Origin of the sequence: Pseudomonas antarctica (assembly GCF_900624995.1) — a bacterium.
GTDB classification, from domain to species: Bacteria; Pseudomonadota; Gammaproteobacteria; order Pseudomonadales; family Pseudomonadaceae; genus Aquipseudomonas; species Aquipseudomonas antarctica.
The window spans coordinates 1-55,456 of sequence record NZ_UYXQ01000020.1; the positions used below are offsets into that span (position 1 = coordinate 1).

Genomic DNA, 55,456 nt, shown 5'->3' on the forward strand with positions numbered 1-55,456 from the left:
AAGAAGCGACCCAGATGATCCTGCAAGGGACGCAGCTGGAGATTGAATATGCTCGCGATACCATGCCGCGCGGCGTGTTGGGCATGAATGCGGCGATGATGGAGGATTACCTCAAGTTCATCGCGAACCGTCGCCTGTCGCAGATTGGGTTGAAGGAAGAGTATCCGGGGACGACGAATCCGTTCCCTTGGATGAGCGAGATTATGGACTTGAAGAAAGAGAAGAATTTCTTTGAGACTCGGGTGATCGAGTATCAGACGGGTGGTGCGTTGAGCTGGGATTGATGATACGGTAAATTTGTTGTAGATCGCGCTTTACCTGGGCATGGATGTTGGGGTAGCGAAAATAGAGACCCCGCCATTGCGGGGTTTTTCTATTTTATAAGGACATCCAGTGAGCGAGTCAGTACACAACCCTGATCAATATATGTTCGGCTTCCGTCAGGCAATTACTAACGGAAAGAAAAAAATTGGATTGCTTTTAGGGGCCGGAGCTCCATTTAGCATAAACATTGGCGGGGACGGTCCTTGGCAACCGCTGATCCCGAACGTAGTAGGCCTAACCAAAACGATCAAAGAAAATCTTGAAAGAGACGACTTAACAGTCTTCAACCTAATAGAAGAGTCAATACCGGATAAGAACTTTGAAAAAGTCCTTTCAAAAATAAGAACTCTCGCAGACGTCATTGGTAGCTCTACAGTCCACGATTACGATAGTAAAAAATTCTCACAACTAACCGAAAATATCTGCAACGCCATTAAACAGGTGGTGAACAAGGACTTACCACCTGGAAAAAACCCATACTCCGAATTAATATCTTGGATAAATGGAATAAAAAGAAGATACGGCGTTGAAATATTTACCACCAACTACGACTTGTTATTAGAGCAGGCACTTGAGAGAGTTAAGACGCCCTACTTTGATGGCTTTAGCGGGTCAAGAAACGCCTTTTTCGACCCATCAAGCATTTCACGAAATGACCTTCCTCCACGCTGGGTTAGATTATGGAAGCTGCATGGATCCATAGGCTGGGAAATTAGTGAAAATCAGGAGGTGATCAGACTACCATTTTCAACTAATACAAATATGGTCTACCCATCCCATATAAAATACGACCAAACCCAAGCTGCTCCATTCTCTTCACTATTTGAAAGATTTAAAAATTTCCTGAATGAAAGCGACACACTCACCATAGCATCCGGTTTCTCCTTTGCTGATGCGCATATATCTTCAAAAATAACTGAAAGTCTTATAGCCAACCCATCAACTGCACTATTTGCGTTTCAATATAACAACTTAGAAAAAGAACCGCACGCGCGTGAAATCGCATTCAACTGCCCCAACTTCAGTTTATTCTGTAGAGACGGCGCAGTAATAAACGGAGTAGAGGCACCTTGGAGGACAGGAATATTACCCGCAAAAAACTGGCAATCCATAAGAGATGAGTATTTTAAGAATAAAGAATTTCAGCTCGGCGATTTTAATGCGCTAACCCGCTTTCTAGCAACAGCAGGCGGTGATTTTGGATTTGAGATAGAAAACCCAATCCCCGCCCTAGTAGAGGAACAACAACCCGACCTCGATTTCCAACTGCCTGTCGTAGATGAGCCAAAAAATGATTAATAACCCGACATATATGGGCAGCATAAGCTCAGTTTCCAGCTCATCTATAATAGTAGAACTCGCGGAATCAATGGAATCAGGAATTATAATAATTGAGGGTAAAAACTACAGAATCGGCCAAGTCGGAAGCTTCGTAAAGATACCTATTGGTTACAACCAGCTTTTTGGTGTCACCTCAGAGTCAAATGAATCATCTGGCAACGAAAATGAAAATATAATATCCAAAGGTCGACGATGGATAAAAGTTGAATTAATAGGCGAAATGATAGGTGGGGAATTTGATCGAGGAATTAGCGAATATCCAAGCATTGGAGATGATGTACATGTTGTAGTAGATAGTGACCTAAAGAAGATTTTTGGATTATCCTCAACGGGTCAATTTACCATCGGCAAGCTCTCAAGCTCAGATGGCATTGACGTGAGCTTAGACTTAGACAAATTGGTTTCTCGCCACTCGGCGATCCTTGGATCTACAGGCTCAGGTAAGTCAACCAGCACAGCCTCCATCATCAGATCGCTCGTTACAAAAAACGAAGCAATACGGTTGCCGTCCTCCAGGATTTTGTTAATAGACATTCATGGAGAATACGAATCAGCCCTCGGAGATATAGCAAAGGTATTCTCTGTTCTTCCCGACAGCAAAAACCCTCTTTATATCCCATACTGGTGCGTGTCACCAGAGAGCCTACTGGAATTCCTATGCGGAAACTTAACAGAAAGCCAGAAAACTCAATACTTAGATAAAACAATTGATGAAAAAAAGCTTTCCATAAAAACAAATAAAATAAAACACACATTAGAAGAATCAGTCAACACACTCTCCCCCTTACCTTATCGAATTAAAAAGATCTGGCACGAACTATATTACGATGACACCGTAAACTGGCAGGAGAAAGAACATATAAGACCCGCATGGGCTGAAAACGGAGAAGGAGATGCGGAAAAACTACTTCCTCCACGTTTTCTACCGCCGGCAACAGGAGGAGCCGCTCCCTACAAAGGAGGTCCGGGATCAATGAAAAGACAGTTGGAGCTAATGAAATCCAGACTGCTAGATTCGCAGTATTCGTTTCTATTGAACCCTGGCCCCTGGTGCCCCGATAAAAATGGAGTTATTGCTAAAGATTTAGACCAATTACTTACGGACTGGTTAGGACACGACAAGCCCATTACAATTTTAGATCTCTCGGGAATGCCTTCCACTCGCCTAAGCTTACTACTTGGCTCTATCCTAGATATACTTTTTGAATCATCGATATGGGGGAAAAACCTTAATACAGGCATGAGAAAACGCCCTCTACTGGTAGTACTCGAGGAAGCCCATAGATACTTATCAAACAAAGAAGATGGGCTAGCAAAACAAATGGTCCAGCGTATCGCAAAAGAAGGCAGAAAATTTGGTGTCGGGGCGATGATAGTGAGTCAGCGACCTTCAGAAATCGATGAAACTATTTTATCTCAATGCGGAACAATTATTGCCTTGCGAATTAACAACTCTACTGATCGTAGCATAGTAAAGTCTGCAATGTCAGAAGGTCTAGCTGGCATCATTGACTCCCTCCCTATACTACGAACGGGTGAAGCTATTATAGTGGGCGAAGCCGCAAAACTTCCAACAAGATGTCGTATTAACATACTTCCTTCAAATAAGTATCCAAACAGCAAAGACCCAGAAGTCTCTAGCAATTGGGCGAAGGATAGAGCCATAGAGGATTATGAACCACTAGTATCGGCCTGGCGAAACCAGGTAATTAGAAAGGAAGAAAAATAAATGGAAAGAACTCCAGTAAGCTCCAGCAATATCGCGAGTGTCGGGTACGACACTGCTACCTCCTCACTTCAAATTGAGTTTCTTAGTGGAAAAGTCTACGAGTATTATGACGTCCCGGAAAGCGAATTCGATGGATTGGTAAATGCCGGATCCCCCGGGGGCTACTTCCACGCGAACATAAAGAACGTTTACAGCTACAACGAAATCTGAAACGTTACAAAAAACTCAGCGACAAATTCAATTTAGCTCCGCTCTCTGTCTTGACCGAAACCCTGGAAGCCAATAGGCTTCTAACCCGGTGCCTAAGAAACACCTCACACAGCGGACTGACCGCACCCGACAGTAGCGGCTTTTTTGTGCCTACGGTTTTCCCGTGGGCATCGAAAATCTCTGTTATGCCGGGAGTGGGCTAATACAAGACCCGAAAGGGGAATATGTCCGGCCCTCTGTGTGGGGTTTCTTAACTCCCGGCACCCAGCCCTAAGAAAGCTGACATCACACAGAGGTAATGGAAATGCCTAGAATTTTCACCTTCCTTGCGAAGGCTATCTACTGCATAAGAACGGTCCTTCAAGCACCTCTGATAAAGGCGGTGCGCCATGCATGATCCCTTCTCCCCTACTGTCTTCACCCGCCAAAACCTCCCATTGCACGCCCTCCTTCTGGAGAACCAACCGTGGTTCTGCGCTCGCGATCTTGGGCGCTTAATGGGGTGGTTCCTAGATGAGCGCACGACTCGCAAGCTCGATGAAGACCAACGAAGAACTGTAAAACTGCTGTTCCACGGTCAGCCCGAAGAAATGCTGATGATTAGCGAATCCGGTGCTTACGCGTTGTTGGTCTATCACTACACACCAGGAAATCGCCTGCTACGTAGCTGGTTGACTCATGAAGTAGTTCCGACGTTGCGGGACGAACGCCAGCCAAGGACGTTGGAACGCCCATTGTTGAGCATGCTGGACTGGCCGGAGATGTCGTTGAACCTGCTGCATTGGCAAGACGAAGGCTGGATAAGGCTTCGGGATATGCCGTATTTACTGGTTAATCGGACCTACCAGAGGAAGTCAGCAAAGATTTCGTGGTGGCGAAAGCTCACCCAATTTTTCCGAATGAAGCCGCGAATGTACTGACGCAAACGAACGGTAAGTCCCACCGACTCGTAGGAAATTTCGTAGACGCAATAATGGCTACTCAGTATCGTCCGAGGGTTTTCTACCCTCGGCGGCTGTATGGATACGAAAAAAAGTAATACCGGATGGAGCGATCAGGAGCTTGAAGCGTCCGTCGATAGCTATCTGAAAATGTGGACCCTTGAACGAACTGGTCAAGCCTTTAAAAAATCAGCTGAGAACCGGTTACTGCGAGAGGGGCCACTCAACCTGCGCAGCGCTTCGTCAATTGAATATCGCATGCAGAACATCTCTTCGGTATTTGAACAGCTCGGTTTGCAACGTGTCACTGGCTATATGCCTGCGAAAAACATCGGTGCCGGAGTTAGTGAACGTATTCGCAAAATGCTAGCAACAAAACCAGGCCTGCACTCTGAGCCTGGTCTGGCGGCCGAAGATAAACCACTGCCCGACGAGCGCCCTACCCTTTCTAAGCCTTTCCTTGTAATCGAGCCACAAGGCGTTCTGAATCCGCGGCAGTTGTTCACTGTCAGTCTTTCTTACGCACGCGCAGAGCATGTACGAAAGCTGGTACTACAGTTTGCGAATGGGGTCTGCGAAGGTTGCGATTTGCCAGCGCCTTTCGCCGGAATTGATGGCCAGCCATTTCTTGAAGTACATCACGTCAAGCACCTCGCCCAGAAGGGTTCGGATCGCACGACCAATGCTGTAGCCTTGTGCCCCAATTGCCATCAGCGTTGTCACCGGTCGAGTGACCGGGATGCTTTCACCGAGACGCTTTACGCCAAGATCGGAAGATTGGCACGGGAGTAAACTCCTGCTGTCACACCTGATGCACGCTTAAAAAATACTAGATAGGACCGAGGCCACCGTGAACCCAGACATGCTCGAAGCCGGCCCTGTAGACGCCAAAGTACTCTCCGTCTTTGACTTCGACGGCACCCTGACTCACCACGACAGTTTCGTGCCCTTCCTCAAGTTTGCCTTCGGCACCGGCGAGTTTTATGGCCGGATGACGAAGTTGGCGGTGCCTGGGCTGCGCTTTTTGCTGCGGCAGATCAGCCGGGATGAGTTGAAGGCGCAGTTGATCCGCACCTTTATGACGGGGGTGGAGAAGGCGTGGGTTCAGCAGCAGGCGGAGGCGTATTGCCAGCGTACTTGGAGCAAGCTGATGCGCCCGACTGGGTTGCAGTCGGTGGCGGATGAGGTGAAGTCCGGGGCGCAGGTGACCTTGTGTTCGGCGTCGCCGGCGTTGGTGTTGCAGCCGTTTGCGAACCGGCTGGGGATCAAGTTGATTGGCACTGAGCTTGAGGTGGTCGACGGGGTGTTGACGGGCAAGCTCACGGGGAATAATTGCCGCTGTGAGAACAAGGTGCTGCGGCTTGAGGCGGTGTATGGGGATTTGGGCGAGTATCGGCTGCGGGCCTGGGGCGATACGCGTGGGGATCGGGAGTTGTTGGCCGCGGCGCAGGATGCGCATTTTCGGCATTTTCATTCGAAGAAGAAGCAGGGCAAGTTGCAGCGGTGATGCGGGTGGATGGGGTGGGCAGGTGGACCGAGTCGATCCCATCGCTGCCTCGCTGGGGCTCGATAGCTCCCAAATTTTGAGCGGTGCCAGATGGATAGCGCACTAGCATGGGGTGCTGGGGGGCGATGCAGATGGATGGGTTCGGCAACTGGACCTAAGTGATCCCTTCGCAGCCTCGCTGGGGCTCGACAGCTCCCACATTTGAGCTTTGTCAGCCTGTTGATCGGTGTTCGGCGGGGGTTATGTCGCGGCCTTGAGGTCTACGCCCAGGGCTGTTGCGAAGGCTTTTACCATCGGGCTTCTTGGCGCGTTATGGCGCAGGATCAGGTTGAAGGCGGTGCTCAGGTGAACCTGTTCCGGGCACAGTGCGCGCAGGCGCCCTTCCCTGACCAGTGGCGCGGCGTAGTGTTCCGGCAAGAAGCCTAAGAAGCGGCCGGTGAGGATCAGGATGGCGACGGCTTCCACCTGTGAGGCCGAGGCGGACTGGCTGTCGTAGGTGACGAAGTTGGCTTTGTCGCGGTGGATCGCATACCGGTGGTTGACCACTTCGTGTTGGCGCAGCACCTCCGGCGTAATATCGCTCGCGTTGAACAGTGGGTGTCCTACGGCGCAGTAGGCGTGGGCCTTTTCTTCGTATAGCGGGAAGTAGTCGAATTCTTCGCGGCGTTGGTACACCGGGACGATGCCGACAATCAGCCGCCCTTCCACCACACCGCGCTCAACTTCGTCCAATTGCGAGGCCTGTAGGCGCAATCTAATTTTTGGCGATGCGCTATGTAATTTCCCCAACGCAGTAATCAACGGTGAATTAACGTCGGAGACGGTGTTATCAATAACGCCGACACTAAGGTCACCAATCAGCTCGTTTTGCGCCGAACTAAGCTTGTCTCTGAAACTGTCCACCGAGGTAAATAACTCGATGGAAGCTTGATACACCAACTTGCCTTCTTCGGTCAGGCCGAAGCCTTCGCGGCCCCGTGTGCACAGGCGCATGCCGATGCGGATTTCGAGGTCGGAGATCTGTTTGCTGATGGCCGCCAGGCCCACGTTCAGCTCGTTTTGCGCAGCGCTGAAGCCGCCGGCTTCGACCACGGCCATGAACACGCGCAGTAATTTGAAGTCCAGCCCGCTCAGTTGCAAAGGCGGTCGCGTGCCGGGTTTTGGCGGCATGTTTCCAGAAGTGGAAAGTGGGGTTTCCATAATACGCGTTGACCTCAAGTGCCCTATTCAACAGGCTTCAACCCAATCCTTGAACATCGCCAGGCGGCGATAATGAACATAAACATCCGCCCTTGGCAACCTTGAATATAGCGGCTTGAACAGCACACAGAGGCTGATTTAACACCCCGCAAAACCTGGCACTGCGATCAGGACTTTTTACTTTTTGACTGCCTCCGACTCTTCTAAAAACAAGCGTGAGGAATACCGATGTCCCAGCCCACCGACCGCCTTTGGGGCGCTCGTTTCAAGACCGGTCCGTCTGCTGCACTGGCCGCGTTGTCGCGTTGCCCTGAGCGCTATTTCCGCCTCACGCCCTACGACCTGGCCGGCTCCCGTGCCCATGCCCGTGAGTTGCAGCGCGCCGGCTTGCTGGATGAGTCAGAGACCCTGCGCACCCTGGAGGCCCTGGACCGCATCGGTGAGGACTTCGCCGCTGGGCGCCTGCATCCAACCCTGGATGACGAGGACGTGCACACCTTTATCGAACGCGTATTGACCGAGCGCCTGGGCGCCTTGGGCGGCAAGTTGCGCGCCGGGCGTTCGCGTAATGATCAAACTGCCAATGATCTGCGCCTGTTCCTACGCGACCATGCGCGCACCATCACCACCGAGGTGTTGAGCTTGCAGCAGGCGTTGGTGGAGCAGGCTGAACAGCATGTGGAGAGCATCTGCCCAGGGTTTACCCATTTGCAGCAGGCGCAACCGATTGTGTTTGCCCATCATTTGCTGGCCCACGCGCAGTCGATGTTGCGCGATGTGCAGCGCCTGGTGGATTGGGATGCGCGCACGGCGTTGTCGCCGTTGGGCGCAGCCGCAATGGCAGGTTCAGCAATTGCGCGGCAGCCAGAGCATTCGGCCAAGGAAATGGGCTACACCGGGCCGTGCGAAAACTCTATCGACGCCGTCGCCAGCCGTGACCATGTGGCGGAGTTCCTGTTTGTGGCGGGCATGCTCGGGGTGAATATTTCGCGGCTGTCGGAGGAGTTTTGCCTGTGGTCGTCGCGCCAATTTCGCTGGGTGGTGTTGGACGATGCCTACGCCACCGGCAGCTCAATCATGCCGCAGAAAAAGAACCCGGACATTGCCGAACTGGCGCGGGGCAAGGCTGGGCGTTTGATTGGCAACCTGACCGGGTTGATGTCGACGCTCAAGTCGTTGCCGCTGTCGTACAACCGCGATTTGAGTGAAGACAAGCACAGCGTGTTGGACAGCGTGGACACCTTGCTGTTGGTGTTGCCGGCGATGGCGGGGATGGTCGCGACCATGAAGGTGCAGGTGGAAGAGCTGCGCAGGCAAGCGCCGATGGGCTTCACCTTGGCGACTGAGGTGGCGGATTGGCTGGCCACGCGCGGTGTGCCGTTTAAAGAGGCGCATGAAATTACCGGCGCGCTGGTGCAGGCCTGTGAGAAGCATGAGATTGAGTTGTGGGAAGCCTCGCCAGCGATGTTGGCGGAGGTGGATGCTCGGCTGCTGCCTGAGGTGCGGGACTGCTTGACCCTGGAGGCGGCGATTGCGGCGCGCAGTGGTTGGGGCGGCACAGCGCCGGATCGGGTTCGCGAGCAGATTGGGCGGTTGAAGGTGGCGTTGGCTGAGCAGCAAAAGTGGGCTGAGGGTTATCAGGGGTTTCGGATTTAAGCCTGGGCCTTTGTGGTGAGTTTGCTGGCGCTTTCGCAGGCAAGCCAGCTCCCACATTTGGACCGTGTTTTAACAGTTGGATCGAGTACAGCAGTGGAGTGACACCATGAACCAAACCCCGGCGGAGCGCTTGGAAGCCGAGCGCAAGTTGTCCGAGAACCAGTTCGATATCACGCAGTACGAGCACGTGCCGCGTCGTTATTACGGGCGGATGTTTTTTGCCACGTTGATCGTGATCGCCCTGGCCGCGTTGTTGCGTGCCTTTGCCAATGGCCAGATCGAATGGTCCTACATCGGTCAGTTCCTCACGTCGCAGGCCATCCTGTGGGGCCTGGTCAACACCATCGTCATGTCGATTCTGGCGATGGCGCTGGGCGTGGTGATCGGCGTGATCACAGCGATCATGCGCATGTCGGCCAACCCGATCCTGCGGTATGTGGCCATCACCTACACCTGGCTGTTTCGCGGTACGCCGCTGATTCTGCAACTGCTGCTGTGGTTCAACCTGGCGCTGATTTTCCCGGTGATCGCGATTCCGGGCCTGTTCAGCATCGACACCTTCGACCTGATGACGCCGTTCGTGGCCGCCCTGCTCGGCCTCAGCATCAACCAGGGCGCGTACACCGCCGAGGTGGTGCGCGCCGGTTTGCTGTCGGTCGACACTGGCCAGTACGAAGCCGCCAAGTCCATCGGCATGCCGAGCCTGCAGGCGCTGCGTAGGGTAATTCTGCCGCAGGCGATGCGGGTGATCATTCCGCCTGTCGGCAACGAGTTCATCAGCATGGTGAAAATGACCAGCCTGGCCAGCGTGATCCAGTATTCGGAGTTGTTGCACAACGCACAAAACATCTACTACGCCAACGCCCGGGTGATGGAGCTGCTGATTGTGGCCGGCATCTGGTATTTGGCCGTGGTGACTGTTCTTTCATTGGGTCAAAGCCGCCTCGAGCGTCGTTTTGCCCGCGGCGCCGGCAAGCGTTCGTAAGCCTGGGTTGAGGAGATTTGCCCCATGAGAAGCATCGTCAAGGCCGTCAACCTGAACAAGTATTACGACGAGTATCACGCGCTGCGTGACATCAATATCGAGGTCGAGCAAGGCGAGGTCATGTGCATCATCGGCCCGTCCGGCTCGGGTAAAAGCACGCTGCTGCGGTGTGTGAACCAGCTGGAAAAAATCGACAAGGGCGGCCTATGGGTCGACGGCGAACTGGTGGGTTATCGCGTCGTCGGCAACAAGCTGCATGAGATGAATGAAGCGCAGATCGCGCGCCAGCGCCTGGCAACCGGCATGGTGTTCCAGCGCTTCAATTTGTTCCCGCACATGACCGTGCTGCAGAACATCATCGAAGGCCCGGTGCAGGTGCTCAAGCGCTCGCCCAAGGAAGCCATTGAAGATGCACTGGAACTGCTGGCCCGCGTAGGCCTGGCGGACAAGCGCAATGCCTACCCGGTGGAATTGTCCGGCGGCCAGCAACAGCGTGTGGCCATTGCCCGCGCGTTGGCGATGCGCCCCAAGTTGATGTTGTTTGACGAACCCACGTCAGCCCTCGACCCGGAGCTGGTAGGCGAAGTGCTGTCGGTGATGCGTGATTTGGCCACCAGCGGCATGACCATGATCGTGGTCACCCATGAGCTGGGCTTTGCCCGCGAAGTGTCCAACCGCATGGTGTTTATGGACGCCGGTCAGATTGTGGAAGCCGGCAGCCCTGAAGAAATTCTAATAAGCCCACAAAACCCGCGTACCCAAAGCTTTATTTCTGCCGTTCGCACTTAACTAAAAAACTAACGAGAACGCCCCCATGAAAAAATTGTTTATCCCAACGTTGCTCGCAGGCCTGATGGCCTCCACCTGTGTATTCGCGGCATTGCCGGCGGCAATCAAGGAAAAAGGCGAGATCAGCGCGGCCATTGTGCCGAACTACCCGCCGATGGATTTCAAGGACCCGGCCACCAACAAACTCACCGGTTTTGACTTCGACCTGGGCAACGCCCTCGCCGAGCGCCTGGGCGTGAAGATCAAGTGGCAGGAAACCGGCTTCGAGCAGATGCTCAGCGGCCTGACCACCAAGCGCGTCGACATCGTGCTGTCGGGCATGACTGACACCGCCGAGCGCCAAAAAGCCGTGACCTTCATCGACTACTTCACCAGCGGCCCGCAGTTGTACACCCTGGCCAAGCGTGAAGACCTCAAGGCATTGACCGACCTGTGCGGTAAAAAAGTCGGCACCAGCCGCCGTACCACTTGGCCGTCGGAAATTGCCGCGTGGAGCAAGGAAAACTGCGAAGCGGCGGGTAAGCCGGCGATTGTGGTGATCGGCACCGAAGGCTCGGCGGATGCACGCGCGCAGTTGCAGCAGAACCGTTTGGATGCGGCGATGCAGGGCAGCGAGACCATTCCTTATTTGATGTCGTTGGATAAGGGCAAGTACAAGCCGGTGGGCCTGGCGATTTCCAAGCAGTTCACGGGGCTGGGGATTGAGAAGAGCAATACTGAGCTGGTCACGGCGATCAGTGAGGCGTTGCAGGGCATGCTTGAGGATGGGACGTACGGCAAGATATTGAAGAAGTGGGACCTGGAGCAGGGTGCAGTCCAGAAAATCAGCATCAACGCCGGCCAGTAACTCGATCTAACTGTGGGAACGGGCTTGCTCGCGAATGCGCTGGATCAGCCAGTAAATTTGGCACTGACACACCGCATTCGCGAGCAAGCCCGCTCCCACATCTATGATCTGTGTTCACATTTGAATTGCGTTGTCTTGGAAAAATAAAAAGGACATCCGCCCCACCGTGGCCACCTACTCCCTGGTAATCCGCCGCCTGATGATCTGCTCGGTGACCATCGTGGTCAGCCGCGCCATGACCAGTCCCTTGCTGGCCTTGCTGCTGAGCGCCCGCCTGGGCCTCAATCAACAGGACATCGGGCTGCTGATGGGTATTGCCGTGTTCATCGCCACACTGCTCGGCCTCTACGGCGGCTACATCATTGACCGCCTGGAAAAGCGCAAGCTGCTGATCCTGGCCATGCTCTCCAGCGCCATCGGTTTTCTGTTGCTGACCTTTGCCAGCAACCTCTACCTCACCACCTTGACCCTGGTCATCACCGAAGCCGCCTCGGCGCTGTTCCTGATTGGCTCCAAGGCCATCATCAGCGAGAACCTGCCGGTGGGTGAGCGCGCCAAAGTGTTTTCCCTGCGCTACACCTTGACGAACGTCGGCTATGCCACCGGCCCGATGGTCGGTGTAGTGATCGCCGGCCACATGCAACTGGCGCCGTTCCTGATCGCCAGTGCCATCGCGTTTGGCAGCCTGTTCCTGATGATCGGCATCCCGCCCACCCTACGGGACGACAGCAACAAACCCCTGAGTTTTCTGAGCACCCTGCGCACGTTGCGCAGCGATCGCACGCTGATCCTGTTCACCAGTGGCAGTTTGTTGAGCACCATTGTCCACGGGCGCTACACCCTTTATCTGTCGCAGTTTTTGCTGGTGGCCTACAAACCGGCCGAGGCGCTGAAGATTCTGTCGGCGGTGCTGGCCTGCAACGCCATTACCGTGATTTTGATGCAGTACCAGATCGGCCGTTTTCTCAAGCGCGAGCAACTGCGCTACTGGATCGTGCTGGGCACGTTGCTGTTTATCGCCGGGCTGATCGGCTTCAGCCAGGCGCACAGCTTGCTCACGTGGTGCCTGGCGATGTTCGTGTTCACCTTGGGCGAGATGATTATCTACCCCTGCGAGTTCCTGTTTATCGACACCCTCGCCCCGGATGCGCTGCGCGGCAGTTATTACGGCGCGCAGAATCTGGCGGCCTTCGGTGGCGCGCTCAGCCCGGTGATTTGCGGGTACCTGTTGATCAATGCGGCACCGGTCAGCATGTTCTATGCCCTCGGCGCACTGACCGCCGTGGGGGGTACTTTGTGTTTCTTGAGTGGACGGCGTGTCGCCAACACGCCTCATATCTAAACGTGCGAGCAAGCCCACGCCCACATTTTTGATCTCCATAATGGCGAAGTTTTGCGTAATATCCAGCAACTCATCTCACGGACCCGAGCCCCATGAAATTCGACACGGCCTACAGCCTGAGTCTCGACGACAAGCTGTCGATCTATGACGTACGAGACCTGAATTTCGACGAAACCAGCCCTTTCGACTCCGACAAGGACAGCTTCTTGTGCCCCAACGACGAATGCCGCGCAGCATTCGATCCGGGCAATGCGCTGAGCACCTTCAACGCGAAAAACGTCAACTACCAGCGCACGCCGCACTTCAAGAACAAGGCCAGCACCCAGCACATTGACGGCTGCCGCTATGCCAGCACGCATAAGACCGCGACCGGTGAAGGTGATGACCAACGCGAGGAAAATTTCCCATCAGAATTTGTACTGACGCGGCGTCAATACGAACGCAACACACCGGTGGTTGGCACCCAAGTCAGCGTCCCACTAGATCCAACGAAAGTGCCTTCAACTCGCACGAACTCATCCCATAGCACCAACGACACCACCCCGGACAAAACCAGCGTGTTCGCCCACCCGGTGGAATGCTATGTGTCGAATATCGACGACAAAGACACGCTCAAGGCCATGCCGCTGAAGATCGGCGAGCACACCGCGACCTACTGGGCGTTTTTCAAGAAGATCGAATACCTGCAAGACAACAAAGGCCTGATCTACTGGGGCAAGATCAAAGCGATCAAGGACTACACCAGCAGCTTTCGCATCGACTTCGAAAAGAAGGTGTGGCTCGACAAGAAGCCCTATTCGGTCAACGTCTACCTGAGTAAAAAACTCATCGAGAACTACCGCAAGCGCAAGGCGTTCCTGGAGCAGATCAAGGCAGCGGTGGACAGTGAACGGGCATTGTATTGCTTCTTCTACGGGGTGACCCCGGAGTTGAAACAAGTGCCGAGCAAGAAAAACCCCGAGCAGACCTTCGGGGTGTTCAGCGCGAATATCGAGAACCTGGACCACCTGATCATTCGCGAGGCGCCGGGGCTGCAAGGGCATTAAGGCAGAGAGCGTGACCGATGGGTTTGCCGATATTTTTCACGTGGCTGTTGAGCGTTCGCAGCATCCCCCCCCCACTGCCGTCAACCAATAAATCAGCATTTCTTCCTCGGGCCAGCCATAACCCTTTAATCCTGTAATGGTTCTGGGCGTCCGGTTAATGGTCGCGTCATAACGGCGGGCGCTCCAGGGTTGCGTCACAAAGTCGAAATCTTCGGCATCCCCGTTGAAAATACGCAGGATTTCGTTGATTTGCCCTTGACTGCTGCGGTCGCCGCGCTGGACCAGGCGATAGGTGTTCCCCAAGTCGCTCAATAGCCGGTCATACGCCTGTGGTTCGATCATATCCAGTACATCACACTTCAAGGCCAGGTCCATGACACCATCGATCCAGCGATGGGTAAATGCTTGCACAAAGCCCGCGTGGTCGGCCTTCTTCATATCGAAGAACAGCATGCTGTAGCGCGTTTTCAAGTGTGTCACCACCAGCACATGCTTACGCTTAACCGTCGCGGCGTGGACCAGCCACTGGTTAGGGTCTGCGTGTAGCCCTTCAGCCTCGGCACTTGGAATCGGCGGCTTTTCAACTGGGGTTATTTTTTTCCCTTTGTGAATGCGGCTGAAGAAGTCGCAGGCGGTCTGCGAGCAATTGAATGTCAGCACGCTGTGCTCCTGTATAAATTGGTCAGCATTGAGTGTGCCCATTAATCGAGGAGGGGTCGCTCTTCAACCCACTCAAGCTCATAGGGCTGGATGATGGCCTGAAGGCGTTTCTTCGCTGAGCATCGCCAGCTCGGCATCGGTCAGAAGGTCGTGACGCACCATCAACGCCAGACACGAACAGGCCCACGAGCGACTGTAATGGTCAAACATATCGGCCATGTCCCTGTTGCGGTCGTGAATCACGCCGTACAACATTCCGTAGCGGGCATGAGCGGACAGCGCACCGTGCATGCTGATGGTCTTGGCGTCGGCCAATACGCCCTGGCAAAAGCGGTCGAGGGCCAACGCCCTTAAACTTTTGAATTTCTTCCAATCGTTTTCAGAAATAGACATTACGCCTTCCTCTGGTCAGCCCTATCGCATCCCGGATTTTCCTATTGATACATGAGCGCTGCAACCTCCTGAGCTCATCATGGAGGCCGCAGGGGTAGCCATGATAAAAAATCCAGTTGATGAGCGGTCAAAACAACTGTACAAAAACACAGTATAGTTTGCCCTCCCCCGTCGAACCTGGAGAAACCCCATGTCCTCTCTGGCAATGAGCTCTTTCGTAGAACAGCAGATCGTCCTGCATCAATTCACCACCAAACACAGCGTGCAGGCCCGCGCGATGCTCGGTTGGAGCCGCGAAGAACTGGCCCGACAAGCCGGGTTGGCAGTGGAAGCGGTACAACGCTTTGAAAGCCAGGGTGATGTGGATGATGAAACCCGCCTGGCATTGGCTTTTAGATTGGAGGCTGAAGGCTTGGTGTTTTTCCCAGGGTTTGCGCCGGGCTGGGGCATGAGTGCGCGCCGGTTTGACGCCCCCCCAACTGAGCCCGCTGCGCAAGGCATCATTTCGCGGCTGATGAGTTCAACAGCGGCATCAGTTGATTCACCAACGCCTCAGCCGAATGGTGCGTAGAGTCCAGCCGGATCACTGGACAGGTCAGTGGCTTCAGCCAGCTTTCATGCCGACGCAGGCTGCGTAGGCTGTGGTTGCCACCCTCGTAACGGGCAGCCCAGGCGAGGAAAGCGACGCTGTTTTCATGGCGACTGCCGCCTTCAAGAACTCGCTCGCCGTAGCGCTGAATTTCCCGCAACTGCAAGCGGTGCAGGCGAACGTGCGGGTCCACACGCAGGAACGTCACATGGGTGAATTGCGCAATCATGGCATCACCCCATCCGCACACTGAGCCGGAGAGTACCCAGCCTTCGAGGTCGGCGCTCTGTTCCTGTAGCAGCCGGGTGCGCTCATCTCGCAGCCGAGCGACGGTGAAGGGCTCTGCGGTTGGCTGCCAATAGAAATCGTCGGAGTCGAAGTAAGCGACATTCAGGCGTTCGGCCAGGGCTTTGCCCAAGGTCGTGGTACCTGCGCCCGCAGCGCCCAGGATGTGAATTTTATAGCTCATGGCGTCCCTCCGAGGCATTGAGTGTAATCCGTTGAGGCATCAGGCCTGCAATTGCAGCGCATGGCGCATCATGTGTGGCAGCCGGCCGAAGGCGCACAGGAAGGCGCGGCGCCTGCGCTCGGGGTCACCCAAACCGAATTCTGGGATGTCGCGGGCCTGCCGGTGAACAACCTGCCAGAGACGATGGTGATGAGCATGGAAAACCTGGGAGAGGCCGCCTTGGCAGGCTTCACTTAGGGGGAGAAGGTCACCATCGCGTCGCTGCCCGACAGCCTGAATTGGGGTGCCTACGAAACTGCTCGCTTGGCGCTGGGCCCTGACCTGTCGCACCGCCGCCCCGCTGCACGGTACGGCGTTTAACCGTTAGGCCGATCAAAGCTCAGGTTGGGTAGTCGCCTGAGCCGCCTGCTCATACCCATAGGCCATGGCCAGCAAGGTGGGCTCGGTCCAGCGGGTGCCGAAAAAGTAGGCGCCGGTCGGCAGGCCATCATCATTGGTCCCGGAAGGCACAGTAATGCCTGGGTAACCGGCTATTGCCACGCCGAAGTAAGTGTTGCTATCAACGTCCGAAACCATGGCATCCAGGTTTTGTGCGTTGATGGGGTCATCCACCGTGCTGCGAAAATCCTGGATAAGCTCGTCCCAAAGCGTCTTGCGTTGCGCCGACGTCAGAGTGGCCGCGCTGACTTCCTCAAGCACTGGCTGGTGATCCGCCACGGTGCCATCACGGTCTTCGTTGAACTTGATCAGCTCAGTCAGCGACTTGACCGGTAACCCTGTGCGCTTGGCCAGGTAGCCATTCAACGCCTCCTTCACGTCCGAGAGCAGTACTTCGCCGTAGCGTGAAGCGTCCGCCAGTCGCAGGTTGACCGGTACCAAAATAGCGCCCTGCTCGCGAAGCACCTGGAGTGTCTTGCGAAATAGCGTGCTGTTTTCCACCGGCAGGTTTTCACCGTTTGCGGTAAACGTCTCGGGATAGCCAATCCGCTTTCCCTTCAAGGCGTCAGGCACCAGCAGTTGGGTGTAATCAATACCTTGCGGGGCGCCCAGGCTTTCGGGATCGCGGGGGTCACTGCCCGACATCGCATTGAGCATCAACGCGACGTCATAGACCGAGCGCGCCATGGGGCCAGGGGTGTCTTGGCGCTGGCTGGCGGGAATAATACCGTTGCGATCCAACAGCCCGAGGCTGGGCTTGAGCCCTACCACCCCGTTGAGTGCCGCCGGTACTATAATCGAACCGTTGGTTTCAGCGCCGACCGCCAAGGGCGCCAGCCCGGCAGCGACCGCGGCGGCTGACCCGGAGCTTGAGCCGCCGACGTCGGCGTCGTGTTTATACGGATTGCGTGTTTGCCCGCCCCGGCTACTCCAACCATCAGGGCCACCGCGAAAGCCCGCAAGTTCAGTCATATTGGTTTTACCCAGGATCACCGCGCCCTGCTCGATCAGGTAATCGACAAGCGGCGCATTCTTGTCGGCCGCCGCGCCTACAAGTCCAAAAGCACCTGCACTGGTTTGCATACCTGTGGTTTCGATGGTGTCCTTGAGCAAAATGGGGACGCCATGCAATGGGCCACGAACGTTGCCATTGGCCCGCTCGCGGTCCAGCGCCCGCGCGCTCGCAAGCGCCTCGGGGTTGGTTTCGATGATTGAGCGCAGTTGGGGGTCCAACTGGCGGATACGCGCTTGCAGGTAGCTGACCAAATCAACCGAGGTAAGCCCGTTCGGTTTCGCCATTTGCTCGCCCAATTCGCGAACACTGGCGTACTCAGTACCCGGGGGGACGGGTTTCGCATCGGCAGGTGAATGCCCCCTGGTCAGCGGCTGTGCTCTGTGCCGAATGATCGAATACATGCCATAAGCAACGCCCAACATAAGGACTCTCCTGAGTTGCGAATTCACGAAGGATCAAGGTTGATCCGTTCGCCATTCTAAGAACCCCAGCCCGGTGCGGACGTTAAGACCGCAGCTAATCACATCGTAGGAGGGCTCAGCACACCACGTAGTTGCCCTTGACTGCCTGACGCGCCAGCGCTGATATGTCGATAGGCACACAACAACACCGGCAACGCATCACGTGACCATCGTGCGCCATAAAACCAGAGCTTCGTGCCATCCTCAAACGGTTCGCACAGCGATGGATACCCGCTTATGCAAGCCCGATGAAACGCGGCACTCTGGTCGTCAGACACCAAGGCATCAAGACGATGTTCGGTCACGAGGTGGTCGATTTCATTACGTTGCAGGGTAAATTGGAGGCCGTGATCTTCACGTCGCGCATCCACCGCCACCAAGTGCGCACCGGCCTGGCGCAGTATGTCGAAGGCTCGATACATGGCTGCGCGGTGTTCGAGGGGTTCGCCATGATCACCACGCACGTACCGGTCAGCAAAACCGATACGCCACCCCGCCAGCATCTGGGAGGCGGTGAACGTGGTGTTATTGAGCACCAAGGGGACTTCCACCAACACCGGGCCGGTGGGGTCGATACCACTCAAGGCAATGAGTGATAACGCAGGATCCTGTACGGGCCTCAACGGCGGAGCCAAGGTGTTATAACCGGGAATCAGTGGGACGCTCCTCTGATGCTCGGCACTGAAGACGACACTGCCCTGGTTCGTTTTGTCAGCTTGAGAAGGGACGGCATTGAGCACTTCGCCGACCATTGACTGCGAATCGCCTAAGTGACAAGGCATCCCTAGGAACCAACGTGTCCTACAATCTTTTTCCATAGAACCTGCACCCCGAGAATAAATTGCCCGGGATCATCGCACCGTCATCTGACGTTTGTCGCAAGGCTGAAACACCCTGAAAACTCATTTTTCCAGGGCCCACGCTCGTCAGCCCGCAGCGTGCTCTTGCGCACCTTGAGTTTCCACGTCCAGCCACCACGCATGACCGCGCTCAGGCTGGTTCAAGCTGAACGCCTGACCCATCGCCGGCGTGGTAATCGACACGTTGCGCTCCCAGGCCAGGGCCATGATGCGGTCGAACGGTTCGTGCCAGGCGTGGAACGCCAAGTCGAAGGTGCCGTTGTGAATCGGCAGCAACCAACGCCCCTTTAGGTCGATGTGTGCTTGCAGGGTTTGTTCCGGCTGCATGTGCACGTGCGGCCAATCGACGTTGTAAGCACCTGTTTCCATCAGCGTCAGGTCAAACGGGCCGTAGTGTTCGCCAATACGTTTGAAACCGTCGAAATAACCGGTGTCGCCGCTGAAAAAGATTCGCCGTGCGCCGTCGATCATCACCCAGGAACACCACAGGGTCTGGTTGCTATCAAACAGGCCACGCCCGGAAAAGTGCTGGGCCGGCGTGGCGACAAAACGAATGCCGTCCACTTCAGTGCCTGCCCACCAATCCAGTTGCCTCACTTTGCTGGCGTCCACACCCCATTTGATCAGGATGTCGCCTACGCCCAGCGGGGCGAGAAAGTAGCGGGTTTTGTCGGCCAGTTGCACCACGGCCTTGTGGTCAAGATGGTCGTAATGATTGTGGGAAAGAATCACCGCTTCCAGTGGGGGCAGGTCTTCCAGGCTGATAGGTGGCGGGTGGAAGCGCTTGGGCCCGGCCCAACTGAACGGTGAGGCGCGCTCGGCGAACACCGGGTCGGTTACCCAGAATTTACCGCGCATTTTCAGCAAGACGGTGGAATGCCCAAGGCGGAACACACTGTGATCGGGAGCGGCCAGAAGCTGCTCACGCGTCAGCGGTTGCACCGGGACCTTGCCCACGGGCCGCGTGCTGCGTGGCTTGTTGAAAAGCATGTTCCAGAAAATCCGCAACGTTTTGCCAAAGCCCCCGTGTTGCACCGGGGCTTCGTTGCTGAAATATCCTTGCTCCTGATCGGCAGGCTTGCGTGCCGTTGGCGCTGGATCGAGTCGGCTTGAAATCGTGGCCATTGTTGAGTGACTCCTACATTCCGCCCTTATAGTTACACTGCACAGTGTAGTTTCTAGATTGCAACAAAACCCGGAGCAAGTAAACTACCGAGTGTAATTTTCCCTTAGAGCTGAATGCTATCCATGACTGCGCCCCAACGCCTCACCGACCGTAAACGCGAAGCCATCGTGGCCGCGGCTATCACCGAGTTTCGGGCTAACGGGTTCGAGGTCACCAGCATGGACAAAATCGCTGCCACCGCCGGCGTTTCCAAGCGTACGGTGTACAACCACTTCCCCAGCAAGGAAGAGTTATTTGCAGAAATTCTCCACCAACTGTGGGCCAGCAGTGTTGCCCAGTTGGACCTGAGCTACGCCAGTGACCGCCCATTGCGCGATCAATTACGCGGCTTGCTGCAGGCGAAAATGCAGATGATGTCGGACGCCAACTTCCTCGACCTGGCCCGTGTCGCGATTGCCGCGACCATTCATTCGCCGGAACGCGCGCAAGACATGGTCAACCGCCTGAGCAAGCGCGAAGAGGGTTTTACCCTGTGGGTACGCGCCGCTCAGGAAGATGGCCGCCTCAACTGCACCGACCCGGCCTTCGCGGCCCTTCAGATACAAAGCCTGCTCAAAGCTTTCGCGTTCTGGCCACAAATCACCCAGGGCCAACCGACGCTTGACGACGCCAGCCAGGCTGACGTTATCGAGTCGGCTATCGACCTGTTCCTCGCCGGCTACGAAGTCAGCGCTTCCCGCCCGCAGCAAAAGCCGGTTGCATGAGCGACATTCCAGGTCGTTTTTAACCCATTTGCACACTGCATTGCACAAATGGCCTGGAAGGACACTGATTATTCCTACGCGAATAACTGACAATATTCACAACTATTATCCGATCAACGGTTCTAGCCGCTGACGCACGCTGTCGTATCTGCAAAAAAGAGCTGACCCGGAACATTATGGAAAACAGACGAGGCAAAGGGCTTTCATTTGCCAGGCGTATCTACAAGCCAAGGATCATCGGCCTGGGTATCGGTTGTATCAGTGTCGTCGGCGCCCTTTACCCTTTGGCTATGCCGGGTTGGGTCTGGGCGTTCCTGATATTCAATGGCTACGCTTGGGCGCATGTGGCCTACCAGCTATCAACGCGCTCACAGTTTCCCTACCAGGCTGAACAGCGCAACTTACTTTATGACTCGCTGTTCGGCGGCTTCTGGGCGGCGGCTACCCAGTTCACGCCGCTGACGGCCGTGACCATCTTGTCGATGATGACCATGAACAACGTCGCGGCCGGCGGCAAGCGCCTGTTCCTTCGCGGGGTGCTGGCGCAGTTCGTCGGTATCGGGGTCGCGTGGGGGGTGTTCGGGATCAAGTTCAACCCCAACGTCGGCCTAGCCCAGGTCTACACCTGCCTGCCCATGTTGATGCTCTATCCAGTGGCCATCGGCATGGTCTGCTATCAGTTGGCAATCAAGTTGTCGGAACATAAACGCGCGCTCAGCGCCCTGAGCCGCACCGACAGCCTGACCGGCTTGCTTAACCACGGGTCCTGGAAAGACCTGTTGCACCTCAAATTCCACAAGTGCCAACAGCAACAAAGCCACGCCACCATCGCGCTGATCGATATCGACCACTTCAAGCAGATCAATGACACCCACGGCCATATCGTGGGTGATGCAGTGCTGCGGCAACTTAGCCTGGAGTTGCGCAGAGTCCTGCGGGAAAACGACTTGGCCGGCCGTTACGGAGGTGACGAGTTCTGTGTGATTCTTCCGCAAATGCCCCTGGAGGTAGCCGCACAGGTCATGGAACACATGCGCGAAACATTCAGTAACTATCGCAACCCTCACATCCCCGAGCTGCACGTGAGCCTGAGCATTGGCCTGGCTGACTTTCAACCGTCCTTCAGCGATGCCGCAATGTGGCTCAACGCCGCGGATCGTGCGCTGTATGCCGCCAAAGACACCGGTCGCAACCGAGTCAAGGTCAGCGACTACGTGGTCGCCCACTCGGCCTAAGTCGTCCTACGGCATCTCGTCTGAATGTTCCGCCGCTGCGTCGCCGCGATAGCATAATGCCGCCATTGGTCGCATAGCCCATAAGATCGCGGCCGTTGCGGCGAACTTCTTGGCCGGCCGATCACTCTGAGTCCGTTGTTCAACCCCCCTCTGTCGGCACAAGGAAGCTGACAATGAGCACGTCAACCGTAAGGCTCAGCGCCCTACGGGGGCAGGCGCATATTCATGGATACCTCAGACGCGTGCTTCCCCGAGCTCTCGAACATGCTATTCAACGCCCATAAAAAAACCATCAACACCCTGCAACACACCAACGCCCAACAAGCCAGCCTGCTGGATGCCATCGAGCGCTCCATGGCAGTGATCGAATTCGACCTGCAAGGCACGGTATTACGGGCCAACGACAATTTCCTCAAGACCATGAGCTACCGCGCCGAACAAATCGCGGGCCAGGCCCACCGGATGTTCTGCACGCCCACGTTCGCCCGCAGCGCCGAGTACAACCAGCTGTGGACGCAGTTGCGCAATGGCCACTTCCAATCGGGCACCTTTGAACGGGTGGCCGGCGACGGCCAGTCGGTGTGGCTGGAAGCCAGCTACAACCCGGTGCGCGATGAAGCCGGCCAGGTCATCAAAGTGGTGAAGTACGCGATGGACGTCACCCCACGCCTGCAGGCCGAAAGCGAAGCCAACGCCAAGCTGGGCGCCATCGACCGCGCGATGGCCGTGATCGAGTTCAACCTCGACGGCACCATCCTTACCGCCAACCCGAACTTTTTACAGCGTATGGGCTACAGCCTGGCGCAGATCCAGGGCAAGCATCACCGCCTGTTCTGCAAGCCGGAGTTGGCCAGTAGTGCCACGTACGCCGAGTTCTGGAAACGCTTGAACCAGGGCGAGCTGTTCAGCGGCCAGTTCGAGCGCATCGACAGAAACGGTCAGACGGTCTGGCTCGAAGCCAATTACAACCCGGTGTACGACGCCAGCGGGCGACTGTGCAAGGTGGTGAAGTTCGCCTCCGACATCACCGCCAGAGTGCAGCAACACGCCGCCGACGCCGCAAGCGCAGCGCAGGCTTACCACATCTCCCTGAGCACCCGTGACATCGCCGAAAAAGGCGCCGATGTGATCCAGCAAACCGCCACTGGCATGCGCGAAATTGCCGCCGACATTGAAGGCTCTTCGCAACTGATCGCCAAGCTGGGCGAGCGCTCGCAACAGATCACCGCCATCGTCAACACCATTCGCGGGATTGCCGACCAGACCAACTTGCTCGCACTCAACGCCGCCATCGAAGCCGCACGCGCCGGCGAGCAAGGCCGCGGCTTTGCTGTGGTCGCCGATGAAGTGCGGCAGCTGGCAGCGCGCACCAGCGGCTCGACAGCGGAGATTTCCAGCATGATCGCGATGATCCAGGAGCAAACCCGCCAAGCCATCGACAGCATGGAAGGCACCCGCGACCGCGCCGCACAGGGCGTGGAGTTGGCCAACCAGGCGGGCACGGTGATCTTGCAGATTCGCGAAGGCACCGGCGAAGCCGTCCAAGCGGTGAGTGCGTTTGCCAATGAGCGAGGCACCAGCTGACCCGATCTTCATGTGTCTGGCCTGGCGGCTCGGTCTATAGTGCTGATTGTCTTTACGCTCAGGATTCGAGCCCGCCATGCCCCCAGACAAACCAGAAGCTGCCCCCGTCGATCACCTGCGTTTCCACCGTGTTCACGCCCACCTGACGTCGACCTTCGGGAACGACACATTTGCCCTTAAAGCCGAAGCCTTCGCTCGGTTCTTCGGGACGCCGACGTTCCTAGGCGCGCAAACCGTGATCGTGTTGGTGTGGATCGTGCTGAACATAACCGGCATCACCCACTTCGACGTGTACCCGTTCATCCTGCTCAACCTCGCCTTCAGCCTGCAAGCAGCCTATGCAGCGCCGCTGATCCTGCTGGCCCAGACACGCCAGGCCGCCCGCGACAAAGCGCAGTCCGAGGCCGATGCGCAACACCGCGAAGATATCGCCATTGCTAACATTGAGCGCCAGGCCCAGGCCGCGCAAACCACCCAACAGCTGCTGGAATTGCTGGAGCAGAACACCCGCCTGACGGAATTGACCAAGCAACTGACCGAGCGTATCGAGACCCTGACGTGCGAAATGCATGATCAGTTTGTGCGCAAACCCTGAAAAAACAGCGGGCTTGCGCACACAACCTCTGTGGCAAGCCCGCTCGCCACAGTAATCCCACTGGCCAAAAAAGCGCTGTTCACGGCAACCGCACATGCCGCCCCAGCTCATCAAATAACGTCACCACCGACCGCAGCGCCCGGCAGTCTGGGCGCGTGAGCAGCCACAGCGCGGTGTCACGCCCGGCCAATGCAGGGCCCAGTGGTTGCAGGCCATCGCCCAATAGAAAGTCCGGCAGTGCCGCCACGCCCAGCCCCGCGCGCACCAGTTCGGTGACCGACAACATACTGTTGCAGCGATAACTGGGGCGTACGCCCGGCAAGTGCTCGCGACGCCAAACAACGCTGGGGTGATCGGGCAGGAAGTCATCCGGCGCGATCCAAGGCAGGTCGGCCAACTCGTGGCCGTCATGCTGACGGGCGAAACCGGCACTGGCACACACCTGATAGTTCACCGTGCCCAGGCAACGGCCAACAAGGTGCTCCGGCGGTGTCTTGGTCAGGCGCAGGGCGATGTCCGCATCGCGACGGCTGAGGTTGGCGAAATCATTCGACGTGCTCAGCTCCAGGGTCAACGCCGGATACCCGGGCATAAACTGCGCCAGCGCCGGCAGCAGCAAACCTTGCAGCACCGAATCGGTACAGGTCAGGCGCACGGTGCCACTGATCACTTCACCGCCCTGCTCCACGCCAATGCGCGCCGCTTCCAAGGCCTGTTCCGCGCGCTCGGCCTGTTGCGCCAGGTTGCTGGCCAAGCTGGTGGGCAGGTAACCGGCGCGGTTTTTTTCAAACAGCGTCTGGCCCAGGGCCGCCTCCAGCCGCCGCACGGCGCGAAACACCGTGGACACATCCACCCGCAACAGCGCCGCCGCTCGCGCAAGCGTGCCGCCGCGCACCAAGGCGAGGATCAGCGAGAGGTCGGGGTAGTCAATTTGATAGTGCGTGGCTGCATTGAACATATGGGCAAACGCCAATACTGATTGCATGAACGCCAATCTATAGTGCCTATCAGGACACAACAAGCCATGGGACGTACACGATGAAAGCCAGCACCCTGCAACTCGCCCTGATTGGCGATTACAACCCTGACGTGATTGCGCACCAGGCCATTCCCGTGGCGCTGCAACAGGCAGCCAACGCCCTGAACCTGAACGTTCACGTGCAATGGCTCGACACAGACTCGATCACGCCCACCACTGAACTGCAGACCTTCGACGGCTTCTGGTGTGTTCCCGCCAGCCCCTACCGCGACACCGACGGTGCATTGCGGGCGATTGGTTTTGCCCGCAAGCACAAGCGGCCTTTGCTCGGCACGTGCGGTGGTTTTCAACATGCGGTGCTCGAATATGCCCGCAACGTACTGGGCTGGGCAGATGCCGAACATGGCGAGATGGCCCCGGACGCAAAACGCGCGGTGATCGCACCGCTCAGTTGCGCGCTGACAGAGGCGACTGACACTGTGCGTCTGGCGCCTTACACCCGTATCGCCGAGGCTTATGGGACGCTGGATATCCACGAAGGTTATCGCTGCCGCTACGGCATCAACCCCGAGTTCGCCAACGCACTGCTCGAAGGCGACTTGATTCCAAGCGGCCACGATTCGGCGGGCGATCTGCGCGCCGTGGAGTTGCTGGATCACCCGTTTTTCGTCGCCACCTTATTCCAACCCGAACGCGCCGCGCTCAAGGGCGTCACACCGCCGTTGGCGGTGGCCTTGCTCAAGGCCTGTCAGGAGATGGCTGGATGATCGCCAAGACACCCGCAGCGCCCTACTACGCCGTGATTTTCAGCTCGCTGCGCACCGAGGGTGATCAAGGCTACGCAAAGGCTGCCGCCCGCATGCTGGAACTGGCGCACGAACAACCGGGGTTTCTCGGGGTGGAATCGGCGCGCGAGGACGGTTTGGGGATCACGGTGTCCTACTGGGAGAGCGAGCCAGCGATCCTGGCCTGGAAGCAGCAGGCCGAGCATCGCCAAGTGCGCGAGCAAGGGCGCGCCACCTGGTACTCGGCGTTTCATACACGCGTGTGCAAAGTGGAGCGGGCCTACACCTTCCAAAATTGAAAAGCTGCCCGCTCCCACTTTGGGGATCTCCACCGTGCAGCGTTCTTCTATGAATTAACTGACCAAACTACGCAACGCGCTGATCTGCGGGATCTCCACCCGGCGCATATACGCGCGCAACGGCTCGGTGATGTTGATGCGATCGTCGATGTTTTGGTCCAGCAGCAATTGCAGGCGCTCGCGCGACAGGGTCATGGCGTGGTCGGCGGCCGGCAGCCAGACAAATTCGGCGGTGGGAATGATGCCGTCATCGGCCACGTCCATGCCGAAGGCGTCTTCGCTGAAACGTACGATGTATTGACCGGTTTTGCGGTTCAGGCCGACAAAACCGTGGAGCTGGTCGGCGGCCTGGCAGATAAGTTCGGACGTGATGCGCATGGTAAACCTCACTGAAAAGCCCCACAGGGACTGGAAAGATGGTTTACACGCGTGGCAGAAACTACAGCCCTCTAACGGGGCAGCTCGGCCAAGAATACTGCAATGGCGCACAAAAAAACCCAGAAAAATGCCGCGTAAGCACCTTAATGTCGGTTTGGTGATAGCGCCGCTCGCAATCAATTGTTAAAAAGGATGCCTTCTCAAAGTTACCTCCACGAAAGGACTTCGCATATGCCTGTCACGTTTACCAAGAGCGCTTTGCTGCTCGCTCTGATGCTCGGCCTCGGCCAGGCGCAGGCTGCCGACCCGATCAGCCCGGCTGAGTTGGCGACAAACGAAGGCATTCCGTACCCGGCCGTCATCGCCCACCGTGGCGCGTCCTACGACGCCCCCGAATCCACCGCCGCGGCCTACAAGCTCGCCCGCGACCTGGGCGCGGACTACCTGGAAATGGACCTGCAGCGCAGTAAAGACGGCGTGCTGTTCGCCCTGCACGACAACAACCTGCAGCGCACCACCGACGTGGCCACCAAGTTCCCGGAGCGCAAAGACGCCCCGGCCAACGAATTCACCTGGGCCGAATTGCGCACCCTGGACGCCGGCAGCTGGTTCAACACCGCCTACCCAGACCGCGCGCGCCCTGCGTTCGTCGGCCTGAAAATCCAGAGCCTGGACGAGATCATCAAGATCGCCGAAGGCAACCCGCAGCACAAACCCGGCCTGTACATCGAAACCAAAGAACCCAAGCAATTCCCGGGCATCGAAGCCGACCTGAAAAACAAGCTGCTGGACAAGGGCTGGTTGAGCTCCGCTGGCTCCAAGCTGGGCAAGAGCAACACCGGCGTTGGCCAAGGCAAGGGCCGGGTAGTGCTGCAAACGTTTGAAAAAGACAGCTTGAAAGCGCTGCAAAAAGAAATGCCCAACACCCCAAAAATCCTGCTGTTGTGGGTTGGCCCAGGCAGCATCGAGCCGAAATCCGCACAGACGTTCGCCGAGTCCGGTGAACCGACCAAGGCCGCTTACTACGCCAAGCAAGAGCCGAAGGATGCCGCCGAGTTCGAAAAATGGGTCGACGAAGCCAAGAGCCTCGGCGCCATCGGTACCGGCCCATCGGCCGAGCTGACCCACCACGGCGACCAGAGCTACACCGACCTGGTCAAACCTGAGATGAACAAGCTGACCCACGACAAAGGCCTGCTGGTACACGTCTATACCGTCGATGAGCCGGTGGACTTCGAGAAAGTGATGAAAGCCGGCGTCGATGGCATCTTCACCAACCGCGCCGCCGAGCTGCTGAAGTTCTACAAGCGCTGGCCGTCGTCGAGTGTGCAGGACCTGCTGCAGGACAACGGTTACTAAGCGTCAGGCCGTAATAGGTGCCCGTGCGCCATTAAGGATGAATTAAGTTGCGCCCGTTAATCTGGCGCCACTTAAACAGCTCACCCAGAAGGACACACACGATGAAAACCCTGACTGCCTTGTTCGCCGCTACCGCCCTGACCCTGACTGCCGGGCTGGCCCAAGCGGATGTTCGTCCGGATCACATTGAAGGTCTGCTCAAATCCGGCGCCGTGATGCCCTTCGAGAAACTCAACGCCAACGCCGTGGCCGCACACCCAGGCGCCAACATCACCGACACCGAGCTGGACCACAAAAACGGCGTGCTGGTTTACGAAGTTGACGTCACCGACACCGCCGGCAAACGCTTTGAAGTGAAGCTCGATGCTAAGACCGGCGCGGTGCTGCAAACCAAGCAAGACACCTGAGTCAACCGCAAAAAAACCGCGTCACTGTTTAAGTGACGCGGTTTTTTTATGCCTGCTCGAAAACCAAGCGCAGGAAAGTACCCACCTGGTTAATGAAATCCCCCCTACAACGTGCAAGGTCGCTAGAATCCCACTCATTGGCCTGGGCACACCGCTCACCTCCTTGCGTAACGAGATCGCTGCATGGCGCAGAAAGCCGTCGACATCGCCACCATTGGCCGCATCAGTGCCGTCCCCGCGATGCTCAAAGTCATCAGCGACATGACCGGCCTGCGCTTTGCCGCCGTGGCCCGGGTGACCGACAAGACCTGGACCGCCTGCGCCGTGCTCGACCAACTGGAGTTCGGCCTCGGTGTGGGTGGCGAGCTGGACCTGACCACCACGATCTGCCACGAAATTCGCGGCTCCCACGTGTCGGTCGTGATCGACAAGGCCAGCGAAGACCCGCTCTACTGCGACCATCACACCCCGCGCATGTACCAGTTTGAAAGCTACATCTCGGTGCCGGTGTTCCGCACCGACGGGCGCTTCTTCGGCACTATTTGCGCGCTGGACCCCAACCCCGCACAGCTGCGCAGCAGCACGATCCAGTCGACCATGGAGTCGTTTGCCCGGGTGCTGTCCTTGCAGATCGAAGCCGAAGAAACCTTGCAAACCACCCAGGCGCAATTGCAGGAAGAACGCGGCACCGCCGAGCTGCGCGAGCAGTTCATCGCGGTGCTTGGGCATGACTTGCGCAACCCGCTGTTCGCCATCAACTTCGGCGCCGAGCGGTTGCTGCGCAAATACCCCAACCCGGCTACCGACCCGCTCGTTCGGCACATCCTCGCCAGCGGCCGGCGCGCTTCGCAACTGGTTGAAGATGTATTGGACTTTGCCCGTGGGCGCATGGGCAGTGGTATTGCGCTGAATATCGCCGATTGCAAGGGCCTGCGCGAGGCGCTGCTGCATGTGGTGTCGGAAGTGCAAAGCGTGCACCCGCAGCGCGTGATTCATGCCCAGATCGGCAACCTTGACGGGGTCAGAGGCGATCGCGATCGGCTGGCACAGTTGCTGTCCAATCTGGTAGCCAATGCTGTCCATCACGGCAGCAAGGATGGCCCGGTGGACGTCACGGCGCTGATCGAGCATGACCATCTCAAACTGTCGGTGAAAAACGCCGGGCAGATCCGCGAGCAGGCCTTGCCCCGTTTATTCGAGCCCTACTCACGCCCGCTCACCCAAACGCCCCAGGCGGGCCTTGGCCTGGGGTGGTATATCGTCAAGCAGATCGCCCAGGCGCATGGCGGTGAACTGAGCGTGGCCACCGACGAGCAGCACGGCACGGTGTTCACCTTCAGCCTGCCGACGGGCTGATCAGGCGCCCAAGCGCGCCGTCACTTCGTTCAGCTCAGCCGACAAACCACGCAGGTTCTGGCTCGCCGCTTCAGTGCGCTGCACATTGTCCATGTTCGCCGTGGCCACCGTGGTGATCTGGGTGATATTGCGCGAGATATCCTCGGCCACCGAAGTCTGCTCCTCTGCGGCGGTGGCGATCTGGCGATTCATGTCACGGATTGCCTCCACGGCCTGGGTGATGTGGTTGAGCATGGCTCCGGCCTGGGAGACTTTTTCCACGCTGTCATCGCTGCATGACTGGCCGCTGACAATGGCCTCGGCCGCATCCACTGCACCCGTTTGCACCGCGTGAATAATCTGGTTGATCTCGATGATCGACGCCGCCGTGCGCTGCGCCAGGCTGCGCACTTCATCGGCCACCACCGCAAACCCACGGCCTGCCTCACCCGCCCGCGCCGCTTCAATCGCGGCGTTGAGCGCGAGCAGGTTGGTCTGTTCGGCGATCCCACGGATCACCTCGAGCACCTTGCCGATGCGCACGCTGTCGGTTTCCAGGCGGCGGATGATGGTGCCGGTGTTGAGGATTTCATTGCGCATCTGGCCGATGGTGGCAATGGTGACTCTCATCACTTCCCCGCCTTCGCGGGCCGAATGATCCGCCTCGTCGGCGGCGCGCGAGGCACTGGCGGCGTGGCGTGCAACTTCTTGGGCCGTGGCGGACATCTCGGTCATGGCCGTGGCCACTTGGTCAGTGCGGTTGAATTGTTCGTGGGTGCCGTTTGCCATCTGCCCGGCAATCGAACTCAACTCGCCGCTGGCGCTGACCAGGTCGGTGGCGCTGCGCTGCAAGCGGCTGAAGGTTTCAGCAAGGAAGTCACGCAAGGTATTGGCGGCGGCGGCCAAGTGGCCCAGTTCATCCTGGCGGCGGCTGGCGACGCGCTCGGCAAACCGGCCGCGGCTCAGTTGCGTCACATAGTCGATCAAGCTGCGAATCGGCAGGATCAGGTTACGGTTGATCAACCACAAGCTGAACAGGCCGATCAACACGCCCGACAGCAACATGATCGCCAAGCCCACCATGACCGTGCGCTCGGCATAAGCGCTGATGGCTTGGGATTGCTGGCTACCCTGCGCACGCAGGTCACTGACCAGGGTGCTCATCTGTTCACTGGTGGCCCGGTCGACACCTTTGACGGCGTTATCGCCGGCAGTCGGGTCGCCACCCGCGGCTACGTAGGCATCGCGGCCCTTTTGATAGGCCGCACCCAACTGCAGGTGTTCCTGGCGCAGGTTGTCAATGCGCCGGCTCAAGGCTGGGTCATCTTGGGTCTGGGTGACCAGCCGCGTCAGGATGCCCTGCACATCGCGCTGCCGGTCCTGGAACTGGCCCCAGTATTTCTCCAGGTCTTGGGGCTGTTTGCCGCGTAGCAGGACGTTTTTCCACTCCTGCACTTGCACCTTGAATTGCAGGTTGGCTTCATCAATCAGTTGAGACGTGAGCAAGGGCCCGTCGATCAAACTGCGATAACTCTGTACCCCGTTGGAGAGGAAGTTGAAACAGGCCAGGGCGATCAACAACATCGCAAGCAGACTGCCACCGAGCAGCGACAAAATTTGTGCTCTCAAGGACGTGCGCAAAATATTCATGGAGGGATGCCTCAAAACAAGGAAAAGGTGCAAGCACGCCATAACGTCCCTGTTATCAAGGCTCAGCCCATTCGCAGCGGTCCTTATGCCTTGAGTCGGCCGTTCCAGAGGCTTCTTGAACGATCTCAGACCGTCGGTGAATAAAATGTCATTTCAGCGAAACCAACCGTAAGCCGTCACAATTTTGTCAAATTTCCTTGTAATGATTCGCCCACGCGAACCTGTGAAACGTCCTACAGGCGCTTTCTCTGCGAGCCTACATGAACCACAGCATCGACCACGGCCATCAGGATCCGGACCTGTTTGGCCTGCTCTACGGTTTTCGTTTTCGCCCCGGTGAAAAAGGCGAGCAGATTGATTCGGCCACCGCACTGGCGGCCTTGCAGGCGCCACAAGCCCCAGAAGAATTCCTCTGGTTGCACCTGAACCTCGCCCACGCCGCGTGCGAACGTTGGATGCAAACGCACTTGTCATTGCCTGAGGAGTTTTTTGAAGCCTTGCACGAAGGCTCGCGCTCCACGCGTATCGAGCACGTTGACTCGGCCTTGCTGGCGGTGGTCAACGACGTGGTGTTCAACTTCAGCAGCATGGTTTCCTCGGATATTTCCACGCTGTGGGTGTGTGCACGCAGCCGCTTGCTGGTGAGTGCGCGCCTGCAACCGTTGCACTCGGTGGACAAATTACGCTCGTCGGTGAAGGCCGGTGAACGCTTTCGCTCGCCACTGGAACTGCTGGTGCATTTGTTGCGCGACCAAGGCGAAGTGTTAACGCAGATCGTGCGCAAGACCAGCCTCAGCGTCGACCATATCGAAGACCAGTTGCTGTCCTCGCGACTGTCCACCAACCGTACCGAACTGGGTGCCGCGCGCCGGGTGCTGGTGCGCTTGCAACGCCTGCTGGCGCTTGAGCCAGGCTCGCTGCTGCGCCTGCTCAATCGCCCGCCACAGTGGCTGCAAAAGGAAGACGTGAAGGAGTTGCGCAAATCCACCGAGGAGTTTGCGCTGATCATCAACGACCTGACGGCCCTGGGCGAGCGCATCAAGTTGTTGCAGGAAGAGATCGCCGCCAACCTCAACGAGCAAAGCAACCGCACGCTGTTCACCCTCACGGTGGTGACGGTGCTGGCGTTGCCGATCAACATCATTGCCGGTTTTTTCGGCATGAATGTGGGGGGCGTGCCGCTTTCCACTGACCCGCAAGGGTTTTGGATTCTGGTGGCGTTGGTGGCGACGTTTACCTTGATTGCCGGGCGCTGGGCGTTTCGCAAACGCAAAGATTACTGACCTTGGAATGCAATCAAACTGTGGGGGCGGGCTTGTGTGGGAGCGGCGGTGCGACGACTCGACTTGCTCGCGAAGGCGGTGGGTCAGCCAGCTCATGTGTAACTGACCCACCGCATTCGCGAGCAAGCCCGCTCCCACATTGGGATCTCATTACATCAGCTAGATAGGGTGGTGCTCTGCTTCTGCTCTGCTTCTGCCCTGCTTCTGCTCTGCTTCTGCTCTGCTTCTGCCCTGCTTTTGCTTCTACCACTCAGGTCGGCTACTAGGCCGCCGTGCTCTTGCTTTTGATCTTGATCTGAGGCGCCCCGTTAAACCACGCTGGCCGAACGCAGGCTTGAATCCGTGGGTAACCCGGCAGGACGCCGGGTTAGCCGCGCTGGGCCAAGGATGGCCCATCGCGGCGGCCCACGGATTCAAGCCTGCGTGCGGGCACACCGAGCCTAGGCGAGGTGCCGAGTGGTGGGGCAAAGACCTTTTGCTTACTTTTGGGTCTTTCCAAAAGTGAGCCGCTGTAAGAGCGGAACCCTACTAAGCCGTTACCGCAGCAACGGATATGTACTCATATCTACCTAAAAACCCCGTCAAAAGCTTAGCCCAACACAAAAATTTGCGTAGATACCCATGGCTATCGCAGGCAAGCCAGCTCCCACATTGATTGCACTCTGACATTAGTTTTGCGGGGGGTTGTAGACCAGTGGCACACCCAATGCCCTAAACACTGACTTACCGCAGCATCTCTGTAACATTCTGCAATGATCATCAACGACATCCTCCTCACACTGGATGCTCCGGCATGGCCACCCCTTCCCTGACTGCCTCCACTAGCGCCTCACACGCAGATCCCAAACCCCGGCTGGACAAGAAACCCGGCCTGGTGACGGTGATCATGTTCTTCGCCGTGCTTGCCATGGGCCTGTTGTTCACCGCCTACAGCTTGATGCACGACATGCACGAACTGGGCACGGTAGTGACCACCTGGACGCCGTTTCTGCTGCTCGGCGTGGCGCTGTTGATCGCCCTGGGTTTCGAGTTCGTCAACGGTTTCCACGACACCGCCAACGCGGTGGCCACGGTGATCTACACCAACTCGCTGCCGCCGCAATTTGCGGTGGTGTGGTCGGGTTTTTTCAACTTCCTCGGCGTGCTGCTGTCCAGCGGTGCGGTGGCGTTCGGCATCATTGCCTTGCTGCCGGTCGAGCTGATTTTGCAGGTGGGTTCCTCGGCCGGTTTCGCGATGATCTTCGCCTTGCTGATCGCGGCGATCCTGTGGAACCTCGGCACTTGGTGGCTGGGCCTGCCCGCATCGTCTTCGCACACCTTGATCGGCTCGATCATCGGCGTCGGCGTGGCGAATGCCCTGATGCACGGGCGTGAAGGCACCAGTGGCGTCGACTGGAGCCAAGCGATCAAGATTGGTTATGCGCTGCTGCTGTCGCCGCTGATCGGCTTCGCCTTTGCCGCCTTGCTGTTGCTGGCCCTGCGCGCCTTTGTGAAAAACCGCTCGCTGTACAAAGCACCGACGGGCGATACCCCGCCGCCTTGGTGGATTCGCGGCATGTTGATCCTCACCTGCACCGGCGTGTCATTCGCCCACGGCTCCAACGATGGCCAGAAAGGCATGGGCCTGATCATGCTGATCCTGGTCGGCACCCTGCCGATGGCCTATGCGCTGAACCGCACCATGCCCGCCGAGCAGTCCTTGCAGTTTGCGGCGGTGGCCGAAGTCACCCAGGTGGCACTGATGAAAAGCGCGCCGCAAGCCTTGCCGGGCGACCCGCGGCCGATTCTTTCGACCTACGTGCGCACTAAGGAAGCCACGCCGGAGCTGGTGCCGGCCCTCGCCGCCCTCGCCGGTCAGATCGGTGATGAAGTCAAAGGCTACGGTTCCCTGGCCAAAGTCCCCGCCGAAGCGGTCGGTAACGTGCGTAACGACATGTACCTGAGCAGCGAAACCATTCGCCTGATGGACAAGGGCAAAGTCGGCAACTTCGATGCCGACACCCAAGGCAAGCTGCAATTGTTCAAGCAACAGATCGACAACTCCACACGTTTTATTCCGCTGTGGGTGAAGATCGCCGTGGCCATCGCCCTTGGGCTGGGCACCATGGTCGGTTGGAAGCGCATCGTGGTGACGGTGGGCGAGAAGATTGGCAAGACGCACCTGACGTACGCCCAAGGCGCCTCGGCCGAGACGGTGACGATGCTGACGATTGGTGCAGCGGATATGTTCGGGTTACCGGTGTCGACCACCCATGTGCTGTCGTCGGGTGTGGCCGGGACCATGGTGGCCAATGGCGGTGGGTTGCAGATGAAGACCATCCGCAATCTGCTGATGGCCTGGGTGCTGACGTTACCGGCGGCGATTCTGTTGTCGGGCAGTTTGTACTGGCTGTTCACCCAACTGTTCTGACACAACACAGATCAAACTGTGGGAGCGGGCTTGCTCGCGAATGCGGTGTGCCAGTACCGAATATGCTGGCTGACACACCGCCTTCGCGAGCAAGCCCGCTCCCACATTTGGCCCTATGTGTTTTTAGGTATTGAATAAACTGGCCATTATTTTCAGCCGCTTCTTGTACACCCGCCGCGCCTCCAACGCCTCCTCCAGGCTGACCGCCACAAACCCCGCCCGTTGATTCGGCTGCATCTGCCCGATCACATCCAGGTCCGCACTGATCACCGTGCCAATCATCGCGTAACCACCGCCCGACACCGCATCCCTGTGCAACACAATCGGCTCCAGCCCCGCCGGCACCTGAATCGAGCCAATCGGGTAGCAACTGTCGACGATGTTCGACGGATCCGAGCCTGCGCCAAACGGTTGCTCGCGGGGCTGAAAGCTCAACGCACTGCCGCCCTTGAAGCGATAGCCGATACGATCCGCCTCCGAGCCCACCGTCCACGGCTCGGCAAAAAAGCTGCTTTTCGCGCCGTCAGTCAGCCGGTCGTAATACAGCCCCGGCACCACGCGCAACGTCACGTCGCCGCCGACTGAGCGACGCAAGGCCATCGGCAAACTGTTGCCCGCACGCCCCTGCCCGCTGGCCTCGCCGATCGGCAGTTGATCACCTTCCTGCAAGCGTCGCCCCTCAAACCCACCGAGTGCGCCCAGGGTGTAGGTCGAGCGGCTACCGAGTACCAACGGCACATCAATGCCGCCCGCCACCGCCAGATAAGTCCGCGCGCCCGCCTTGGGAAATTCAAAGCGCAGCACCTGCCCGGCGCGTACCTGGAAGGCGGTGTCCTGGTGCACCACCTCACCGTCCAGGCGCGGCGACATCAGCGCGCCGCTGAGGGCCACCAACGCGTCCTGTTGAAACTGCAACTCGGGGCCAATCAACGTGCATTCCAAGCCCGCCGCGCCGAGTGGGTTACCCACCAAATGGTTGGCCGCACTCAACGCATACTGGTCCAGCGCACCCGAGGGCGGAATGCCCAGGTGGTAATAGCCTTCACGGCCAAGGTCCTGCACGGACGTGGCGAGGCCGGGTTTGAGCACCTTGATCATGCCAGCGCCTCCTGCAGGGTTTTCGGATAGCCGATGGGGTCGGCGAGAAAGGCATCCAGGGAAAATTCCACCGGGCGGATGCGCAGCTCGAAACGCCCCGCGTCCACCTCGGCAACCGCCAGGTCATAGGCGTTACGGTCGATGGGTTTGAACTGCACGATGTCACCGGGGCGGAAGAACACCATGTGTTCCTTGAGGTACGCCAACTGCTGCGCCGGGTCGTAGATCGGCGCCGGGGTCACGCCGAACATCTGGTAGCCACCGGCGCCGCGTACTGAGTAGATGCAGCCGAAACAGCCGCCATGGCCGAGGGTCAATTTGGGCGTGTCGGTGCGCGGGCGCAGGTACTTGGGCACCTGCAATTGCCGCTCGCGCTCGACCATCTGGAACATGAACGGCAAGCCCGCGACAAAGCCGACCATCGACACAAACCACGGCGCGCCACTGTGGGCGGCGATAAACGTGTCCACATCGGCGAGGCCGTTGATGCGCGCGGCGTACTCCAAGTCAGTGCCGCTGGGGTCTTGATGACGGTCGCGAAAACGCATCAGCGTTTCATGGGTCCAGGGGTCGTTGTAGAGCACCGGGATTTCGATGATGCGCGTGTGCAAGGTGCGTTCGGCCACCGCCAGGGCTTCGGCGCTTTGCACCGCGTCGAGCAGCACATGCGGCGCGATGCGATCGGGGTCGAAGCGAATCTGGAACGATGCATTGGCCAGGCACACGTCCAGCACACCGTCCAGCGCCAGGCGCTCCACGGCGCGGGTCACGGCCATGCCTTTGAAAAAAGCCTGCAGGGACATGCTGTCGCTGACCTCGGCAAACAGGTGTTCATCAGCGCCGAAGCTGTAGCGGATGGGGGACGTTTGAGCCATGTCTGTTCCTCTTGGAATCATTGTAGAAAGGCAGGCAAAAAGGGCTGTTTCAATCTTATTGGGGAGCTCTCTTATTGGAGAACTCTCTTATTGAAGAGCTCTGACTTCAATGCCCGCCTGGTCCAAGGCTTCGCGGGTGGCTTCCACCAGTTCCAGGGCGCCCGGGGTGTCGCTGTGCAGGCAGATGGAATCAAATTCGATCAGCAGGTCTTCGCCTTCGACGGTGCGCACCCGGCCTGTCTGACAAGCACGTAAGACCCGCACCGCGACCGTTGCAGGGTCCAGCGCACGCACGTTACGGGTAAACACGATGGAGCCGCTCAGATCGTACTCACGGTCGGCATAAAACTCGCGCACCACCGGCTGCCCGAGTTCTTTGGCGACGCGCCAGATCACCGAGTTGGGCATGCAGTACAGCAACAGTGTCGGCTCGATGAGTTGCAGGTTTTGCACCAGCAATCGTGCGGCTTCTTCGTCGCGAGCCAAGTGCATGTAGAGCGCGCCGTGGGGTTTGATGTGCTGCAGGGCCACGCCTTGGGCACGCGCGATTTCGCGCAGGGCGCCGAGCTGGTAGAGCATGTCGTCCACCAGTTCCTGGGCCGGGGCATTGATATGCCGACGGCCAAAGCCCACCAGGTCGCGAAAGCCCGGATGCGCGCCGATGGCCACGCCCAGTTGCTTGGCGCGCGCGACGGTGCGGCGCATGGTGCCGGGGTCGCCGGCGTGGAAGCCGGTGGCGATATTGGCTGAGCTGATGTATGCCATCAGTTCCGCGTCGACGCCATCGCCGATGGTCCAGGGGCCAAAGCCTTCGCCCATGTCTGAATTGAAATCCACTGCCTGCATTGGGGCTGCTCCGCCAAAGGGTGATGGCTGAAAGTAGGCTGACGCTTGACCCCTTGGGAAGATCTATTATCAGATGGGCTATCTTCTGAAAATCAGATACACACAGATCGTTCCTATGCTCCGCGTGGGAATGCCTCTTGTGACGCTCGGCGTCACGCATTGGGATGCAGAGCGTCCCTGGGCTGCATTTCCACGCAGAGCGTGGGAACAATCTGTTATCGGAGCGTTGAATGTCATTGACCTTGCGCCAAATCCGCTACTTCGTCGCCACGGCCGAGATCGGCCAGATTTCCCAGGCGGCGATTCACCTGAACATCTCCCAGTCGGCGGTGACCACGGCGATCAAGGAGCTGGAAGCCATGCTCGGTGTGCAACTGTTTGTGCGCTCGGCCCAGGGCATGAACCTGACCGACGCCGGGCGGCATTTTCTCAACCGTGCCTATGTGATTGTGCGCAGCGTGGACGACGCGCTGAACAGCCCGCTGCCGGACTACCGCGCCAGCGGCGTGCTGCGGGTGGCGGCCAGCTACACGGTGCTCGGTTATTTCCTGCCGCACCACCTGCAGCGCATGGAGCACTGGCACCCGGACGTGAGCATTGAGGTGTTCGAGCAGGAGCGCCAGGCCATCGAACACGGTTTACTCAACGGCCAATTCGACATGGCCGTGGTGCTCACCGCCAACCTTACTCACGCGGATATCGTTTCCGAGATCCTGTTCAATTCGGAACGTCGCCTATGGCTGCCCAGCCACCACCCGTTATGTGAACGCGGTGCTGTGAGCCTGGCCGATGTGGCGCAAGAACCCTACATCCTGCTCACCGTCGACGAAGCCGAACACAGCGCCATGCGTTACTGGGAACAGGCCGGGCAAACGCCAGAGGTGCGGCTGCGCACCAGCTCGGTGGAGGCGGTGCGCAGCATGGTCGCCAATGGCAGCGGCGTGGCGATTCTGTCAGACCTGGTGCACAGGCCCTGGTCGCTGGAAGGCAAGCGCATCGAGACGCTGACCGTGACCGACCCGGTAATGCCGATGAGCGTGGGCCTGGCCTGGCACCGCGAGCGTGCATTTACCCCGGCGATGCAGGCGTTTCGGGACTACTTCCACGATGCCTTCCTGGCACCGCAGCAGTTGTCGGCGCGGCGTTAAATCTGGGCTTGCAGCGTGGCGGCCAGCCAGTCCATAAACACCCGCACCCGTTGTGGCAGGTGCCGTTGCCCGGCATAGAGTAACGACACATCCAGCGCTGGCGCCGGGTAGTCAGGCAACACGGCCACCAACTCACCGCTGTCGAGTAAGTCGCGAATCCCCAATACCGGCACTTGAGTAATGCCAAAGCCGCCCAGGCACGCCGACTTATACGCGTCAGCGCTGTTGACCGTGACCCGCCCGGCCATCGGCACACGGTGCACCTTGTTGCCGTGCTGATATTCAAACCCCGCCGAACGTGAACCCAATGGCCGCACGTAATGCACCAACTGGTGATGCGCCAAATCCGCCAAGGTCTCGGGCCGGCCATAGCGCTGAATGTATTCGGCGCTGACACAGTTGATCATCGCCATGCTGCACAACAACCGCGCCACCACCGACTGGTCGGGCTGCGCGCCCACGCGCAACACACAGTCGAAACCTTCGGCGAGCAGGTCGACCTGGCGGTCGGTGGTGCTGATTTCCAGCTCGATCAACGGGTGTGCGTGCATGAATTCGGGCAGGCGCGGCAGGATCAAGTCCCGCGCCATCACGTTGGGCATGTCCACGCGAATGCGCCCGCTGAGTTGCGCTTCATCCTGGCGAAACAAGCCTTCAAGTTCCTCCATGTGTGCGAGCACATCCTTGCTGCGCTCATACAGCACGCGCCCGTCCTGAGTGGCTTGCACCTTGCGCGTGGTGCGTTGCAGCAGGCGCGCGCCGAGCAGTTCTTCCAGCGCCTGCACATGCTCGGACACGGTGGAGCGCGGCAGGCCCAGGCGGTGGTTGAACAGATTGAAGCCTCGGGTGGCCGCGCCGCCATGCTGCAATTGGATGTCAGCCAGAGCGGCTGCTTCAATGCTTTCGTCGGTCAAGTCGCCACGCTGCTCAAGGATGTTTTCGCACAGGATCACTTCAACTTTCTGATCAACAACGCCGGTATCGGTGCCCACGCCAGCTTTGCCGACACCACCGAAGAACAGTTCGACCACCTGGTGGCCATCCACTTCAAGGCGCCGTTCTTCCTGACGCAAAAACTGCTGCCGCTGATCAGCGACGGCGGGCGCGTCATCAATATCTCCAGCGGTTTGGCGCGGTTCAGCCTGCCGGGGTATTCGGCCTACGCCTCGATGAAGGGCGCGGTGGAAGTGCTGTCGCGTTACCAGGCCAAAGAGCTGGGCCCGCGCGCGATTACCGTAAACACCCTGGCACCCGGCGCGATTGCCACCGACTTCAGCGGCGGCGCGGTGCGCGACAACCCGGATGTGAATGCAATGGTCGCCAACAACACTGCGCTGGGCCGTGCCGGTTTGCCGGACGATATCGGCGGGGCGATTTCGAGCTTGCTGGCCGATGGCAGTCACTGGATCACCGGGCAGCGCATCGAAGCCTCGGGCAGCATGTTTCTGTAGGCATTGCGCGCTGGCATCAATGCCTACAGATCGCTGACAGGCAATCACCGATGAGTTTTGATCCCGGTGTGGCCGGCGGCATGGGGGTGTTCGCCGCCGTGGTCGACAGCGGCAGTTTTGCCCGCCGCCAAGGTGCGGGCGTTTCTGGATTTTGTCGCGGCCCTCAAGCTTGACTAACCAGGCGCCGCTGTACGAACTTTTCCCGCAGCACGTCGTAGCCCCAGTGATACACATAGGTGTACGGCAGGAAGAACAGCAGCACGCCGATGTCGAGGATGAACGCCTGCATCAGGCTGATATTCAGCCACGCCGCGATCAACGGTACGCACACCAGAATCAGGCCGCCCTCGAACATCAGCGCGTGCAGCACTCGGGTCCAACCATTGTTGGCCAGTTTCCAGCGCGCCTTCAGGCGGTCGAACAAGCCGTTGAAGATCACGTTCCAGGTCAACGCCATCAGGCTGATCGCCAGGGTGACCATGCCCATTTCCAGAGCGGGCTTATCCATGATCCACGCCAGCAACGGGGTGCAGATCAACAACGCCAGCACCTCAAAACCAATGGCCTGGCAAACACGTTCAGTAATCGACTTGGTAGGGTTCATGACCCGGCTCCGTGAGTGAAGAGGGTTGCCATGATTACCCTTTGACTCGATACTTCATAACCAATAACCATCGATCAAGGCGATAGTCATGGCCTCCAATGAAGTGCTGCAGGCGTTTGTGCAGGCGGCTACGCAGGGTTCGTTTTCTGCGGCGGCGCGCAAGTTGGGCAAAAGTCAGTCCACCGTCAGCGCGGCGGTGGCGAGTTTGGAAATTGATCTGGATGTGGTGTTATTTGATCGCAGCAGCCGCAAGCCTGCGCTCACACCGGCCGGCCATGTGTTGTTGCAACGCGCGGAGCAGGTGCTGGAGGCCAGCAGTCGCCTGGCGTTGGCCGCGAGTCAGCTGTCACAAGGCTTGGAGCCGAAGTTGACGATTGCCATGTCGGACACTTACCAATCCGACCGTTTTGAAATCGCCCTCAAAGCGTTTGAACAACGCTATCCAGACCTTGAGCTGGAGTGCTTGATTGCCGAATGCGAAGACCTGATTGCCTTGGTCCAGAGCGGACGAGCGCAGATTGCGTTTATTGAAAAGCAGGACACCTACCCGCCCGACCTGACGGGTGCACCGGTGGAAGAACGCACCGAAATTGCCCTGTTCGTTGCGCCCACACACCCATTGGCCCACCTTAAAAACATTTGCTCACAGACCTTGCAGCACCACCGCGAACTGCGCCTGGCGAGCATCATCAACCCGAATGAAACCCGCGCCACCGGGCGTGTGTGGTCGGCGCCCAGTTACTTGATGCTGATGGAAATGGCGCAGCTGGGGTTCGGCTGGGCACCGATTCCACGTTGGTTGGTGGAGCGGTTTGGCGGCGACCATTTGGTCGAGCTCAAGGCGCGCAGTTGGCCACGCTCGGTGGCGGTGGATGCGCTGTGGTCAAGGCACCACCCGCCGGGGCCAGCGGGGAGTTGGTTGCTCGCAAAGATGTTGGAGTGATTATCTGGGTTGGTTGAGTTCGGTCAGGCGCCGTTCGAGGAAGTGTTTTTCTGGGGCTTGCTGGGTCAGTAACAGCGCTTTTTCGTACGCCGCCCTGGCCTCTTCGGTACGCCCCAACTGCCGACAAAACTCACCACGCGCCGAATACGCCAAGTGGTAATCCAGCAACTCGCCCCGCGCCAAAATCCCGTCCACCCCCTGCAAGCCTGCCAACGGCCCATCACGCATGGCCACCGCCACCGCGCGGTTCAACTCGATCACCGGCGACGGCACGGCCCTGAGCAACACGTCATAGAGCCCGACAATCTGCAGCCAGTCCGTTTCCCCGGCGCTCGGCGCTTCGGCGTGCACCGCCGCAATCGCGGCTTGCAGGCAATACGGGCCAAAGCGCCGTGTGCTCAGTGCGTGCTCCACCAGCGCGCAGCCTTCAGCAATCAGGGACGCGTCCCACAACCCACGGTCCTGTTCATCCAACAACACCAACCCACCGCCGGCCGAGGTGCGTGCCACTCGGCGCGACTCGTGGAGCAGCATCAGCGCCAGCAAGCCCATGACTTCCGGTTCCGGCAGCAATTCCATCAGCAGGCGCCCTAGCCGAATCGCTTCGCGAGTTAAATCCTCCCGGGTGAGGTCCGCGCCCATAGACGCCGAATAGCCCTCGTTGAACACCAGGTAGACCACGCGCAACACGCTGTCCAGGCGCTCGGGCAATTCGTCGCGGGACGGCACCTGATAGGGAATCTTGGCTTCGCGGATCTTGCCTTTGGCCCGCACGATGCGCTGGGCGATGGTGGTGGGCGTGGCCAAAAAGGCGCGGGCGATTTCCTCGGTGGTGAGGTCGCAGATCTCACGCAAGGTCAACGCCGCTTGGGCATCGGGCGCCAGCGCCGGGTGGCAGCAGGTGAAGATCAGGCGCAGGCGGTCGTCTTCCAGGTCTTGCTCACTCCACTGCGCCGCTTGCAGCGCGTCGGCTTGCGCCTGCAATAACGGCGTGAAGCGCGCTTGGCGGCGCAGGCGGTCGATGGCTTTGAAACGGCCGGTCGAGACCAGCCAGGCGCGTGGATTGCTCGGCACGCCGTCTTGCTGCCAGCGCTCGACCGCGACGAAGAACGCCTCGTGCAAGGCGTCTTCGGCGAGGTCGAAATCACCGAGCAGGCGGATCAGCGTGGCGAGGACGCGGCGTGATTCGCGGCGGTAAATCGCCTCGATTTGAGGCGTCAATCGGGCATGCCTTGGGTCACCAGCGTCACCAGGCGGTCGAGGCTCTGGCCCCAGCCGTCATGAAAACCCATGGCTTCGTGGGCGTGCTTGTCGGCTTCGCTCCAGTGCATGGCGCGGGCGGTGTAGAGGGTTTTGCCGTCGACTTCTTCGAAAGTGACTTCGGCGGTCATGAATGCCTTGCCCGATGGAATCCAGCCAGGCGAATACGCATCGGTGAATACCAGCCGGCTCGGCGCCTGGATCTCCAGGAACACGCCTTGGGTCGGGTACTCGGCGCCATCCGGCGCACGCATCAGGGTGCGAAACAGGCCACCGACCCACAGGTTCATTTCGCACTCGGGCGTGGTCATGCCGTGTGGGCCCCACCATTGTTGCAACAAGGCAGGCTCGGTCCAGGCGCGAAACACACGGTTGCGTGGGGCGTCGATCAAGCGGCTGATGCACAGTTCAAATTCGGCAGGTTGCGTTGTCATGGGGTAAACCTCCTGAAGTCTTTTGGTTGTTGTGTTCAGAGATTCAATGTACGCACGGGGCGTACTTCCACACTGCCGACCCTGGCGGCCGGAATGCCACCGGCCACTTGGATCGCTTCGTTCAAGTCCTTGGCCTCGATCAGGTAAAACCCGGCGAGCTGCTCCTTGGTTTCGGCAAACGGCCCGTCGGTGATCGACAGCTTGCCATTGCGCATGCGTACGGTGGTGGCGCTGCTCACCGACTCCAGTGGCTCGGCGGCAAGCAGGCGCCCGCTGGCCTGGATCGCCTCGGCATAGGCGAAACACTCAGGGTCCGCCGGGCTGTCCGGCGAGGTGTGCAGCACCTGTTCGTTGCTGTAGATCAGGCAGAGGTATTTCATGTGCGTCTCCGTTTTCGGACTACTGACTATAGTTCGTGGCGGTCAGGGTTTCAGGTCGAACAGCGCCGTGCCGCTTTCCATATCGAAAGGCGCCGACCAGTGCTCATGCACCACGCGCCAGTGGCCGTTGATCCGCTGGTAACCGGCGGTCACCCGCATCCAGCAAGCCTTCACTACGCCGTCCGGCCCGGCCCCGCCGCAATGGGCCAGCCAATGCGCAAACGCACTGTCTGACGCCTCCACAATGTGCACCTCATGAAACTCAAAAATGCCGGGGCCGGGGCAATGCTTCATGCACGCGTCCCAGTGCGCACGGTAGGCGGCCTTGCCTTTAAACTGCAGCGCGGTGACGGCATCGAACGAGACGATATCGTCGGCGTAAAAGCTGACAATTTTGTCGATATCCCGGTCAAGCACGGCGTGCTTCCATTGCTCGATCAGGTGGTTGATTGCAGTACTCATGGCGACACTCCTGGGGGGTGGAAATCACGAAGGACACCCTTAGTCGAATGGCTTCCAGGGAAATCGACACGCGTTGAAAAATAATTTCGCCACCTGCAAACCCGCTAGAATCCACGCCTCTTTGTAGGATTTCGGATGCGTCCCCGATGGAAACCCGCCTCGTCCCCTATGAGACGCTGAGCCTTGTGCAAAAACAGCAGCTCGACACCCTGCAAGTGCACCCCGAGCAACTGGCGTATTCCGGCGACATCTACTGCGCGCTGAACAGCCTGCTGGTCAATCCCAACCCCGGCGCTATCAAAGGCTTTGCCCTGCTCGCCGACGATTTACCCGTGGCCTTTCTGCTGCTCAAGCGCCCGCCTTGCCTGCCCCATTGGGCGGATGAACACAGCGCCACGCTGCATGCCTTGCAGGTGGACCGGCATCAGCAGGGGCGTGGCTTTGGCAGGGCGTGTTTGCAGGCGCTGCCGACAGTGGCGCTGCAGGCCTGGCCGCAGATCAAAGGGTTGGAGTTGTCGGTGGACACCGACAATGTGGCGGCGATGGGCTTGTATCTGGGCGCCGGATGGGTGGACAGCGGGGAGGCGTATAAGGGGCGGGTTGGGTATGAGCGCCGGCTGGCGTTGGTGTTTTGAACGATAAGGAGGCGGTGAATATGCTGACAACCCTAGAACAACTCGAAACGCTCTACGGCCTCCCCCACGAGCGGGCGGTGCGAAAGGAAATCGCGTTTCTCAATGAGGATTACCAGGCCATGGTGCGGGCGTCGCCGTTGGTGGTGGTGAGTTCATCCGGGCCGGACGGCATTGATGGCTCGCCGCGCGGCGATGTGCCAGGGTTTGTACGGATTATCGATGAGCGCACCTTGGCGATTCCGGATCGGCCGGGAAACAACCGCCTCGATACTCTGCGCAATCTGGTGCAGGATCCACGGATTGCATTGCTGTTCGTCATCCCCGGCATCGGCGAGACGTTGCGCGTGAGTGGCCGGGCGCAGATTTCCATCGAGCCCGACTTTCTGGACAGTTTTGCGGTCAATGGCAAACCGCCGCGCTCGGTGATTCTGGTGCAGGTGCAAGCCGCGTATTTCCATTGTTCCAAAGCCTTTGTGCGCTCGGACTGCTGGAACCCCGAGAAGCATCTGGACCGCTCGGCGCTGCCATCGGCCGGGGCGTTTCATAAGCGGCTCAATGATGGGCAATTTGACGCCGAAGCGTATGACCGCGAGATGCCGGAGCGGGTCAGAAGCACGTTGTACTGACCCCATTGCAAGAGCCGGCTGGCCGGCTCTTGCAAGGCGGCAGTCAGCCTCTTTCCCCAATCGGCAACCAGATTTCCACCGTCCCGATACCCTTGTGCCCATCAAAATCGGCGCTATAGCGCTCGAAATCCGCCCCCATCACCTTGTAGCCCGAGTGCGGCAGCCATTCGAACATGATGCGCTCGTACGTTTGCTCAAGTGCCTGCACTGGCCCGTAATGCGGGAACACGGCGTAGTTGAGTGGCGGGATTTCGATGCACTCGAAGTTGCTCGGCACATCGCCCCGGGTGGGGACTTCAACCCCGGCCATGTAATCGAATTCACCGTGACTGGGGTTATGGCAAACCCCATAGGTCACGCCGCCGACACGCTTTTTGATGTCTTTGACACTGCTATCGAACACCTCCCACAGTTGTGGAATATCACCCACGGTGGCCTTCGAATAACGCCCTTGGACGCCTGCGATCACCAGGGTTTTACCGGCTTCCATGCGTGGCTCTAACGGTTGTTTTGTCTGCTGATCCATCTGAACAGTCTCCTTCTTATGAGGGAACAAACCCGCATCGAGTATAGGGGCATATCCACGCCTCACTCCACGCAGAAATTTTTCCTGCCCCTCTGGACAACTGGCCACTATCGACCGTATTGTCTGCCCCGCAGGCCACCGCAGTGGCCGACGTCGCTCGGACGGTTCCGGGCGCTTACGTACCTCGAGGCAACAATGGCAGACCAAGGTTCGCCGCGCCGCTTTGCGCGCATAGATCGACTCCCCCCTTACGTGTTTAATATCACTGCTGAGCTGAAGATGGCTGCGCGTCGGCGCGGCGAAGACATCATCGACTTGAGCATGGGTAACCCTGACGGTGCCACGCCTCCACACATTGTGGAAAAAATGGTCACCGTCGCCAGGCGTGAAGACACCCACGGCTACTCCACCTCCAAAGGCATTCCGCGTCTGCGCCGGGCCATTTCGCGCTGGTACAAAGACCGCTATGCAGTGGACATCGACCCGGAAACCGAGGCCATCGTCAGCATCGGTTCCAAGGAAGGCCTGGCGCACTTGATGCTGGCCACCCTGGACCAGGGCGACACCGTGCTGGTGCCCAACCCGAGCTACCCGATTCACATCTACGGCGCCGTGATTGCCGGCGCCCAGGTGCGGTCGGTGCCGCTGGTGCCGGGTGTGGACTTTTTCGCCGAGCTGGAACGGGCGATTCGCGGCTCGATCCCCAAGCCGAAGATGATGATCCTGGGCTTCCCGTCCAACCCGACCGCGCAGTGCGTGGAGCTGGACTTCTTCGAACGGGTGATCGCCCTGGCCAAACAGTACGACGTCCTGGTGGTGCACGATTTGGCCTACGCCGACATCGTCTACGATGGCTGGAAAGCGCCATCGATCATGCAAGTGCCCGGCGCCAAGGACATTGCGGTGGAGTTTTTCACCCTGTCCAAGAGCTACAACATGGCCGGCTGGCGCATTGGTTTTATGGTCGGCAACCCGGAACTGGTCAACGCCCTGGCGCGCATCAAGAGTTACCACGACTACGGCACCTTCACCCCGCTGCAGGTGGCGGCGATTGCCGCGTTGGAAGGCGATCAGCAGTGCGTGAAGGACATCGCCGAGCAGTACCGTCAGCGCCGTAACGTGCTGGTCAAAGGCCTGCATGAGTTGGGCTGGATGGTCGAGAACCCAAAAGCGTCGATGTACGTCTGGGCGAAAATTCCCGAGGCATATGCCGCCATGGGCTCGCTGGAGTTTGCCAAGAAACTGCTGCTGGAGGCGAAGGTGTGCGTGTCGCCGGGGATCGGGTTTGGTGAGTATGGGGACGATCATGTGCGCTTTGCGCTGATCGAGAACCAGGACCGGATTCGCCAGGCGGTGCGTGGGATTCGCGGGATGTTCCGGGCAGATGGGTTGATCCCCAAAGCCTGACGCTTAACTACCTGAAGAAACCGAACGAGTGCGGGAGCTGGCTTGCCTGCGATGGCGGTGGTGGATTCACCATCGCCATCGCAGGCAAGCCAGCTCCCACATTTACCCCATTTCCACAGTAGGTTCTGTGGGGTGTGGGTTACACCACCAACGACAGCAGCATGATAAAGATCAACGCCACCACCGACAGAATCGTCTCCATCGCCGTCCAAGTCTTGAACGTCTCGAGCACGGTCATGTTGAAGTACTGCTTCACCAGCCAGAACCCTGCATCGTTGACGTGAGACAACACCAGCGAGCCCGCCCCCGTCGCCAACACCAACAGCTCACGGTTCACGCCCGGGATCATGCCCACCACCGGCACCACAATGCCGGCGCCGGTAATGGTCGCCACAGTCGCCGAACCGGTGGCCACACGAATCACCGCCGCCACCAGCCACGCCAGCAGAATCGGGTTGATCTGCGCATTCACAGCCATGTGGCCGATCACATCACCCACGCCGCTGGTCACCAGCATCTGCTTGAAACCGCCACCGGCGCCGATGATCAGGATGATCGCCGCGGTCGGCGCCAGGCTGGCATCGAGCAGCTTGAGGATTTGCTTGGAGTGAATGCCCTGGCGATGGCCAAAGGTATACAGCGACAGCAGCAACGCCAGCAGCAACGCGGTGATCGGGTGGCCGATCATGTCCATCCAGTTACGGATGGCGTGGCCGTCCGGTAGCGCGACGTCAGCAAAGGTTTTGAGCAGCATCAGGAACACCGGCAGCAGCACGGTGATCAGGGTAATGCTGAAGCTCGGCAGGTCTTTGGACTCCGGCTCGCGGGCCAGTTGGTCGACCAGTTCCTGAGACGGGTTGCCCGGGATGTACTTGGCGATAAACGTACCGAAAATCGGGCCAGCAATGATGGCAGTCGGCAGTGCGACGATCAGGCCGTACAGGATGGTCTTGCCGATGTCCGCGCCAAACACGCCGATGGCCAGCAGCGGGCCCGGGTGCGGTGGCACCAGGCCGTGTACTGCCGACAGGCCGGCGAGCAGCGGGATGCCGATCTTGATCAGCGACACGCCGGTGCGGCGCGCAACGATAAATACCAGCGGGATCAGCAGCACAAAGCCGATCTCGAAGAACAGCGGGATGCCCACCAGGAACGCGGCGAACATCATGGCCCACTGGACTTTGTCTTTGCCGAAGGCGCGGATCAGCGTCTGCGCAATCTGATCGGCACCGCCGGACTCGGCCATCATCTTGCCGAGCATCGTGCCCAGCGCGAGGATGATGCCGACAAAGCCGAGCACCCCGCCGAAGCCGTCTTGGAACGCCTTGATGATCTTGTCCACGGGCATGCCCGAGGTCAGGCCAAGGAAGCCGGCCGCGATGATCAGTGCAATGAACGGGTGCACCTTGAACTGGGTGATCAGAACGATCAACCCGATGATAGTGACCACTGCATCTAGCAGCAGGTAGGACTCGTGGGACATGCCAAACATGGGGGGTCTCTCCTGTTTGTTGTTGTTATTAAAGCGGGTGTTGAACTTCCTGCCGGGGATAGCGCTATCTTTCCGGCAAAAAGTTAATGGGTTGGTTCAAAGCCGTGTTGCAGCCACCAGGCGTTGGTTTGCTCGGCCAGGTCCTTGACGCTGACTTCACTGGCGTTGAGCGCCAGGGTCAGCGGTTCGCCCACGGGCGATTCAAGGGTGGCGAACTGGCTGTCGATCAGGCTGGCAGGCATGAAATGGCCAGGACGATGAGACACACGGTCAGCGGCCACGGCGCGGGTCAGCTCCAGGAACACAAAGCCCAGGCCCGGCGCGGCTTCGCGCAGGTGGTCACGGTATTTTTTCTTCAGCGCTGAACAGGTGAGCACTGGGTGTTCACCGGCCTTGAGCGAGCGGCGCAGTTCATCGCACAGGATGTCGAGCCAGCCGGCGCGGTCGTCGTCGTTGAGGGGGTGGCCGGCGCTCATCTTCTCGATGTTCGCGGCGGGGTGAAAGCTGTCGCCTTCAATGGCGGTGGCGCCGTTCAGGCGACACAGGGCTTCGCTGACGCTGGACTTGCCACAGCCGGAAACACCCATGATGACCAGGGCGGTAACAGGTTGACTCATGAAACACCTCAGGACGCAGATAGCGCTACCTTTGCACGCTGTAAGGCTAGTGCAAAAACAGGCTTTTCCCGCGCCGACTTGTCATTTTTATGGAGTGACGCGTGCATCCTCTCCAAAACCGTTGAACCGGATCAGGCAACCCTGTGTTCAAGCATTTGCAGCCTTTTGGAGACAGCGCTACCTTAGTGCCTCGATTTTTGTTTGGCAACTGCCTGATGACCTCCAAGAACGATAAAAACACCCGCACTACCGGTCGTCCGACCTTGAATGAAGTCGCCCGCCTGGCCGGCGTCAGCCCGATTACCGCGTCCCGCGCCTTGCGTGGCGTCAGCACCGTCGCCACCGAACTGGTGGAAAAAGTGCAACTGGCCGCCGCCGAACTCAACTACGTGGTCAACCCCGCCGCCCGCGCCTTGGCCTCGGCGCAAAGCCATTCGGTGGTGGTCATCGTGCCGTCGCTGTCCAACCTGCTGTTTATCGAAACCCTCGAAGCCATCCACCAGGTGCTGCGGCCCAAGGGCTTTGAAGTGCTGATCGGCAACTCTCACTATTCGCGTGATGAAGAAGAAAACCTGCTGCGTAACTACATGGCCTACCAGCCACGCGGTTTGCTGCTGACCGGGTTTGACCGCACTGAAAGCGCGCGACGGATGGTCGAGGCCAGCAATGTGCCGTGTGTGTACATGATGGACCTGGACCCGAATGCCGGCGTGAACTGCGTAGGGTTCTCGCAGTTGAGTGCGGGTGAAACCGCGGCGGCGCATTTGATCTCCCGTGGGCGCAAGCGCCTGGCGTATATCGGCGCGCAGTTGGACCAACGCACGTTGCTGCGCGGTGAAGGTTTTCGCCGCGCGTTGCAACAGGCGGGCTTGTATGACCCGGCGCTGGAATTGCTGACGCCGCGCCCCTCCTCCGTGGGCCTGGGTGGCGAGTTGTTTTTGCAGTTGCTGGCCAGCCATCCGGATGTGGATGCGATCTTCTTTGGCAACGACGACTTGGCCCAAGGTGCGCTGCTCGAAGCCATGCGCCACGGTATCAACGTGCCGGAGCGCGTGGCGGTGCTGGGCTTTAACGACTTGCCGGCATCGTCGTTCATGGTGCCGCGCTTGAGCAGCATCAGCACACCGCGTGAAGCGATTGGGCGGCGGTCGGCGGAGCATTTGCTGACCATCATGGCGGGCAACAAGATTGCCAAGCCGGTGGTGGATATGGGGTTTGAGTTGCAGGTGCGCGAAAGCACCTGAGCGCGGCCTGATCGCTCCCACGCTCTGCGTGGCAATGCCTCTTGTGACGCCCTGCGTCATGCTTTGGACGCAGAGCGTCCAGGGCTGCATTCCCACGCGGGAGCGTGGGAACGATCAGAGTGGTGTAGGACGCCTGTAGGACGCGACTGACATTGCGGTAAGCGCCTTGCCCGGTTGCCTACGCTTACGTCAGAATCCGCCGGCTTGTGCGCTTGGGTATGGAGTTCTAAGGTTTGCCGGTCACTGAATTTCTCGGTGATCGGGTTTAGTAGCCCGGACTGTCCCGTATAAAGTGCGTGAGCTTCATCTATCGGACTTAACTGTCCGTGCTTGATGGTGGCTGTACGTAGGGCGCCCTTGTGGCGCGCCGGGCTTTGTACGGGCTAACCGGTCTACTAACCTGCGTACAGCTGCCACCCTCTCGTTTAGTAGCGATCAGGTGACGGCCCAGCAAGAGTCCGTACTTATGTTCAAAATAACGCCGAATCCTCCGCTTAACGATACAAAACTCAACAAAGCCGCCCACCGTGCGATTGATCATTACCTCAACCCCACAACCGATCCCGCACCCGAACCCTCTGCACTGTTCACCGTCAGCCCCGACGCCAGTCCTGAAAGCCTGATTGCCAACAGCTACGAAACCGTGTGTTCCGTCAGCGCCTTGTTGCTCGACCTGTCCGATGACCTAACCGGCAAAGAGCGCGACGTGGCCCTCGCCATTCATCAACTGAGCGAGCTATCAGTCTTGATGGTAGGCAAGGCCATGGACCAGCAAACACCGCGAACCTAAAGCCCTATTCGGTCAAAAATGTGGGAGTTGGCTGGCCTGCGATGGCGGCGGGTCAGCTACAGATGGGCTAACTGACCCAGCGCATTCGCGAGCAAGCCCGCTCCCACATTTGGCCCCTGTGCACTTATCGCCCTCGCTGTCGTTCCCGCCCCCTGCTAGATTGGTCATCTCCATCGTCAGGGAAGCACCATGGGACACTCACTGAAAATCTTAGGCCGCACCTCCTCCATCAACGTGCGCAAAGTGCTCTGGACCTGCCAGGAACTGGGCATCGACTACGTGCGCGAAGACTGGGGCATCGGCTTCAAGCCCACCCAGTCGCCTGAATTCCTCGCCCTGAACCCCAACGCCCAAGTGCCGGTGCTGATCGACGACCATGGTGTGCTGTGGGAATCCAACACCATCTGTCGCTACCTGATCGGCCTTTACCAACGCACGGACCTGCTACCCGTCGAACCCGCGCCCCGTGCGCGCATCGAGCAATGGGTGGACTGGCAAGCCGTGGAACTCAACCGCGCCTGGGGCGATGCCTTTACCGCGCTGGTGCGCAACAACCCGGACGGCCTGGACGCCGCGCAGATTGCCGCCGCGGTACACCGGTGGAATGACAAGATGGGCCTGCTGGAGCAACAGCTGGCGAAAACCTGCGCCTATGTGGCCGGCGATGAATTCACCCTCGCCGATATACTCATCGGCCTCTCGGTGCACCGCTGGCAGAACACGCCCATGGCGCGCCCGCCCTACCCCGCCATTGCGGCGTACTACCAACGCCTCAGCCAGCGTCCAGGCTTCAAGACCTTTGCCCTCGACGGCCATAACTAACACAAGGACACTCCGTGAAAGGACTCAACGTACTGCTCACCGGCGCCTGCGGCAGAATCGGCAAGACGTTTTTCGAAGCCTCGAAAAACCGCTACCGCTTCACCCTCACTGACCGCATCGCGCCGGATTTCGACCTGGGCGAGCACCGTTTTGTGCACGCCGACCTCAGCGACAAGTCCAGCTTGGCCGCCCTGCTCGACGGCATCGATGTGATCGTGCACCTGTCGGGCATCCCCCACGCCAGCGCTTCATTCGATGAGTTACTGCCGAACAACATCCTCGCCACCACCTACTTGTTCGAAGCCGCCGTGGCCGCCGGGGTTAAACGCCTGGTATTCGCCAGCAGTGCGCAAACCATCGAAGGCTATCCGGTGGACCGGCAGATCACCCCCGGCATGCCAGTATTGCCCGCCAACCTGTATGGCGTGAGCAAATGCTACGGCGAAGCGCTGTGCGGCTATTACGCAGCCAAGACGCCCCTGTCGACCATTGCCCTGCGCATCGGCGCCTTCGAATTCCCCGAAACTCACGACCTGAACAACGCCCGCGACCTCAGCGCGTGGCTCAGCCCGCGTGACGCCGTGCAACTGCTGCAACGTTCGGTGGAGGCCGAGGGCGTGAAGCACCTGATCGCCCATGGCATTTCCAATAACCGCTTCAAGCGCCTGGACTTGAGCGAGACCACGCGGATACTGGGCTATCAGCCGGTGGATGACGCGTTCCAGACCTTCGAGATCCCCATCACTTACTGAGCCCCGCGCCATAAAACCTTGAAACCTGACACCCTGGCGCAATAAATCGGCGAATGTGTGGCCTGCCGCACGCAACTTCACACACAACGGTTTCCGTTAGCCCGCTAAGATTCCAGGTCACTGCCCCTGGAATCCGCCCCATGTCGACACTCACCGCCTCAGCCACGGACGGCATCGACCCGCTCCGCGCCGCCCATATCAGCGCACGCATTGACCGCCTGCCCGCGGTCGCCACGCTCTGGCGCCTAGTGGCGTTGCTGTCGATCGGCGGTTTTTTCGAGCTGTATGACCTGTTCCAGACCGCCTACATCAGCCCCGGCCTGATCAGCAACGGGATTTTCCACACCGGCAGCGAAGGCGTATTCGGCTTCTCCGACCAAGCGGCGTTTGCCTCGGCGACCTTTCTGGGCCTGTTCCTCGGCGCCAGCCTGCTCAGCCCCATCGCCGACCGTTTCGGGCGCCGCGCGATCTTCACCTTTGCGTTGATCTGGTACACCGTCGCCACGGTGTTGATGGGCATTCAGACGTCCGCCCTGGGCATCATCGGCATGCGCTTTCTGGTGGGCATCGGCTTAGGGATTGAGCTGGTGACCATCGACGCCTACCTCTCGGAACTGGTGCCCAAACGCATGCGCAGCTCGGCGTTCGCCTTTGCGTTTTTCATCCAGTTTTTGTCCGTGCCAGCGGTGGCGTTGATGTCGTGGTGGCTGGTGCCACAGTCGCCGTTCGGCGTCTCCGGCTGGCGCTGGGTGGTGCTGAGCAGTGCGGTATTTGCGCTGTTTATCTGGCAACTGCGCAAACGCCTGCCGGAATCACCGCGCTGGCTGGCACAGAAAGGCCGCTTTGACGAAGCCGGGCAGATCATGGACAGCCTGGAAGCACGCTGCCAGAAAGATTACGGCAAACCGCTGGATGAACCCGAACCCGAAGCGGTCAGCGTGCAAGGTAACGGGCGTTTTGCCGATATCTGGCAACCGCCGTATCGCCGCCGCGCCTTGATGTTGATTGTGTTCCATGTGTTCCAGGCCATCGGCTTTTTCGGTTTCGGCAATTGGTTGCCGGCGCTGCTCTCCGGTCAGGGCGTCAGCGTGACTCACAGTTTGCTGTACGCCTTTATCATCACCCTCGCCTACCCGCTGGGGCCGTTGCTGTTTGTGAAGGTGGCCAACCGCTTTGAAAACAAATGGCAGATCGTCGGCTCGGCCCTGGGCGCGATGATCTTCGGCAGCCTGTTTGCCCTGCAGACCACGGCGGTGGGGCTGGTGATTTGCGGGGTGATGATCACCTTCTGCAACGCCTGGCTGAGCTTCAGTTATCACGCGTACCAAAGCGAACTGTTCCCGACCAACATCCGCGCGCGCGCGGTAGGGTTCTGCTATTCGTTCAGCCGCTTGTCCACGGTGTTCAGCAGTTTGTTGATCGGCTTTATCCTCGAACACCTGGGCACGCCTGGGGTTCTGGCGTTTATTGCCAGCAGCATGTTGATCGTGATGATCACCATCAGTTGGTTCGGGCCGCGTACGCGTAACCTGGCACTGGAGAATATTGCGCACTGACGGCAACGCTTGGCCACCAGTGGGACAATTATTGCCGCAATGGCCGTGCCATCCCCAATAAAACCGGGTGCTTCACACCCGGCATGCTATTTGCTCCACCTGTGGCACCGAACATACCCACAGGTGACCGATCATGCTGGTTAACAACAATACCCAAGCTGTGTCGACCGTCCAACAGCTCAAGCGACCTGACATGGACCCTGCCAACGCCGCCGCCAGCGCGCTCTACAGCGGCGCCGTACAAACGGCGCAGCAAAGCGTCACGATGCCAACTGCGCAGAAGGACCTGGACAAGGCCAACAACCGGATCGACGAAGCCTTCGCCAAGACGCGCGTGCAATTGCAAGCCACCACAGCGGCAACCACCGCCACCACTGATGTGCCTGCGTCCGGCTCGACCAGCAGCAGCGCACGCGCAGACTTCACCGACTACATGAGCAAATCCCCGGCCGAACGCATTCGCGAACAACTGCTCAAGGAGCAGGGTTTGACCGAGG

At 58.8% G+C, this 55,456-nt stretch carries 60 protein-coding genes and 1 pseudogene (1 of these 61 cut by a window edge); 39 read left to right on the top strand and 22 right to left on the bottom strand.

The features are described from left to right. The 7 genes from E0F99_RS13650 to E0F99_RS13680 all read left to right on the top strand — a co-directional run. On the top strand, positions 1-284 hold a 284-nt coding region (locus E0F99_RS13650), incomplete at its 5' end, for a ribonucleotide-diphosphate reductase subunit beta (RefSeq protein WP_207303086.1). 109 nt (positions 285-393) lie between these two features. Continuing rightward, a complete protein-coding gene (locus E0F99_RS13655; RefSeq protein WP_083357141.1) occupies positions 394-1,623 on the top strand; it encodes an SIR2 family protein in 1,230 nt (409 codons plus the stop codon). Further along, positions 1,616-3,394 (top strand): ATP-binding protein, encoded by a 1,779-nt coding sequence (locus E0F99_RS13660; RefSeq protein ID WP_165447615.1) that lies wholly within the window; start codon positions 1,616-1,618, stop codon positions 3,392-3,394. The genes E0F99_RS13655 and E0F99_RS13660 overlap by 8 nt, the downstream gene beginning before the upstream one ends. Then, positions 3,395-3,604, top strand: coding sequence for a KTSC domain-containing protein (locus E0F99_RS13665; protein WP_083357140.1), 210 nt, complete (start codon positions 3,395-3,397; stop codon positions 3,602-3,604). It abuts the gene before it with no gap. Positions 3,605-3,993: 389 nt separating this feature from the next. After that, positions 3,994-4,524, top strand: a complete 531-nt coding sequence (locus E0F99_RS13670; RefSeq protein ID WP_083357139.1) for a BRO-N domain-containing protein — start codon at positions 3,994-3,996, stop codon at positions 4,522-4,524. A 99-nt stretch (positions 4,525-4,623) separates the two neighbouring features. After that, complete coding sequence (locus E0F99_RS13675) at positions 4,624-5,337, top strand: HNH endonuclease (protein WP_083357138.1); 714 nt, start codon at positions 4,624-4,626, stop codon at positions 5,335-5,337. A gap of 70 nt (positions 5,338-5,407) precedes the next feature. After that, positions 5,408-6,052: an HAD-IB family hydrolase gene (locus E0F99_RS13680; RefSeq protein WP_083357137.1), complete on the top strand. Its 645-nt coding sequence runs from the start codon at positions 5,408-5,410 to the stop codon at positions 6,050-6,052. A 240-nt stretch (positions 6,053-6,292) separates the two neighbouring features. Here the strand turns inward: E0F99_RS13680 and E0F99_RS13685 are convergent, their stop codons facing one another. Next, the gene (locus tag E0F99_RS13685; RefSeq protein ID WP_083357136.1) at positions 6,293-7,252 is read right to left on the bottom strand and encodes a LysR family transcriptional regulator; all 960 of its coding nucleotides are present in this window, start codon (positions 7,250-7,252) and stop codon (positions 6,293-6,295) included. 228 nt (positions 7,253-7,480) lie between these two features. Here E0F99_RS13685 and argH point away from each other — a divergent pair, with 228 nt between their 5' ends. The 6 genes from argH (at position 7,481) to E0F99_RS13715 (ending at position 13,917) form a co-directional block, all read left to right on the top strand. After that, positions 7,481-8,908: an argininosuccinate lyase gene (gene argH / locus E0F99_RS13690; protein ID WP_083357135.1), complete on the top strand. Its 1,428-nt coding sequence runs from the start codon at positions 7,481-7,483 to the stop codon at positions 8,906-8,908. A 106-nt stretch (positions 8,909-9,014) separates the two neighbouring features. Further along, complete coding sequence (locus E0F99_RS13695) at positions 9,015-9,893, top strand: amino acid ABC transporter permease (protein WP_083357134.1); 879 nt, start codon at positions 9,015-9,017, stop codon at positions 9,891-9,893. Between the two features lie 24 nt (positions 9,894-9,917). Further along, positions 9,918-10,682 (top strand): amino acid ABC transporter ATP-binding protein, encoded by a 765-nt coding sequence (locus E0F99_RS13700; protein WP_083357133.1) that lies wholly within the window; start codon positions 9,918-9,920, stop codon positions 10,680-10,682. 25 nt (positions 10,683-10,707) lie between these two features. Beyond that, entirely contained in the window at positions 10,708-11,529 is an 822-nt protein-coding gene (locus E0F99_RS13705) for an ABC transporter substrate-binding protein (protein WP_083357132.1), read from the top strand. 166 nt (positions 11,530-11,695) lie between these two features. Then, positions 11,696-12,871 carry an MFS transporter gene (locus tag E0F99_RS13710; protein ID WP_083357131.1) on the top strand — a complete coding sequence of 392 codons (1,176 nt, stop codon included), beginning with the start codon at positions 11,696-11,698 and terminating at the stop codon, positions 12,869-12,871. 92 nt (positions 12,872-12,963) lie between these two features. Beyond that, a complete protein-coding gene (locus E0F99_RS13715) occupies positions 12,964-13,917 on the top strand; it encodes a hypothetical protein (protein WP_083357130.1) in 954 nt (317 codons plus the stop codon). Positions 13,918-13,953: 36 nt separating this feature from the next. Here the strand turns inward: E0F99_RS13715 and E0F99_RS13720 are convergent, their stop codons facing one another. Then, a complete protein-coding gene (locus E0F99_RS13720) occupies positions 13,954-14,577 on the bottom strand; it encodes a DUF6933 domain-containing protein (protein ID WP_239557360.1) in 624 nt (207 codons plus the stop codon). Positions 14,578-14,618: 41 nt separating this feature from the next. After that, a pseudogene (locus tag E0F99_RS13725) lies at positions 14,619-14,970 on the bottom strand (hypothetical protein). A 190-nt stretch (positions 14,971-15,160) separates the two neighbouring features. On the opposite strand from E0F99_RS13725, the gene E0F99_RS13730 reads away from it, so the two are divergent. Continuing rightward, positions 15,161-15,541 (top strand): helix-turn-helix domain-containing protein, encoded by a 381-nt coding sequence (locus E0F99_RS13730; protein WP_083357129.1) that lies wholly within the window; start codon positions 15,161-15,163, stop codon positions 15,539-15,541. Here the strand turns inward: E0F99_RS13730 and E0F99_RS13735 are convergent. Further along, positions 15,471-16,028: an AAA family ATPase gene (locus E0F99_RS13735; RefSeq protein WP_083357128.1), complete on the bottom strand. Its 558-nt coding sequence runs from the start codon at positions 16,026-16,028 to the stop codon at positions 15,471-15,473. The two genes, E0F99_RS13730 and E0F99_RS13735, sit on opposite strands and share 71 nt — an antisense overlap. A gap of 60 nt (positions 16,029-16,088) precedes the next feature. Between E0F99_RS13735 and E0F99_RS30445 the strand changes: the two genes are divergently transcribed. Then, complete coding sequence (locus E0F99_RS30445) at positions 16,089-16,265, top strand: hypothetical protein (RefSeq protein WP_232000129.1); 177 nt, start codon at positions 16,089-16,091, stop codon at positions 16,263-16,265. Positions 16,266-16,400: 135 nt separating this feature from the next. Here the strand turns inward: E0F99_RS30445 and E0F99_RS13750 are convergent, their stop codons facing one another. The 3 genes from E0F99_RS13750 to E0F99_RS13760 all read right to left on the bottom strand — a co-directional run bounded on the left by E0F99_RS13750 (position 16,401) and on the right by E0F99_RS13760 (position 19,927). Beyond that, positions 16,401-17,903: an amidase family protein gene (locus E0F99_RS13750; RefSeq protein ID WP_083357127.1), complete on the bottom strand. Its 1,503-nt coding sequence runs from the start codon at positions 17,901-17,903 to the stop codon at positions 16,401-16,403. A 98-nt stretch (positions 17,904-18,001) separates the two neighbouring features. Then, complete coding sequence (locus E0F99_RS13755; protein ID WP_232000128.1) at positions 18,002-18,694, bottom strand: hypothetical protein; 693 nt, start codon at positions 18,692-18,694, stop codon at positions 18,002-18,004. 174 nt (positions 18,695-18,868) lie between these two features. Beyond that, positions 18,869-19,927: an MBL fold metallo-hydrolase gene (locus E0F99_RS13760; protein WP_083357125.1), complete on the bottom strand. Its 1,059-nt coding sequence runs from the start codon at positions 19,925-19,927 to the stop codon at positions 18,869-18,871. A 123-nt stretch (positions 19,928-20,050) separates the two neighbouring features. Between E0F99_RS13760 and E0F99_RS13765 the strand changes: the two genes are divergently transcribed. The 4 genes from E0F99_RS13765 to E0F99_RS13780 all read left to right on the top strand — a co-directional run bounded on the left by E0F99_RS13765 (position 20,051) and on the right by E0F99_RS13780 (position 24,106). After that, positions 20,051-20,692, top strand: coding sequence for a TetR/AcrR family transcriptional regulator (locus tag E0F99_RS13765; RefSeq protein WP_083357124.1), 642 nt, complete (start codon positions 20,051-20,053; stop codon positions 20,690-20,692). 176 nt (positions 20,693-20,868) lie between these two features. After that, positions 20,869-21,927, top strand: a complete 1,059-nt coding sequence (locus tag E0F99_RS13770; protein ID WP_083357123.1) for a diguanylate cyclase — start codon at positions 20,869-20,871, stop codon at positions 21,925-21,927. Between the two features lie 264 nt (positions 21,928-22,191). Beyond that, a complete protein-coding gene (locus E0F99_RS13775) occupies positions 22,192-23,511 on the top strand; it encodes a methyl-accepting chemotaxis protein (protein ID WP_083357122.1) in 1,320 nt (439 codons plus the stop codon). 76 nt (positions 23,512-23,587) lie between these two features. Then, positions 23,588-24,106, top strand: a complete 519-nt coding sequence (locus tag E0F99_RS13780) for a DUF1003 domain-containing protein (protein WP_083357121.1) — start codon at positions 23,588-23,590, stop codon at positions 24,104-24,106. 79 nt (positions 24,107-24,185) lie between these two features. Here the strand turns inward: E0F99_RS13780 and E0F99_RS13785 are convergent, their stop codons facing one another. Further along, the gene (locus E0F99_RS13785; protein WP_083360371.1) at positions 24,186-25,064 is read right to left on the bottom strand and encodes a LysR family transcriptional regulator; all 879 of its coding nucleotides are present in this window, start codon (positions 25,062-25,064) and stop codon (positions 24,186-24,188) included. Positions 25,065-25,144: 80 nt separating this feature from the next. Between E0F99_RS13785 and E0F99_RS13790 the strand changes: the two genes are divergently transcribed. Together E0F99_RS13790 and E0F99_RS13795 are read left to right on the top strand one after the other, a co-directional pair. Beyond that, positions 25,145-25,852 (top strand): CTP synthase C-terminal region-related (seleno)protein, encoded by a 708-nt coding sequence (locus E0F99_RS13790; protein ID WP_083357120.1) that lies wholly within the window; start codon positions 25,145-25,147, stop codon positions 25,850-25,852. Beyond that, complete coding sequence (locus E0F99_RS13795; RefSeq protein WP_083357119.1) at positions 25,849-26,169, top strand: antibiotic biosynthesis monooxygenase family protein; 321 nt, start codon at positions 25,849-25,851, stop codon at positions 26,167-26,169. The genes E0F99_RS13790 and E0F99_RS13795 overlap by 4 nt, the downstream gene beginning before the upstream one ends. A 54-nt stretch (positions 26,170-26,223) precedes the next feature. Here E0F99_RS13795 and E0F99_RS13800 read toward each other — a convergent pair whose 3' ends face one another. Further along, the gene (locus E0F99_RS13800) at positions 26,224-26,547 is read right to left on the bottom strand and encodes a DUF2025 family protein (protein WP_083357118.1); all 324 of its coding nucleotides are present in this window, start codon (positions 26,545-26,547) and stop codon (positions 26,224-26,226) included. A gap of 231 nt (positions 26,548-26,778) precedes the next feature. Here E0F99_RS13800 and E0F99_RS13805 point away from each other — a divergent pair, with 231 nt between their 5' ends. From E0F99_RS13805 to E0F99_RS13815, 3 genes are all read left to right on the top strand, one after another. Next, positions 26,779-27,906 (top strand): glycerophosphodiester phosphodiesterase, encoded by a 1,128-nt coding sequence (locus tag E0F99_RS13805; protein WP_083357117.1) that lies wholly within the window; start codon positions 26,779-26,781, stop codon positions 27,904-27,906. A gap of 101 nt (positions 27,907-28,007) precedes the next feature. Next, positions 28,008-28,313 carry a PepSY domain-containing protein gene (locus E0F99_RS13810; RefSeq protein ID WP_083357116.1) on the top strand — a complete coding sequence of 102 codons (306 nt, stop codon included), beginning with the start codon at positions 28,008-28,010 and terminating at the stop codon, positions 28,311-28,313. A gap of 183 nt (positions 28,314-28,496) precedes the next feature. Continuing rightward, positions 28,497-29,669 carry a GAF domain-containing sensor histidine kinase gene (locus E0F99_RS13815; protein ID WP_130908794.1) on the top strand — a complete coding sequence of 391 codons (1,173 nt, stop codon included), beginning with the start codon at positions 28,497-28,499 and terminating at the stop codon, positions 29,667-29,669. Here E0F99_RS13815 and E0F99_RS13820 read toward each other — a convergent pair whose 3' ends face one another. Further along, positions 29,670-31,298 (bottom strand): methyl-accepting chemotaxis protein, encoded by a 1,629-nt coding sequence (locus tag E0F99_RS13820; RefSeq protein ID WP_083357114.1) that lies wholly within the window; start codon positions 31,296-31,298, stop codon positions 29,670-29,672. 260 nt (positions 31,299-31,558) lie between these two features. Between E0F99_RS13820 and E0F99_RS13825 the strand changes: the two genes are divergently transcribed. Both E0F99_RS13825 and E0F99_RS13835 read left to right on the top strand, forming a co-directional pair. Beyond that, the gene (locus tag E0F99_RS13825; RefSeq protein WP_083357113.1) at positions 31,559-32,581 is read left to right on the top strand and encodes a transporter; all 1,023 of its coding nucleotides are present in this window, start codon (positions 31,559-31,561) and stop codon (positions 32,579-32,581) included. A gap of 793 nt (positions 32,582-33,374) precedes the next feature. Continuing rightward, positions 33,375-34,991, top strand: coding sequence for an inorganic phosphate transporter (locus E0F99_RS13835; protein WP_083357112.1), 1,617 nt, complete (start codon positions 33,375-33,377; stop codon positions 34,989-34,991). A 123-nt stretch (positions 34,992-35,114) separates the two neighbouring features. On the opposite strand, the gene E0F99_RS13840 is transcribed toward E0F99_RS13835, so the two are convergent. The 3 genes from E0F99_RS13840 to E0F99_RS13850 form a co-directional block, all read right to left on the bottom strand. Next, positions 35,115-36,089 (bottom strand): 5-oxoprolinase subunit C family protein, encoded by a 975-nt coding sequence (locus tag E0F99_RS13840; protein ID WP_083357111.1) that lies wholly within the window; start codon positions 36,087-36,089, stop codon positions 35,115-35,117. Continuing rightward, positions 36,086-36,964 carry a 5-oxoprolinase subunit B family protein gene (locus tag E0F99_RS13845; protein ID WP_083357110.1) on the bottom strand — a complete coding sequence of 293 codons (879 nt, stop codon included), beginning with the start codon at positions 36,962-36,964 and terminating at the stop codon, positions 36,086-36,088. The genes E0F99_RS13840 and E0F99_RS13845 overlap by 4 nt, the downstream gene beginning before the upstream one ends. 87 nt (positions 36,965-37,051) lie before the next feature. After that, positions 37,052-37,810 carry a 5-oxoprolinase subunit PxpA gene (locus E0F99_RS13850; RefSeq protein WP_083357109.1) on the bottom strand — a complete coding sequence of 253 codons (759 nt, stop codon included), beginning with the start codon at positions 37,808-37,810 and terminating at the stop codon, positions 37,052-37,054. A gap of 230 nt (positions 37,811-38,040) precedes the next feature. Between E0F99_RS13850 and E0F99_RS13855 the strand changes: the two genes are divergently transcribed. After that, positions 38,041-38,958: a LysR family transcriptional regulator gene (locus E0F99_RS13855; RefSeq protein WP_083357108.1), complete on the top strand. Its 918-nt coding sequence runs from the start codon at positions 38,041-38,043 to the stop codon at positions 38,956-38,958. Here the strand turns inward: E0F99_RS13855 and E0F99_RS13860 are convergent. After that, complete coding sequence (locus E0F99_RS13860) at positions 38,955-39,791, bottom strand: LysR substrate-binding domain-containing protein (protein WP_408003435.1); 837 nt, start codon at positions 39,789-39,791, stop codon at positions 38,955-38,957. The two genes, E0F99_RS13855 and E0F99_RS13860, sit on opposite strands and share 4 nt — an antisense overlap. Here E0F99_RS13860 and E0F99_RS13865 point away from each other — a divergent pair. Both E0F99_RS13865 and E0F99_RS30860 read left to right on the top strand, forming a co-directional pair. After that, a complete protein-coding gene (locus E0F99_RS13865) occupies positions 39,702-40,409 on the top strand; it encodes an SDR family NAD(P)-dependent oxidoreductase (RefSeq protein ID WP_408003428.1) in 708 nt (235 codons plus the stop codon). The genes E0F99_RS13860 and E0F99_RS13865 overlap by 90 nt on opposite strands. Positions 40,410-40,459: 50 nt before the next feature. After that, entirely contained in the window at positions 40,460-40,582 is a 123-nt protein-coding gene (locus E0F99_RS30860; RefSeq protein ID WP_269457881.1) for a hypothetical protein, read from the top strand. Here E0F99_RS30860 and E0F99_RS13870 read toward each other — a convergent pair. Further along, entirely contained in the window at positions 40,573-41,013 is a 441-nt protein-coding gene (locus E0F99_RS13870; protein ID WP_083357106.1) for a multidrug/biocide efflux PACE transporter, read from the bottom strand. The genes E0F99_RS30860 and E0F99_RS13870 overlap by 10 nt on opposite strands. Before the next feature lie 88 nt (positions 41,014-41,101). On the opposite strand from E0F99_RS13870, the gene E0F99_RS13875 reads away from it, so the two are divergent. After that, a complete protein-coding gene (locus E0F99_RS13875; RefSeq protein ID WP_083357105.1) occupies positions 41,102-41,956 on the top strand; it encodes a LysR family transcriptional regulator in 855 nt (284 codons plus the stop codon). Here the strand turns inward: E0F99_RS13875 and E0F99_RS13880 are convergent, their stop codons facing one another. The 4 genes from E0F99_RS13880 to E0F99_RS13895 are packed head-to-tail and all read right to left on the bottom strand — an operon-like array spanning position 41,957 to position 44,492. After that, positions 41,957-43,177: an RNA polymerase sigma factor gene (locus E0F99_RS13880; RefSeq protein ID WP_083357104.1), complete on the bottom strand. Its 1,221-nt coding sequence runs from the start codon at positions 43,175-43,177 to the stop codon at positions 41,957-41,959. It lies immediately after the preceding gene. Next, positions 43,174-43,650 (bottom strand): SRPBCC family protein, encoded by a 477-nt coding sequence (locus E0F99_RS13885; protein WP_083357103.1) that lies wholly within the window; start codon positions 43,648-43,650, stop codon positions 43,174-43,176. Before E0F99_RS13885 ends, E0F99_RS13880 begins: the two co-directional genes overlap by 4 nt. Positions 43,651-43,685: 35 nt before the next feature. Continuing rightward, complete coding sequence (locus tag E0F99_RS13890) at positions 43,686-44,030, bottom strand: YciI family protein (protein ID WP_083357102.1); 345 nt, start codon at positions 44,028-44,030, stop codon at positions 43,686-43,688. A 42-nt stretch (positions 44,031-44,072) separates the two neighbouring features. Beyond that, entirely contained in the window at positions 44,073-44,492 is a 420-nt protein-coding gene (locus E0F99_RS13895) for a YybH family protein (RefSeq protein ID WP_083357101.1), read from the bottom strand. A gap of 146 nt (positions 44,493-44,638) precedes the next feature. On the opposite strand from E0F99_RS13895, the gene E0F99_RS13900 reads away from it, so the two are divergent. Both E0F99_RS13900 and E0F99_RS13905 read left to right on the top strand, forming a co-directional pair. Next, positions 44,639-45,127, top strand: a complete 489-nt coding sequence (locus E0F99_RS13900; protein ID WP_083357100.1) for a GNAT family N-acetyltransferase — start codon at positions 44,639-44,641, stop codon at positions 45,125-45,127. A 20-nt stretch (positions 45,128-45,147) separates the two neighbouring features. Next, complete coding sequence (locus E0F99_RS13905; protein WP_083357099.1) at positions 45,148-45,753, top strand: pyridoxamine 5'-phosphate oxidase family protein; 606 nt, start codon at positions 45,148-45,150, stop codon at positions 45,751-45,753. Between the two features lie 43 nt (positions 45,754-45,796). On the opposite strand, the gene E0F99_RS13910 is transcribed toward E0F99_RS13905, so the two are convergent. Next, the gene (locus E0F99_RS13910) at positions 45,797-46,279 is read right to left on the bottom strand and encodes a GyrI-like domain-containing protein (protein WP_083357098.1); all 483 of its coding nucleotides are present in this window, start codon (positions 46,277-46,279) and stop codon (positions 45,797-45,799) included. Positions 46,280-46,474: 195 nt separating this feature from the next. On the opposite strand from E0F99_RS13910, the gene alaC reads away from it, so the two are divergent. Continuing rightward, on the top strand, positions 46,475-47,686 hold the full coding sequence (gene alaC, locus E0F99_RS13915; RefSeq protein ID WP_083357097.1) for an alanine transaminase: 1,212 nt from the start codon (positions 46,475-46,477) through the stop codon (positions 47,684-47,686). Positions 47,687-47,825: 139 nt separating this feature from the next. Here alaC and E0F99_RS13920 read toward each other — a convergent pair whose 3' ends face one another. Together E0F99_RS13920 and E0F99_RS13925 are read right to left on the bottom strand one after the other, a co-directional pair. Continuing rightward, a complete protein-coding gene (locus E0F99_RS13920) occupies positions 47,826-49,178 on the bottom strand; it encodes a GntP family permease (RefSeq protein ID WP_083357096.1) in 1,353 nt (450 codons plus the stop codon). 83 nt (positions 49,179-49,261) lie between these two features. Next, the gene (locus E0F99_RS13925; protein ID WP_083357095.1) at positions 49,262-49,795 is read right to left on the bottom strand and encodes a gluconokinase; all 534 of its coding nucleotides are present in this window, start codon (positions 49,793-49,795) and stop codon (positions 49,262-49,264) included. Between the two features lie 212 nt (positions 49,796-50,007). On the opposite strand from E0F99_RS13925, the gene gntR reads away from it, so the two are divergent. From gntR to E0F99_RS13955, 6 genes are all read left to right on the top strand, one after another. Next, complete coding sequence (gene gntR, locus E0F99_RS13930; RefSeq protein WP_162276204.1) at positions 50,008-51,039, top strand: HTH-type transcriptional regulator GntR; 1,032 nt, start codon at positions 50,008-50,010, stop codon at positions 51,037-51,039. A gap of 466 nt (positions 51,040-51,505) precedes the next feature. After that, on the top strand, positions 51,506-51,829 hold the full coding sequence (locus E0F99_RS13935; RefSeq protein ID WP_083357094.1) for a DUF6124 family protein: 324 nt from the start codon (positions 51,506-51,508) through the stop codon (positions 51,827-51,829). A 189-nt stretch (positions 51,830-52,018) separates the two neighbouring features. Then, positions 52,019-52,651, top strand: coding sequence for a glutathione S-transferase family protein (locus E0F99_RS13940; RefSeq protein ID WP_083357093.1), 633 nt, complete (start codon positions 52,019-52,021; stop codon positions 52,649-52,651). Positions 52,652-52,665: 14 nt separating this feature from the next. Next, entirely contained in the window at positions 52,666-53,403 is a 738-nt protein-coding gene (locus E0F99_RS13945) for an NAD-dependent epimerase/dehydratase family protein (protein WP_083357092.1), read from the top strand. A gap of 140 nt (positions 53,404-53,543) precedes the next feature. After that, on the top strand, positions 53,544-54,959 hold the full coding sequence (locus E0F99_RS13950; RefSeq protein ID WP_083357091.1) for an MFS transporter: 1,416 nt from the start codon (positions 53,544-53,546) through the stop codon (positions 54,957-54,959). A gap of 133 nt (positions 54,960-55,092) precedes the next feature. After that, a protein-coding gene (locus E0F99_RS13955) for a hypothetical protein (RefSeq protein ID WP_130908796.1) crosses the window boundary here: on the top strand, positions 55,093-55,456 show its 5' portion. Its footprint extends 149 nt past the window's final position; only the first 364 of its 513 coding nucleotides appear in the window; it begins with the start codon at positions 55,093-55,095; its stop codon lies beyond the right edge, outside the window.

Coding starts and splice junctions, on each gene's coding strand:
- E0F99_RS13660 (WP_165447615.1), top strand. CDS start 1,616: ATGATTAATAACCCGACATATATGGGCAGCATAAGCTCAGTTTCCAGC.
- E0F99_RS13665 (WP_083357140.1), top strand. CDS start 3,395: ATGGAAAGAACTCCAGTAAGCTCCAGCAATATCGCGAGTGTCGGGTAC.
- E0F99_RS13670 (WP_083357139.1), top strand. CDS start 3,994: ATGCATGATCCCTTCTCCCCTACTGTCTTCACCCGCCAAAACCTCCCA.
- E0F99_RS13675 (WP_083357138.1), top strand. CDS start 4,624: ATGGATACGAAAAAAAGTAATACCGGATGGAGCGATCAGGAGCTTGAA.
- E0F99_RS13680 (WP_083357137.1), top strand. CDS start 5,408: ATGCTCGAAGCCGGCCCTGTAGACGCCAAAGTACTCTCCGTCTTTGAC.
- E0F99_RS13685 (WP_083357136.1), bottom strand. CDS start 7,252: ATGGAAACCCCACTTTCCACTTCTGGAAACATGCCGCCAAAACCCGGC.
- argH (WP_083357135.1), top strand. CDS start 7,481: ATGTCCCAGCCCACCGACCGCCTTTGGGGCGCTCGTTTCAAGACCGGT.
- E0F99_RS13695 (WP_083357134.1), top strand. CDS start 9,015: ATGAACCAAACCCCGGCGGAGCGCTTGGAAGCCGAGCGCAAGTTGTCC.
- E0F99_RS13700 (WP_083357133.1), top strand. CDS start 9,918: ATGAGAAGCATCGTCAAGGCCGTCAACCTGAACAAGTATTACGACGAG.
- E0F99_RS13705 (WP_083357132.1), top strand. CDS start 10,708: ATGAAAAAATTGTTTATCCCAACGTTGCTCGCAGGCCTGATGGCCTCC.
- E0F99_RS13715 (WP_083357130.1), top strand. CDS start 12,964: ATGAAATTCGACACGGCCTACAGCCTGAGTCTCGACGACAAGCTGTCG.
- E0F99_RS13730 (WP_083357129.1), top strand. CDS start 15,161: ATGTCCTCTCTGGCAATGAGCTCTTTCGTAGAACAGCAGATCGTCCTG.
- E0F99_RS13735 (WP_083357128.1), bottom strand. CDS start 16,028: ATGAGCTATAAAATTCACATCCTGGGCGCTGCGGGCGCAGGTACCACG.
- E0F99_RS30445 (WP_232000129.1), top strand. CDS start 16,089: ATGGCGCATCATGTGTGGCAGCCGGCCGAAGGCGCACAGGAAGGCGCG.
- E0F99_RS13750 (WP_083357127.1), bottom strand. CDS start 17,903: ATGTTGGGCGTTGCTTATGGCATGTATTCGATCATTCGGCACAGAGCA.
- E0F99_RS13755 (WP_232000128.1), bottom strand. CDS start 18,694: ATGGTCGGCGAAGTGCTCAATGCCGTCCCTTCTCAAGCTGACAAAACG.
- E0F99_RS13760 (WP_083357125.1), bottom strand. CDS start 19,927: ATGGCCACGATTTCAAGCCGACTCGATCCAGCGCCAACGGCACGCAAG.
- E0F99_RS13765 (WP_083357124.1), top strand. CDS start 20,051: ATGACTGCGCCCCAACGCCTCACCGACCGTAAACGCGAAGCCATCGTG.
- E0F99_RS13770 (WP_083357123.1), top strand. CDS start 20,869: ATGGAAAACAGACGAGGCAAAGGGCTTTCATTTGCCAGGCGTATCTAC.
- E0F99_RS13775 (WP_083357122.1), top strand. CDS start 22,192: ATGCTATTCAACGCCCATAAAAAAACCATCAACACCCTGCAACACACC.
- E0F99_RS13780 (WP_083357121.1), top strand. CDS start 23,588: ATGCCCCCAGACAAACCAGAAGCTGCCCCCGTCGATCACCTGCGTTTC.
- E0F99_RS13785 (WP_083360371.1), bottom strand. CDS start 25,064: ATGTTCAATGCAGCCACGCACTATCAAATTGACTACCCCGACCTCTCG.
- E0F99_RS13790 (WP_083357120.1), top strand. CDS start 25,145: ATGAAAGCCAGCACCCTGCAACTCGCCCTGATTGGCGATTACAACCCT.
- E0F99_RS13795 (WP_083357119.1), top strand. CDS start 25,849: ATGATCGCCAAGACACCCGCAGCGCCCTACTACGCCGTGATTTTCAGC.
- E0F99_RS13800 (WP_083357118.1), bottom strand. CDS start 26,547: ATGCGCATCACGTCCGAACTTATCTGCCAGGCCGCCGACCAGCTCCAC.
- E0F99_RS13805 (WP_083357117.1), top strand. CDS start 26,779: ATGCCTGTCACGTTTACCAAGAGCGCTTTGCTGCTCGCTCTGATGCTC.
- E0F99_RS13810 (WP_083357116.1), top strand. CDS start 28,008: ATGAAAACCCTGACTGCCTTGTTCGCCGCTACCGCCCTGACCCTGACT.
- E0F99_RS13815 (WP_130908794.1), top strand. CDS start 28,497: ATGGCGCAGAAAGCCGTCGACATCGCCACCATTGGCCGCATCAGTGCC.
- E0F99_RS13820 (WP_083357114.1), bottom strand. CDS start 31,298: ATGAATATTTTGCGCACGTCCTTGAGAGCACAAATTTTGTCGCTGCTC.
- E0F99_RS13825 (WP_083357113.1), top strand. CDS start 31,559: ATGAACCACAGCATCGACCACGGCCATCAGGATCCGGACCTGTTTGGC.
- E0F99_RS13835 (WP_083357112.1), top strand. CDS start 33,375: ATGGCCACCCCTTCCCTGACTGCCTCCACTAGCGCCTCACACGCAGAT.
- E0F99_RS13840 (WP_083357111.1), bottom strand. CDS start 36,089: ATGATCAAGGTGCTCAAACCCGGCCTCGCCACGTCCGTGCAGGACCTT.
- E0F99_RS13845 (WP_083357110.1), bottom strand. CDS start 36,964: ATGGCTCAAACGTCCCCCATCCGCTACAGCTTCGGCGCTGATGAACAC.
- E0F99_RS13850 (WP_083357109.1), bottom strand. CDS start 37,810: ATGCAGGCAGTGGATTTCAATTCAGACATGGGCGAAGGCTTTGGCCCC.
- E0F99_RS13855 (WP_083357108.1), top strand. CDS start 38,041: ATGTCATTGACCTTGCGCCAAATCCGCTACTTCGTCGCCACGGCCGAG.
- E0F99_RS30860 (WP_269457881.1), top strand. CDS start 40,460: ATGAGTTTTGATCCCGGTGTGGCCGGCGGCATGGGGGTGTTCGCCGCC.
- E0F99_RS13870 (WP_083357106.1), bottom strand. CDS start 41,013: ATGAACCCTACCAAGTCGATTACTGAACGTGTTTGCCAGGCCATTGGT.
- E0F99_RS13875 (WP_083357105.1), top strand. CDS start 41,102: ATGGCCTCCAATGAAGTGCTGCAGGCGTTTGTGCAGGCGGCTACGCAG.
- E0F99_RS13885 (WP_083357103.1), bottom strand. CDS start 43,650: ATGACAACGCAACCTGCCGAATTTGAACTGTGCATCAGCCGCTTGATC.
- E0F99_RS13890 (WP_083357102.1), bottom strand. CDS start 44,030: ATGAAATACCTCTGCCTGATCTACAGCAACGAACAGGTGCTGCACACC.
- E0F99_RS13895 (WP_083357101.1), bottom strand. CDS start 44,492: ATGAGTACTGCAATCAACCACCTGATCGAGCAATGGAAGCACGCCGTG.
- E0F99_RS13900 (WP_083357100.1), top strand. CDS start 44,639: ATGGAAACCCGCCTCGTCCCCTATGAGACGCTGAGCCTTGTGCAAAAA.
- E0F99_RS13905 (WP_083357099.1), top strand. CDS start 45,148: ATGCTGACAACCCTAGAACAACTCGAAACGCTCTACGGCCTCCCCCAC.
- E0F99_RS13910 (WP_083357098.1), bottom strand. CDS start 46,279: ATGGATCAGCAGACAAAACAACCGTTAGAGCCACGCATGGAAGCCGGT.
- alaC (WP_083357097.1), top strand. CDS start 46,475: ATGGCAGACCAAGGTTCGCCGCGCCGCTTTGCGCGCATAGATCGACTC.
- E0F99_RS13920 (WP_083357096.1), bottom strand. CDS start 49,178: ATGTTTGGCATGTCCCACGAGTCCTACCTGCTGCTAGATGCAGTGGTC.
- E0F99_RS13925 (WP_083357095.1), bottom strand. CDS start 49,795: ATGAGTCAACCTGTTACCGCCCTGGTCATCATGGGTGTTTCCGGCTGT.
- E0F99_RS13935 (WP_083357094.1), top strand. CDS start 51,506: ATGTTCAAAATAACGCCGAATCCTCCGCTTAACGATACAAAACTCAAC.
- E0F99_RS13940 (WP_083357093.1), top strand. CDS start 52,019: ATGGGACACTCACTGAAAATCTTAGGCCGCACCTCCTCCATCAACGTG.
- E0F99_RS13950 (WP_083357091.1), top strand. CDS start 53,544: ATGTCGACACTCACCGCCTCAGCCACGGACGGCATCGACCCGCTCCGC.